This is a genomic window from Streptomyces sp. NPDC001904, from assembly GCF_040297005.1.
Lineage (GTDB): Bacteria > Actinomycetota > Actinomycetes > Streptomycetales > Streptomycetaceae > Streptomyces.
Window position 1 is genome coordinate 340,588 of the sequence record NZ_JBEOYI010000004.1, and the last position, 55,624, is coordinate 396,211.

Here is a 55,624-nt window from a genome sequence, read left to right on the forward strand (position 1 = left end):
CTTCGAGAACGGCCAGCACCACACCGCCCGCCGCGACGGTCACCGACCCCCACCGGGTCCGCTCCGCCAGCGACATGAACCCCGCCGCCGGGACGCACGCGAACGCCCCGATCAGATAGGCGACGAAGATCGTCGTGCCCTGGTCCGGCTTCTCGCCGCGCGCCAGCTGCACGATCCCCACCACCAGCTGCACCAGCGCCAGCACCGACACCACGGCCATGCCGATGAAGTGCCAGTCCTTGGTCGGCTGGTCGCGAGAGGCGGCGAAGCCGCACCAGGCCGCGAGCGCGAGCGCGGCGAGACCCGTCACCAGGGTCAGGGCATCAAGCATGGCCGAGAGCCTATTACGGCCGAAATGACCCGCCGCCCGCACCCCCGGCGCACCGCCCGTACGCTCGACGTATGAAGATCACCGCGGACGCTCTCCTCTTCGACAACGACGGAACCCTCGTCTCCTCGCTGGAGTCCGTGTACCGCTGCTGGACCCGCTGGGCGCAGGAGTACGGGATCACCGCCGAGGACTTCGCGGCCATCGAGCTGCACGGCCGTCCCGCCGTCGAGATCGTCGCCGACCTGCTGCCCGCCGAGCGGGTCGCCGAGGCCGTCGCCCGGATCGAGGAGCTGGAGGTCGAGGACGTGCCGAACGGCGGCACGCACCTGCTGCCCGGCGTCCGGGAACTCCTCGACGCGCTGCCCGAGGGGCGCTGGGCCGTCGTCACCTCCGCCACCCGCCGGCTCGCCGCGGCCCGGCTCGCGGCCGTCGGGATCACCCCGCCGCTGCTCGTCGCCGCCGACGACATCACGCGCGGCAAGCCCGACCCGCAGCCGTTCCTGCTCGCCGCCGGGAAGCTGGGCGCGGACCCGGCGCGCTGCGTCGTCTTCGAGGACGCCCCGGCCGGGCTCGCCGCGGGCCGCGCCGGCGGGATGCGGACCGTGGCCTTGACCACAACGCACGCGGCCGCCGACCTCAGCGCGGACGTCGTGGTGAAGGACCTGTCGGCCGTGTCAGCACTGGCCACGGAGGCGGGCGTGGAGGTCGTCGCCGGGCCCTGAGCGACCCCGGACCGCCATCCACGCGTGTCCGCTATTCGGACAGTGCGGGCGGGATGCGCCCTCACGTCTGCTTTACTTGCCCGCATGACCACGACGAGCAGCCGCACCCTTGCGACCGAGGCGACCATGACGCCCGGTGCTCGTTGTATGTGTCGAATGTGCGCCTTCTGAGGGCCCCCACCGCCTGATCTCGCGCCCCGAAGCGAGACCCGCGCGCCCTGTTCCGTAGGGAGTGACTCCGCAGGGAGAAACAGTTCGCCTACGTGACCGGGCCTGCCCCGCGCACAGCTTCTCCGTACGGAACCCACCGCCGGCCCCGTGCCGGCGCGAGAACCTGTCGCGCGCCCGGAAAATCCCCACGTTCCGAATGAATGCCCCGTGCCCGGCGCCACCCGTGCCGCGCACTCGACAGTGACGGACATCCACGTGATCACCACCCAGGGCCTCACCAAGGTCTACCGCTCGCGCGGCCGAGAGGTCACCGCCCTCGACGGCGTCGATCTGCACGTGCGCGAAGGCGAGGTGTACGGCGTCATCGGCCAGTCCGGCGCCGGCAAGTCCTCGCTGATCCGCTGCGTGAACCTCCTGGAGCGCCCCACCACCGGCACCGTGACGGTGGCGGGCCAGGACCTCACCGCCCTCGCCGGGCGCGGCCCGCGCGCCGGCAAGGAACTGCGCGAGGCGCGCAGCCGCATCGGCATGGTCTTCCAGCACTTCAACCTGCTGTCCTCGCGCACCGTCCAGGACAACATCGAGCTGCCCCTCGAAATCCTCGGCAAGTCCGGGAAGGAACGTTCCTCCAAGGCGCTGGAGCTGCTCGACCTGGTCGGCCTCGCCGACAAGGCGAAGTCCTACCCGGCGCAGCTCTCCGGCGGCCAGAAGCAGCGCGTCGGCATCGCCCGCGCGCTGGCCGGCGACCCGAAGGTGCTGCTCTCCGACGAGGCCACCAGCGCCCTCGACCCGGAGACCACCCGCTCGATCCTCCAGCTCCTGCGCGACCTCAACCGCCAGCTCGGCCTGACCGTCCTGCTCATCACGCACGAGATGGACGTCGTCAAGACCGTCTGCGACTCCGCCGCCCTCATGGAGCACGGCAAGATCGTCGAGTCCGGCACCGTCAGCGAGCTCCTCGCGACCCCGGGCTCCGAACTCGCCGCCGCGCTCTTCCCGGTCGGCGGCGACGCGTCCGGCGCCGACCGCACCGTCATCGACGTCACCTTCCACGGGGAGTCGACGACCCAGCCGGTCATCTCGCAGCTCTCGCGCACGTACAACATCGACATCTCGATCCTGGGCGCCGCGATGGACACCGTCGCCGGCAAGCAGGTCGGCCGCATGCGCATCGAGCTGCCCGGCCGCTACGAGGACAACGTCGTACCCGTCGGCTTCCTGCGCGAGCAGGGCCTCCAGGCCGAGATCGTCGACAACGCGGCGCGCGACGACGCCGCGTCCGCACTGCTGAAGGAAGGTGTGTCCAAGTGACCTGGTCGGAGATGCAGCCGCTGCTGTCCCAGGCATGTTGGGACACCCTCTACATGGTCGGCTGGTCCGCGCTGATCGCCGTCGTCGTCGGTCTGCCGCTGGGCATTCTGCTCGTCCTCACCGACCGCGGAGGGCTGCTGCAGAACGCCTTCGCGAACAAGGTCATCGGGCAGATCGTGAACATCGTCCGCTCGATGCCCTTCCTGATCCTGATGGTCGCCCTGATGGGCTTCACCCGCTGGATCGTCGGCACCACCATCGGCCGCGAGGCCGCCATCGTGCCGCTCGCCATCGGTGCCATCCCGTTCTTCGCGCGGCTCGTCGAGACGTCCGTACGGGAAGTCGACGGCGGGCTGGTCGAGGCCGTGCAGTCGATGGGCGGCAACACCTGGACCGTCGTGCGCAGGGTCCTCGTCCCCGAGTCGCTGCCGTCACTGATCTCGGCGACCACGACCACGATCGTCGCCATCATCGGCTACTCCGCGATGGCCGGCACGGTCGGCGCGGGCGGTCTCGGCGACCTCGCCATCCGCTACGGCTACCAGCGCTTCGAGACGACCCTGATGTGGATCATCGTGGCCGTCCTCGCCGTCGTCATCGCCATCATCCAGTTCGCCGGTGACAGCGCGGCCCGCGCCCTGCACCGCCGTGCGGGCAAGGGCGGCGAACCGTTCCGCTTCCGCCTGCTCGGCGGCTTCCTGCCCGCGGGGCCGGTCGGCGCCGAGGCCACCCCGGCCAAGACCCGCTGACTCGCTTCCCCCAGACTCCCCGCCTCACCCGGCGGGTTGCACCACCATGGAGAAAGGCACTTTTCGTGCGTAACACCACCAAGATCACCGCAGCTGTCCTCGCCACCGGCGCCCTCACCCTGGGCCTGACCGCCTGCGGCTCCGACAAGGGCGACACGAAGGCCAAGGCGTCCGACCCGCTGGTCGTCGCCGCGACTCCCGTCCCGCACGCCGAGGTTCTCAACTACATCAAGAAGAACCTGGCGAAGAAGGCCGGCCTCAACCTCGAGGTCAAGGAGTTCACGGACTACGTCCAGCCGAACAACGCCACCGAGGACGGCTCGGTCGACGCCAACTACTTCCAGACCGTGCCGTACCTCGAGGACTTCAACAAGAAGAACGGCACGCACCTGAAGTCGGTCGCCACCGTCCACCTGGAGCCGCTCGGCCTCTACTCCAAGAAGGCCACCAAGGTCGACGACATCAAGAAGGGCGGCACCATCGCCGTCCCGAACGACGCCGACAACGAGAGCCGCGCCCTGCGCTTCCTCGCCGCCAACGGGGTCATCACCCTCAAGAGCGGCTCCGAGGCCACGGCCACCCCGCAGGACATCGCGAAGAACCCGAAGGACCTGACGTTCAAGGAGGTCGAGGCGGCGCAGACCCCGCGCTCCCTCCAGGACGTCGACGCCGCGGTGATCAACGGCAACTACGCCATCGGTGCCGACCTCAACCCGGCCAAGGACGCCCTCGTCCTGGAGTCGGCGAAGAACAACAAGTACAACAACGTCCTCGCGGTCAAGGAGGGCAACGAGAACGACCCGCGCGTCAAGAAGCTCGCCAAGCTCCTGACCTCGCCCGAGGTGAAGAAGTTCATCGAGGACAAGTACAAGGGTTCGGTGCTCCCCTCCTTCTGAGTCCTGCGAGCTCTCGGATCCCTCTGATGCGTGCACACACGATTCCCGCCGCCGTGATCGCCGGGGCACTCGCCCTCGGCGTCACGGCCTGCGGAAACGGCAAGGACGGTGGCGACGCGAACGGCCCGCTGGTCGTCGGGGCCACCCCGACCCCGGCCGGCGAGGTCCTCGCGTACGTCAAGAAGCACCTGGCGAAGAAGGCCGGACTCGACCTGGAGATCAAGGAGTTCACGGACTACGTCCTGCCGGACACCGCCCTCCAGGACGGCACCCTCGACGCCAACCTCTACCAGCACAAGCCCTACTTGGAGGACTTCAACAAGTCCAAGGGCACCACCCTGAGCGCGGTCACCGACGTGTACCTGCCGCCCATGGGCGTCTACTCCAAGAAGGTCGACGACGTCACGAAGCTCGCCGAGGGCGCGACCGTGGCACTGCCGAACGACACCACCAACGAAGGCAGGGCGCTCGAACTCCTCGCCTCCGAGGGGGTGATCGAGCTCAAGAAGGGCGCGGGCGCGAACGCGGGTCCCCAGGACGTCGCGAAGAACCCGAAGGGCCTGATCTTCAAGGAGCTCGAACCGGCCCAGCTGCCGCGCTCGTTGAGCGACGTCGACGCGGCCGTCGTCAACAACAACTACGCGCTCGACGCGGACCTGAGCCCCCGGAAGGACGCCATCCTCCTGGAATCGGTGAAGGACAACCCGTACAACAACGTCCTCGCCGTCAAGAAGGGCCACGAGGACGACCCGCGCGTCAAGAAGCTCGCCGAGCTGCTCACGTCCCCCGAGGTGAAGAAGTTCATCGAGGACACGTACCAGGGCTCGGTCCTTCCGACCTGAGACGATGCGCGGGCCGTACGGCCCGCAGGCACACCCTCCATGGGGGCCGTTCCCGGCAACAGGGGCGGCCCCCATGTGCAGTTACGTGCCTGCATGCTGCATGCTGGGCACTTCACCCCGGCCGACACGAGGGACGACAGGCGGCCACGAAGGTTACGGAGCGGCGCATGACGAACACCTTCCCCGAGATCTCCATCAGCACGGAGCGCTTGGTGCTGCGTCCGCTCGACGAGGACGACGTCCCCGCCCTGGCCGAGATGATGAACGACGAACTGGTCGCCGCCTGGACGTCGGTCCCGCAGCCGTTCACCGAGGACGGCGCGCGGAGCTGGGTCAAGGAGTACGCCCCGCGCGAGCGCACGGCCGGCACCGGACTCGACCTGGCCGTCACGGAGTTCCTGACCCAGCGCCTGGTCGGCATCATCCAGCTCACCAAGACCAACTGGCACGTCCGCGCCACCGAGCTGTCGTACATCGTCGCCCCCTGGGCCCGCGGCGAGGGCTACGCCTCCGAGGCGGCGCTCGCCACCGCCCAGTGGCTCTTCCGCGACCAGGGCATCGAGCGCATCGAACTGCGCACCGCCGCCGACAACACCGCCTCCCAGCAGGTCGCCCAGAAGATCGGTTGCATCAGCGAGGGCGTACTGCGGGGCGCCTGCATAGCGCGTACCCGGACCGAGGACGGCACCTGGGCCGACGTCCGTACCGACTTCATCGTGTGGAGCCTGCTCCCCGAGGACATCGAGGGCGTCACCGAGCAGCTCGCCGAGGCCGGCGGTTTCACCGCGTTCTCCGACTGGAACTGACGCGGCCGGGAAGCGGTCCGGAGAAGAGAGGACCCCGACGGCGAGCGCCCCGGTCCGGAACCCGACCAGGGGCAATGGCCGGACCCAGCAGGTACGCTCACGGTGCCCCGCCCGGCCCTGCCCATCGGCGGCCCCCTCTCGCGTACGCATCCGCACCCTTCCTGGAGACTGACAACGATGGCCGACCGGGTCACGGTGATCGGCTGGGACGGCTCGCCCCTCACCGAGGCAGCCCGTTCCGCACTCGACGCGGCCACCCTCGTGGCCGGCGCCGCGCACCACCTGGCGCTGCCCGAAGTGCCCGGGCGCGCCGAGCGCATCCGCCTCGGCAGCGTCTCCCTCGCCGCCCGCCGGATCACCGGGCACCGCGGCACCGCCGTCGTCATCGCCGACGGCGACCCCGGCTTCTTCGGCGTCGTGCGCACCCTGCGCGCCCCCGAGTACGGCCTGGAGGTCGAGGTCGTCCCCGCCGTCTCCTCCGTCGCCCAGGCCTTCGCCCGGGCCGGGATGCCCTGGGACGACGCCCAGGTGGTCGTCGCCCACCGCCGCACCCTGCGCCGCGCGGTGAACGTGTGCCGGGCCCACACCAAGGTGGCGGTCCTCACCTCGCCCGGCGCCGGACCCGCCGAGCTCGGCCTGCTCCTCGACGGCGTCCACCGCACCTTCGTCATCTGCGAGGAACTGGGCACCGACCGCGAACAGGTCACCGTCGTCACCTCGGACAAGGCCGCCGACCACACCTGGCGCGACCCCAACGTGGTCATCGTCGTCGGCGGCACGGTCACCGCCGCGGCCCCGGAGAACGGCGGCTGGCTCGCCGGCGGCGAGCCGCGGGAGGCGGCCGCCGCACCGCGCGGCTGGGCGCTGCCCGCCGCCGAGTACGCGGGCCCCTTCGGCGAGGGCGAGACCGAACTGCTGCGCGCGGCCCAACTCGCCCGGCTCGGACCGAGGACCGGCGACCTGGTGTGGGACATCGGCTGCGGCAGCGGCGCGTTCACCGCGGAGGCCGCCCGGTTCGGCGCCGCCGTCATCGCCGTGGACCGCGACGCGGACGCCTGCGGCCGCACCCTGTCGGCCGTCCGCGGCTTCGGCGTCCAGGCACAGATCGTGCGCGGCACCGCGCCGCACGTCCTGGAGGACCTGCCCGAGCCCGACGTCGTCCGGGTCGGCGGCGGGGGAGCGGCGGTCGTCTCCGCGGTCGCCGACCGCCGCCCCGCGCGGATCGTCGCGCACGCGGCGACACGCGACGAGGCCGAACTCATCGGCAGGGACCTGACGGAGCACGGTTACGACGTCGAGTGCGCCCTTCTGCAATCCGTCGAACTGGACACACGCGCCTGGACCGAGAAGGAGCGGACTGTGGGATTCCTCCTGTCCGGACGCCTGCCGGACCGCCACCCGTGACCCTGACGGCCGAGGACGCGCTGTAGGCTGGCCGATCGTTGTACCGCACCGCTGCGTCCGACAATTCGTCGGCCAATGTCCGGAAAACGCGCCAGCTTTGGGGTGTGCTGTGGTACGGCGCCGACCGGAGGACGCGCAACGTGGCGCAGTCCACAGAAGGCCATGGGTGATCTACGTTCCGTGGCCGCGGTCCGACCGGGACAATGCCTGTTGTCCGGGACGGTTCGTGCCGCGCGGCGCGCACGCTCGTTCACCATGACGGGCGGTCGACGCACCGCTCCGGTCAAGGGGGTTGCTCACCGGGCCACGGGTCCGGGGCGGCCGGCAAGTTCTCATCGATGGGCGAGGGGTAGGCATGACCGACACCGGTCAGGTTCCGGGCGAGGGGCTGCCGGAGAACGCAGGCGCGGTGGAGCAGCCGGGCGTTCCCGCCCCGGGTGCATACACCTACCTCGATCCCGCCGAAGCCACCGCCGAGGACGACGAACTCCTCCTGATGCCGGGCTCCCAGGGCGCCTGGGGCCAGCCGCACGGCGCCCCGGTCCCGGCCCCCGCGCCGCAGCAGGGCTACGAGGGCTACGCCCCGGCGCCCGCCGCCCCGCAGGCGCACGAGCCGGGCCCGCACGAGATGGCCGGCCGCGACAGCGGACACCACGACATGGGCGGCATGCACCTGCAGAACCAGCCGGCCGCCGCCGGCGCCGTGAACCAGGGCCCCGCCCGCCGCCCGCTGCACATGGGCCCGCCCATGCCCGAGACCGGCGGCACCGTGCGCTCGCTCGCCGACCGCGGCCCCGCGCAGCAGACCCCGGCCAACCCGATGCCCGTACGGCAGGCGGGCCCGCCCACCACGGGCCCCGAGTACCTCGACATCCCGCCGCAGGGCGCGGCCCCGTGGGAGCCCGCGGAGGCGCAGACGCCGTCGCAGCCGGAGTTCGAAATGCCGCAGATCCCCGCAGAAACGGTCGTTCCGGAGGGGTACGCCCTCCCGCAGGATCCGGCCGCGGCGGCCCGGTTCGCACCGGTCGCCGAGCCCGCCCCGGTCGGTGCCTACGCCGGTCAGGCGGAGCAGCCCGGCCACTCCGACCCGTACGGCGTGCCGCAGGAGTCCGGGCAGCAGCCGCTCGGCCAGTTCGTGCCCGTCGAGGGCTCCGTGCCCACGACGCCGCACCTGGCCCCGACGCCTCCGCACGCCATGACGGTCCCGCCGATGCCGGAGCCCGCCGTGGAGCAGGCGCCCGAGCCGGTCGCCGTGCAGCCCGAGCAGCTCGCCCAGCCCGAGCCGGCCGCCCCGGCCGAGCAGATTCCGCAGCCCGCCGAGCCGGTGGCGCAGGCGGAGCCGGTCGCCGAGCAGCCGCAGCCGTCCGCTCCCGAGCCCGTGGCCCCGGTGGAGCCCGCGCCCGAGCCGCAGCCCGAGGCGCCGATCGCACTGGGCCCCGTGCACGCCGAGCCGCTCCAGCAGCCCGAGGCGGAGGAGCAGGCGCCCACCGAGGTGCCGGTCGCCCCGCAGGCCGCCGAGGAGCAGCCCGAGCAGCCCGAGCCCGTCGAGTACCCCGAGCAGATCGAGATCGCGGCCTCGGTGCCCGCCCCGCGCGACGGCGGCCCCGCCGCGGCCCCGGCGCCCGAGCAGGCCCCGGCGCCCGAGCCGGTCATGGCGCAGGAGCCCGTCGCCGACGAGGAGCCGGAGCTGATCGAGGTCGCCCCGGAGCCCGCCCAGGACCTTCAGCCACTCCAGGAGGCCCAGCCCCTCCAGGAAGCACAGCCCCTCCAGGACGTTGAGCCCGTCCAGGAGGCGCAGCCCGAGGCCGAGCCCCTGCCCGAGGCGGGGGAGCCGGAGCAGTTCGGCCCCGCGGCCCCCGGCTACGACGACGCCGAGCGCGAGGCCGTCCTGCGCGTGATGCGCGAGCGCCGCGACATCCGCAACGGCTTCCGCGGCGACCCCATCCCGCACGAGGTGCTGCTCCGCGTCCTGGAGGCGGCCCACACGGCGCCGTCCGTCGGCCACTCCCAGCCCTGGGACTTCGTCGTCATCCGCTCCGCCGAGACCCGGCGCACGATGCACGAACTGGCCATGCGGCAGAAGGACGCGTACGCGAAGTCCCTGCCCAAGGGCCGCGCGAAGCAGTTCAAGGAACTGAAGATCGAGGCCATCCTCGACACCCCGGTGAACATCGTCGTCACCGCCGACCCGACCCGCGGCGGCCGCCACACCCTCGGCCGGCACACCCAGCCGCAGATGGCGCCGTACTCCTCCGCGCTCGCGGTCGAGAACCTGTGGCTCGCCGCCCGCGCCGAGGGCCTGGGCGTCGGCTGGGTCTCGTTCTTCGACGAGCGCGAGATGGTCCGCACGCTCGGCCTGCCCGACCACCTCGAAGTCGTCGCCTACCTCTGCGTCGGCTACGTCGACGAGTTCCCGGAGGAGCCCGAGCTGATGCAGGCGGGCTGGTCCAAGCGCCGCCCGCTGTCCTGGGTCGTCCACGAGGAGACGTACGGGCGTCGCGCCCTGCCCGGCGAGGACCCGCACGACCTGCTCGCCGAGACCGTCTCCAACATCCGCCCGCTGGACGCCAAGGCGCTCGGCGAGGCCTGGGAGCGGCAGAAGCGCATGACGAAGCCCGCCGGGGCGCTCGGCATGCTGGAGATCATCTCCGCGCAGCTGTCCGGCCTGTCCCGGATGTGCCCGCCCCCGGTGCCGGAGCCCGCGGCCGTCGCGATCTTCGCGGGCGACCACGGCGTGCACGCCCAGGGCGTCACCCCGTGGCCGCAGGAGGTCACCGGCCAGATGGTCGCCAACTTCCTGGGAGGCGGCGCGGTCTGCAACGCGTTCGCGAACCAGGTGGGCGCCGAGGTCTGCGTCATCGACGTCGGCGTCGCCAGCGAACTCCCGGCCACGCCCGGCCTGTTGCCCCGCAAGGTGCGGGCCGGCACCGCCGACATGACGACCGGCCCGGCCCTGACCCGCGAAGAGGTCAAGGCGGCCATCGAGGTCGGCATCGAGACCGCCCGCGACCTGGTGGCGGCGGGCAACAAGGCGCTGCTCACCGGCGAGATGGGCATCGCGAACACGACGGCGTCGGCCGCGCTGATCTCGGTCTACACCGAGGTCGACCCGGCCGAGGTCACCGGCCGCGGCACCGGCATCAACGACGAGACGCACGCCCGCAAGATCGAGGTCGTGCGCCGCGCCCTCGACGTGCACCGGCCCGACCCGGCGGACCCGATCGGCGTCCTCGCGGCGGTCGGCGGTCTGGAGCACGCGGCCCTGGTCGGCCTGCTCCTCGGCGGTGCCTCGCTGCGTACGCCGGTCATCCTCGACGGCGTCAGCGCCGGTGCGGCCGCCCTGGTCGCCCGCGCCATCGCCCCCGAGGTGCTCGCCGCCTGCATCGCGGGCCACCGCAGCGCCGAGCCCGGCCACGTCGCGGCCCTGAACAAGCTGGGCCTGCGCCCCCTGGTCGACCTCGACCTCCGCCTCGGCGAGGGCACCGGCGCCCTCCTGGCGCTGCCGATCGTGCAGAGCGCGGCCCGCGCGATGCACGAGGTGGCGACCTTCGACTCGGCGGGCGTCACCGAGAAGTAACCCGGCGCCACAGGAACGCCTGTCCATCCCTCTGGGGCTGTGGGCAGGCGTTCCGCCTGGGGCCCCCTCCCACGCCCTCAGGGCAGTGGGGGACGGAACGGGTGGGCACAGCGCTGCGGCCCCGGTGACTGCCCCAGCGGCCCCGACATAAGCTGGCCCCATCAGAACCTGCACGTCACAGGGCTCCAAAGTCGCAGCCCACCGAGCCCGCCGCCAGGAGCCGCACGACATGTCGACCCCTCAGCACCCCGCATACCCGGTCGGCCTCCGCCTGACCGACCGCAGGACGATCGTCATCGGCGGCGGCCAGGTGGCCCAGCGCAGGCTTCCCGCGCTCATAGCGGCGGGCGCGGACATCACCCTCATCTCCCCGTCCGCCACCCCCTCCGTGGAGGCCATGGCGGACGCGGGCGAGATCACCTGGACCCGCCGCCGCTACGAGGAGGGCGACCTCGACGGCGCCTGGTACGTCCTCGTGGCCACGGCCGACCGCACCGCGAACGACCTGGCCTCCGCCGAGGCGGAGCGCAACCGCACCTGGTGCGTCCGCTCCGACGACGCCGAGGCCGCGACGGCCTGGACCCCGGCCACCGGACGCACCGAGGGCGTCACCGTCGCGGTGCTGTCCGCCGAGGCCGCCGACCGCGACCCGCGCCGCACGGCGGCGATACGCGACGCGCTGGTGGAGGCCCTGCGCGACGGCACGGTCACCGCGGAGCGCACCCGCACCCCGGGCGTCGCCCTGGTCGGCGGCGGCCCCGGCGACCCCGACCTGATCACGGTCCGCGGCCGCAGGCTCCTCGCGGAGGCCGACGTCGTCATCGCCGACCGGCTCGGCCCGCGCGACCTGCTCGACGAACTTCCGCCGCACGTCGAGGTGATCGACGCGGCGAAGATCCCGTACGGCCGTCAGATGGTCCAGGAGGCCATCAACCAGGCCCTCATCGATCACGCCAAGCAGGGCAAGGCCGTCGTCCGCCTCAAGGGCGGCGACCCGTACGTCTTCGGCCGCGGCATGGAGGAGGCCCAGGCGCTCGCCGCCGAGGGCATCCCGGTCACCGTCGTCCCCGGCATCTCCAGCTCGATCTCGGTGCCCGGCGCGGCCGGCATCCCGGTCACCCACCGCGGTGTCGCCCACGAGTTCACCGTGGTCAGCGGTCACGTGGCGCCCGACGACGAGCGCTCCCTCGTCGACTGGTCGGCGATGGCCCGGCTGACCGGCACCCTGGTGATCCTCATGGGCGTCGACAAGATCGGGAAGATAGCCGAGGCCCTGATCGCGCACGGAAAGCCGGCCGACACCCCCGTCGCCCTCGTCCAGGAGGGCACGACCTCCGCCCAGCGCCGCGTCGACGCGACCCTCGCCACGGTCGGCGAGAAGGCCGTCGCGGAAGGCGTGAAGCCCCCGGCGGTCATCGTCGTCGGCGCGGTGGTCCACGAGAACCCCACGCGTAACCAGCGGTAACAAGAGCAGTACTCAACCGTTGGCACCACAACCAGAACAAGGCAGTATCGATCCGTGGCTGAACCCAAAGGTCTCATCACCATCGAGGACCCCGACGACCCGCGCCTGCGCGACTACACGGGCCTGACCGACGTGGAACTGCGCCGCAAGCGCGAACCGGCCGAGGGCCTGTTCATCGCCGAGGGCGAGAAGGTCATCCGCAGGGCCAAGCTCGCCGGCTACGAGATGCGCTCCATGCTGCTCTCCGCCAAGTGGGTCGACGTCATGCGCGACGTCATCGACGAGGTCCCGGCCCCGGTCTACGCGGTCGCCCCCGACCTGGCCGAACAGGTCACCGGCTACCACGTGCACCGCGGCGCCCTCGCCTCCATGCAGCGCAAGCCGCTGCCCACCGCCGAGGACCTGCTCACCACCGCGCGCCGCGTCGTGATCATGGAGTCGGTGAACGACCACACCAACATCGGCGCCATCTTCCGCTCGGCGGCGGCGCTCGGCATGGACGCGGTCCTGCTCTCCCCGGACTGCGCGGACCCGCTCTACCGCCGCTCGGTGAAGGTCTCCATGGGCGCGGTCTTCTCGGTGCCGTACGCGCGCCTGGAGACCTGGCCGAAGTCGCTGATGTCGGTCCGCGAGGCAGGCTTCAGCCTGCTGGCGCTCACCCCGGCCGAGCGGGCGAAGTCCCTGGACGAGGTGGCCCCGCACCGGATGGACCGGGTGGCCCTGATGCTCGGCGCCGAGGGCGACGGCCTGACGACCAAGGCCCTGATGGCCGCCGACGAATGGGTCCGCATCCCGATGGCCCACGGCGTCGACTCGCTGAACGTCGGAGCGGCGGCCGCGGTCGCGTTCTACGCGGTGGCGACCGGCCGCCCCGAACTCTGATCCGAGCGCTCAGCCCTCGCCGTCGGCGGCGGGCGGCGTCTGCGGCTGTGTCGCACTCGTGTGCGACACACCCAGGTCGCCCAGCCCGCGCGACGGCCCCTGGCAGCCCTGCATGGCCGCGATGGCCAGCGCCACCAGGAGCGTCACGACCACGAACACGAAGAGCCGCTGGCCCAGCAGCCGCGGATTCGCGGGCCGCAGCCGCTTGCCCGTCCCCGTCCCGTTCGTCCGCGGCGCCGGACGTCCCGCGCCACTGCGCGGCGCGGGCCTGCTGCCCGACCGCGAGGTGCTGCTGCGGGAGCCGCCGCCGGTCCGCCCGTTGCTGGGCCGGGACGCGCCCGTGCCCGGCGGGGTGCGCCGCTGGGTGCGCTGCTGCTCGTGCTGCTCGTGCGGGTCGTGCCGTTCGGTGGGGTGGGCGAGCCGCCCGGTCGGCCGGTCCTGCTCCGCGATCCGCTGCGCCGGCGGCCGCGACTCACCGAGCCCCTGGGCCTCGCGGGCCGCGATCTCCTTGAGCCGCAGCGACAGTTGCAGCGTGCTCGGCCGCTCCTCGGGATCCTTCGCCAGGCATGCCCGCAGCAGCGGCGCCAGCGCGTCCGGCACCCCGTGCAGCTGCGCCTCCTCGTGCACCACGCGGTAGAGCATGACCTCGGAACTGCCGTGCCCGAAGGGCGAGTCGCCCATCGCCGAGTACGCCAGCGTCGCCCCGAGGGCGAACACGTCGGTGGCCGGGGTGACGGCGGCCCCGCGCACCTGCTCGGGTGCCAGGAAGCCGGGGGAGCCGACCGCGGTCCCCACGTGCGTCAGGGTCGAGGCGCCGGTCGCCCAGGCGATGCCGAAGTCGATGATCCGCGGCCCCTTCGGGGACAGCAGGATGTTGGACGGCTTGAGGTCCCGGTGCACGACGCCCGCCTCGTGCACGGCGACGAGCCCCTCCGACAGCGCGGCGCCCACGGCGGCGACGTCGGCCGCGGCCAACGGGCCCTCCTCCGCCACCTTGTCGTGCAGCGAGGGACCGGGCACGTACTGCGTGGCGAACCACGGACGGTCGGCCTCCAGGTCGGCGGCCACCAGGCGCGCCGTGCACCCGCCCCGGATCCTCCGTGCGGCGGACACCTCGCGCGCGAACCGCGACCGGAACTCCTGATCCTCCGCCAGATCCGGCCTGATCACCTTGAGCGCGACCCGCTGGCCCCGGCGGTCGGAACCGAGATAGACCACGCCCATCCCACCGGCCCCGAGCCGTCTGTGAAGCCTGAACGAGCCGACGACGCGCGGGTCCTCGCGCCTCAGGCGCATCATCGCCATGTCCATCCCCGCTGCTGCCCGGTCCGTCTGACGAGCCACAGCTTACGTTTCCGCGCCCGGCTGCGCGCAGAGGCCGCGCCCTCACGGCAGATTCGATTGTCAGTGCCGGGTGGGAGACTTGAAAAGTCGTCAGGGAGCGCGGGAGCAGGGCGTATCCATACTGCCCGAAATCCCAACCACCCGCCGCAGAAGGGGGATTGGGCCCATGAAGGGTGATCGCGTCGAGATAGTCGTGGACGCCGGGGACACGACACGCACGTACGAGGTGGTGGCCAGCCGTGCCGGTCGGAGAGTGGAGACGGCGGTGCGCAGGGGAGTCGTGGAAGTGAGCGAAGTCACCCGGTCCGGTTCCGTGGTGCGCACCGCGCGCTTCATGGCGACCCGGGTGCTGGCCCTGGTGGAGCAGCCGGTGCCGCGCGAGGAGGCGGCCGAGCGGGAGGCACGGACCGGGCGTTCCCTGGGGGAAGACCCCGAGATCGCGTAGCTCCGCGCGCCGCCGTCTCCACCCAGGGGAGTACACGAGCCGGAAGCGGTCATCCTCCGGGAGGCCCGGCAATCGGTACGAGGGCATGACGACCGGGATGCGCGGCGCCCGTAGATTTGAGGTCAAGCGGCGGGTCCAGCACTCGTCCCCCGAGGTCAGGTGCCCGCCGCTGCCAACCACACAGAACAACTGAATGTCGACCGGGAAGGGAGAGGACCATGGCGGACACGGCATCGCGGACGACTGCGTTCCGCACGCGGATCGGCCGGGCCGGCCTGTTCGGCCTGTTCGGTGGGCCCGCCACCGGCCGGCGCCACCCACTGGTGGCCACGGCCATGGTCCTTCCCCTCGCTGCCCTGCTCGTCGTCGTCTTCGGCGGCTGGGACGCGATGGTCACACAAGCGTCGTCCGTGGGCGTGATGCTGGGGCGCTGAGCGGCGCCTCCAGACCCGGAAGAGCGGTCCGGGCGGGGACATCCGGCCATGAAACCCCGTGGGGACGGGGGTGCGGCGGACGGCACAAATACTGCGCGCAGCTGGGGAGCTGCGCGCAGTATTGCTTTTCCGGGCCGCTTCCCCGGTTTTCCGGATCCCTCTGCCCAGGCGCACGCGCAGCGGCCGGGAGCCATAGGCTCGGCGCGACCACGCACCACACCCGGGGGACCCGTGACCACCTCCACACCCATCCTTCCCGAGCTGCGCGCCCGGGCCCGGACGGCTGCCCACCCCGCCGGCATCGCGTGCGTCTGCGGCGCGAGCACGCTCGCGGACCGCCCCGACGGCGCCGTCGTCCGGCACGGCGACACCGTCGCGAAGGCCCACGGGCCCGGCACCGACCCCGTCGGCCTCGAACGCCGGCTCGCAGTCGCCGCGCACCCCGCCCTGACCGGCGTACTCCTGCCGCCGCTGCGTCCCACCGCGTCGTCCCTGCACGACCGCATGGTCACCTACTGGCCGTACGGCACCCCGGTCGACCCGGACCACCCCGAGCGAGCGCCGTGGGAGGCCGCGGGCGCCCTCCTGGCCCGCCTCCACAGCGTTCCGCCGCACCGGCTGCCGCCCGGCCTGCCCGCGATGCGCGGCCCGCGCAAGGCGGCCGCCGCGCTGGCCCGCCTGCGGTCCGCGGCCCCCGACCACCCGGCCGCGCCGCCGATCCTCGCCGCGTGGCGCACCCTGCCGCCCTGGGCCCGCGGCGAGGCTCCGTACGACCATGCCCGCGCGCTCTGCCACGGCGACCTCCACCTCGGCCAGCTGGTCCGCCACCCGACGGACCCCGCGTCCTGGCTCCTCATCGACATCGACGACCTCGGACTCGGCGACCCCGCGTGGGACTTGGCCCGCCCGGCGGCCTGGTTCGCCTGCGGCCTGCTGCCCGCCGGGGACTGGACGCGCTTCCTGTCCGCCTACCAACGCGCGGGCGGCGCGAAGGAACTGAGCCTCGACGACCCCTGGCCCGCCCTGGACGTGCCGGCCCGCGCGCTCACCGTGCAGACCGCGGCACTCGCCGTGGCGAAGGCCACCGGAGCGGGACGTGTGCTCGACGAGGTGGAGGAGGCTGTCGTCGACGCCTGTGTCCGCATGGCATCCGTGCCGACCCAGTTGGGGACCGATCCGGCCAAGTAGGGTGCGGGGGACGGAAGCCGGGAAGTGTTCCGGCGAAGCAGCACCGACCGGCGAGGAGTTGAGCCGACCATGCAGTGTCCCAAGTGCCACGCACCGATGCACACCTACAACCGCAATGGCGTCCAGATCGAGCAGTGCAGCGGTTGCCGCGGGATATTCCTGGACTACGGCGAGCTGGAGTCGCTGACCCGCCTTGAGTCCCAGTGGCAGCAGCAGGCCCCACCGGCCCCGCCCGCCCCACAGGCCTATCCCGCCGCCCCGGCCCCCGCCTGGGGCGCTCCGCACCACGGCCACCACGGGCACCACGGCCACCACCAGCGGGGCTTCGGCCGGATGCTCTTCTCCTCCTGAGCCCTCCCCGTCCCTGACACACGAAGAAGCCCCCGGCCGTGAGGACCGGGGGCTTCTTGCTGGTGCGCGATACTGGGATTGAACCAGTGACCTCTTCCGTGTCAGGGAAGCGCTCTCCCGCTGAGCTAATCGCGCGGGAACGGGCCAGACTCTATCAGGCTCCGCGAGGGGTACTGCCAGGTACTGCGTGGTGATGCGTGCGCGATACTGGGATTGAACCAGTGACCTCTTCCGTGTCAGGGAAGCGCTCTCCCGCTGAGCTAATCGCGCGGGACGGATCGGATACGGACCGGAGTCCGAAGATCCAGTGCGCGATACTGGGATTGAACCAGTGACCTCTTCCGTGTCAGGGAAGCGCTCTCCCGCTGAGCTAATCGCGCATGGAGGTGGAGACGGGATTTGAACCCGTGTAGACGGCTTTGCAGGCCGTTGCCTCGCCTCTCGGCCACTCCACCAGGAGCGTAGGGGTTCGGGAAGATCCCCCACATCCTGAGCGAACGACCGGGTTCGAACCGGCGACCTCAACCTTGGCAAGGTTGCGCTCTACCAACTGAGCTACGTTCGCGTGTCTTTCCGTTTCGCTTCCGCGTCCCGGCGACGTGTTGAACTCTAGCGGATTCCCGGGGGAGGTCCAAAACGCGTTTGCGCAGCGTGCTGCGGTGCGACCCCGAGGTGATCACCGGTATGACCAGCGGACCGATCACCGGACCGACGACCGGACCTCCACCCCAGGTCACCGCCCGGTCACCCGCCATAGACTCGAAACCGTGCACGGTTCCTCCTCTCTGTCTCCTCTCGCCCGCTTCGGCGAACTCGTCGCGACCGGCCTCCTGGACGTCACCGACGACCCCGCGGCCCTGGACTCGGCGGGTTTCTGGGCGGTCTCCGCGGATTTCGAGGGGCGGCTGGTCTGCGCCCGCTTCGGCGAGGTGCGCAGGGAACCGGTGCCGGCCCCCCGGCCGGGCGCTTGGCGCGGGCCCGCCGCGACGGACTGGGTGTCGTCCCTCGACCACGCCGCGTACACGGAGGGGGTGCGCCGTATACGGGCCCACATCGCGACCGGCGAGGTGTACCAGGCGAATCTCTGCCGGGTGCTGTCCGCGCCGGTGGCGCCGGACGCCGACGTCGACGCCCTCACCGCTCTCCTCGCGCGCGGGAACCCTGCGCCCTACGCGGGCACGATCCGGCTCCCCGGCCACGGGGTGGAGATCGCGACCGCCTCGCCCGAGCTGTTCCTGCGCCGCCGGGGCCCGGTGGTGGAGTCCGGCCCCATCAAGGGCACCGGCCGCACCGAGGCCGACCTCCTGGAGAAGGACTACGCCGAGAACGTGATGATCGTGGACCTGGTCCGCAACGACCTGGGCATCGTCTGCGCCACCGGCACGGTCTCCGTGCCGGACCTGTGCGCGGTCGAGAAGCACCCGGGCCTCGTCCACCTCGTCTCCACGGTCCGCGGCGAGCTGCGCGAGGACGCGGGCTGGCCCGAACTGCTCGCGGGCACCTTCCCGCCCGGCTCCGTCACCGGCGCCCCCAAGTCCAGCGCGCTGCGGATCATCGACGCGCTGGAGACGGCGCCGCGCGGCCCGTACTGCGGCGGGATCGGCTGGGTCGACGCGGACCGGGGGACCGGGGAACTGGCCGTCGGGATCCGTACGTTCTGGATCGACCGCGCCGCGGGCGCGCTGCGCTTCGGCACCGGCGCCGGCATCACCTGGGGCTCCGACCCCGAGGGGGAGTGGCGGGAGACCGAGCTGAAGGCTGCAAGGCTGCTCGCGGTAGCGTCGGGAACGTACGCCGACGCCTAGAGCGTGCCGCACGACGAGAGGCAAGAACCCCGTGAAGATCTGGCTCGACGGCCGTCTGCAGGACACCGAGGAGGCGCGTGTCTCCGTCTTCGACCACGGCCTCACCGTGGGCGACGGCATCTTCGAGACGGTGAAGTCGGTCGACGGTACGCCGTTCGCGCTCACCCGCCACCTCGACCGGCTCACCCGCTCCGCGCGCGGCCTCGGTCTGCCCGAGCCGGACCTCGACGAGGTGCGCCGGGCCTGCGACGCGGTGCTCGCGGCCAACCCCCTGCCGCTGGGCCGGCTGCGGATCACGTACACCGGCGGCCTCTCGCCGCTCGGCTCGGACCGCGGGGAGGCGGGCACGACGCTCGTCGTCGCGGTCGGCGAGACCGTGCGGCGTCCCGACACCACGGCCGTGATCACCGTGCCGTGGACCAGGAACGAGCGGGGCGCCCTCGCGGGCCTGAAGACCACCTCGTACGCGGAGAACGTCGTCGCGCTCGCCCGCGCCCGTGAACTCGGCGCGTCCGAGGCGCTGTTCGCGAACACCGTGGGGCAGCTGTGCGAGGGCACGGGGTCCAATGTGTTCGTCGTCCTCGACGGCGAGATCCACACCCCGCCGGTCGCCTCCGGCTGCCTCGCGGGCATCACGCGCGCGCTCGCCGTCGAGTGGACGGGTGCCCGGGAGACCGAGCTGCCGCTGTCGGTGCTCAGCGAGGCCGACGAGGTGTTCCTGACCTCGACCCTGCGCGACATCCAGGCCGTGCACCGGATCGACGACCGGCAGCTGCCGGACGCGCCGGGCCCGGTCACCGCCAAGGCGATGCGGGTGTGGGACGAGCGGGCCGCGGACCGCGTCGATCCGTGACCGTCCGGTGAAAACCGCTGTCGCCCGTCGGCGCGGATGGGTACAACACCCGTGATGACCACGACCCTGCGGCCGACCGAGCCGCTTCAGCGCACCGCCGAGGGGAATCGTTCACGCCGCTTCGCGGTGTGCGTGAACAGCCGGCCCGTGGGCACCCTCCACCTCGCCACGCACCCCGGCTTCGGCCCCTCCGTCGCCCAGATCCTCGATCTGCGCATCGATGAACCGGACCGGGGGCGCGGCCGTGGCACCGTCGCCGCGCTGGCGGCCGAGGAAGTGGCCCGCGGCTGGAACTGCCGCCGCCTGGAGGCCGCCGTCCCCGCGGACCAGTCCGCCCTGCTGCGGCTGGCCGGGGCGCTCGGCTACGTGGAGCGCAACCGGAACATGGCCAAGCCCCTGCCGCGGCAGCCCCCCGCCCTCCCGCCCGGCAGCGTGGGGCGCCGGATGACGGAGGCCGAGTACGGGCCGTGGCTGACCAGGGAGAAGGCGCGCTACGAGCGCACCGTCGTCGAGCGCGGCGCCACGGAGAGCGAGGCCAGGGAGAAGTCCGAGCGCGACCACGCGGCGCTGCTCCCCGACGGCATCGGCACCCCGGACGTCCTGATCAGCGTGCTGGAGCACGACGGCGAGACGGTCGGCACGCTGTGGGTGGCCCAGCGCCCCGACGGCGCCTACATCTACGACATCGAGGTGGCCGCCGACCACCGGGGCCGCGGCCACGGCCGGGCCCTGATGCTGTACGCCGAGACCGACGCGATCGCGGCGGGCGCCACCCGGATCGGCCTCAACGTCTTCGCGGACAACATCCCGGCACTGCGGCTCTACGAGTCGCTCGGCTACGCGCCGACCCGCCACCACCTCTACAAGCAGCTGCTCTGACCTACGCCCCGAGCAGCCCGTCCACGATCGCCTCGATCTGCGCCCGCAGCCCCGCCTGGTTCTTGCTGCCGTCCAGCATCCTGCCGTCGATCTCGTACGTCGGAGTGCCCTTCACGCCGATGACCTTGCCCTCGGCCTGGTCGGCGTCGACGATCAGGATGTGCCGGCCGTCGATCAGCGCGGTGTCGAACTCCTCGGCGTCGAGCCCGAGTTCGCCCGCGATCTCGACGAGGAACGGCTCGCCCTTAGCGGCGAACTCCTCGACCCGGCCGAGCACGGCCTCCACGTAGGGCCACCCCTTGCCCTGCACGAACGCCTCCTCGGCGGCCTGCGCTCCGGCGAAGGAGTACGGGTGCTTGTCGAGCGGGAAGTGCCGCAGACGGATCTCGATGCGGTCGCCGTAGCGTTCCCGCAGGGCGCGTACGTCGTCCAGGGCCGTGCGGCAGTCCGGGCACTGGAGCTCGCACCACACGTCGAGGACGGGGGCCGGGTTCGGGGCGTTCATGCGCCCAGTCTTCCAGGCCCGGCGGCTTCGGGCCCACTCGGACCTGCGGAGGAGACGGGACCCGGAGATCTCCCTGAGGTCCGTCCCGGCCGTGGCCCCGGGCCCCCGGGTCGGTGCAGGATGGAAGGGGCGAACCGCCCCGATGCCGACCGATGGCCCGAACCCAGGAGGACCGGATGATTGCCGAGACCGTCTGCTCCGCCGTGGCCGTGGCGGGCCTGGGCATCGCCGCCGTCACCGCGTACCGCAAGCGCTTCCTCGCGGCCGCCCGGCTGGCCGCCTACTCCCTCGTCCCGCTGGGGCTGGTGATGACCGGCGCCGTGCAGTGGGTGGTGGACACGGCGTTCAGCCCGACCGCGTGGGCGGGCTTCGCCGTGCTCGGCGCGGCCTGGCTGCTGTTCATGGTGACCCGCGCCGTCGAGCGCCGCTCCGGCGGCACCCGCAAGGAGCGCAGGGCGGCGGCCCGGGCGGAGCGGCGCGAGGCGGTGGCTCCGGACGCGTCGGCCCCCTCGCTCGGCCCGGCCACCCGCTCCGCCCCCGTCGCGCAGCCGAAGCCGAAGGGGCAGTCCGGCGCCGGCGACGACTTCAGCGACATCGAGGCGATCCTGAAGAAGCACGGCATCTGAGCGCCGTGCGCGGAAGCCGCCGGTCCGCCTGAACGCACGTGCGAGAGGCCTTCCGGATTCGTTCAGCTGATCGTGTGTGTGGTCACAAGATCCGGCGAACTGCCCGCGATATCGCGGATGTTGACCCCCCGGCGTCGCCCGCTTGGGTCATCATCACGACGAGATGCTGGACACACCGCAGCTGGACGAACAGCTGAACGCAGAGAAGGGTCGGGAGGCCCCGCCACCCGTCCCCGTGACCCCCGACCCCGACACACGGCGCGGCTGCCTCTTCGCGCTCTCGCAGCCACCACTGATGATCTTCCTCTCGGTGATCGGCTGCCTGCTCCTGCTGGCCGCGCTGCACGACCTGCTGCTGCTGTGAGCCGCGGCGTGCCGGGGCTCAGCCCGCGGCCTCCTTGCGGCGCGCCCGGTACGCGGCCACGTGCAGCCGGTTCCCGCAGGTGCGGCTGTCGCAGTAGCGGCGCGAGCGGTTGCGGGAGAGGTCGACGAACGCGTGCCGGCAGTCCGGCGCGTCACAGCGCCGCAACCGCTCCTGTTCCCCGGCGACCACGAAGAAAGCCAGAGCCATGCCGCAGTCGGCCGCCAGGTGGTCCGCGACGGACGCACCGGGCGCGAAGTAGTGCACGTGCCAGTCGTAGCCGTCGTGGTCGGTCAGCCGTGGAGTGGTGCCGGCGGCGGCGATCAGGTCGTTGATCAGCTCCGCGGCCGCGCGCGGGTCGGGCGCGGCGAAGACTCCGGCGAACCGGTCACGCACCGCGCGCACCGCGACGAGGTCACGCTCCGCGACCGTGCCCACGTCGCTGATCTCGTTCTTCCGGACGAAAACCTCGAGCGCGGGGACATCGGTGAGACGGTCGGCCGTGCCGGCGGCGTCGTCCGGTGCGGTGTTCACCAGATCCACCACGGTGTCGAGGGCACACCGGGTGTCGTGGGTGATCAGCACGATTCGCTCCCTGGCCTGGGGGGTCGGGCCTGCGCCCGCCGATGCTGGCCGAGCCTAGCGCCTGTCCCTGTCGTGGGGGCCGGGAGCGCACCCGGGCCGCCGCCGTGGAAGCTCCCACGGCGGCGGCCCGGCTGTCTGCCCTATGCGGTTGTCCTGCTGTGCTTGAACCCGTGCCGTCTCCCCGAGTGGACGGCACGGGGCGCTCTCGCACTGCCTGACGCCGGCTGGCTACCGGCGCGGGGCCCGTCTTCGCGACTAGCTCTCCGCGAGGATGTGCGACAGCTCCTGGTCGAGATCGAAGTGGCGATGCTCCGTGCCGGGTGGCACGGCGGCGTCCGTCCGCTTCAGGAAGGACTCGAGGGCCCGCGCCGGGGCTTCGAGCAGGGCCTCACCCTCGGGAGAGCTCAGGGCGATGCAGACAACGCCCTGACCGTGGCTCCGGGACGGCCAGACTCGGACGTCTCCGGTGCCGGTCGGCCGGTGAAGGCCTTCGGCGAGGAGATCGCGGGCGAAAACCCACTCGACCGTCTCCTCGGCTCCGGTGTGGAAGGTGGCGTGCACGGCATACGGATCGGCCGTGTCATACCGCAGTCCTGCGGGTACAGGCAGTGAGGACTCGCTCGACACAACGAGGCGCAGGTGCAGCTCGCAGCTGACCGTGGTGTTCATAAGCGCCAGGGCCTTTCGCTCAGTGTGCGCTCGGGGATTCGCACGTCGGCGAAATCGACATGCCACCTACGGTGCCGTTGTAAACCCCTCTGAGGGTTTTGAACGTCTTTAGGTAGCTCGTACGGCGGAGTCTTTCTTGTAGGGGAACGGCCATTCCAGTGACGCGAATCAATCCGGTAGGTTTGGCTGTATGAATACGGGGAGTGACGAAGCGAGCGGTCGAGCCGCCGCCACCGACGAGACCGGATCCGAGCCGGAAGCGAGGCCGCTCGGCTCGCGGGCGCCCGAGTTCGTCCAGGCACGCCGGGCGCTGCACCTGAGCTGGCAGGTCGGCGTCTTCGTGGTGGGGCTCGCGGTCGTCGTCGCGGGCATCATCATGCTGCCGCTGCCGGGACCCGGCTGGCTGGTGATCTTCGGGGGCATGGCGATCTGGGCGACCGAGTTCGTCTGGGCGCAGCTGGTGCTGCGCTGGACGAAGCGCAAGGTCACCGAGGCCACGCAGAAGGCGCTCGATCCGAAGGTGCGCCGGCGGAACATCATCCTGACCACCGTCGGCCTGGTGATCATCGCCGTGCTGGTGGGGATCTACGTGTGGAAGTTCGGCCTGGAGATGCCGTGGAACATCAAGCAGTGACCCGCCGCCGACCGGAGTGGCGCGGGGTGGTCTTGGGCCCCCCTGACATGGGGTAATGTTCTTCCTGCGCCCGGGCGATTAGCTCAGTGGGAGAGCGCTTCGTTCACACCGAAGAGGTCACTGGTTCGAACCCAGTATCGCCCACCCGGAACCGAGGGCCCCGGAGACATCAGTCTCCGGGGCCCTCGGCGTTTCCGTGTGCGCCGCCTGCCGCGGAGGCGGTGACGGCGGCTCGGGTGATGGACCGGTGGGACTTCCGGAATTCACCGATTACAAGCCTTTCTGGGAGAAGTTCCATCACGCGGACCTCCGGTGGTAATCCGCCCGGCGTATTCCGGAATTCGGTCGCGCTCCTCCGCACGTACGACAAGCGCGGTGTGCCGATGGACCTCAAGTCCCGCGCGAGGCCGGGTGTCTGACCCTGAAAAACTTCCGGAAAGGCTTGCTGACGGCCGGTCAGGTGGGCGGTGGGCCGGCTCCGTACGGTGGGCCGTGTTCTCGGACGACGCCGTCGTGGACCGGACGCAGAGGCCGTTCGGGCCGGACGCCGGAGACCGGATCGGCGATCCGGACCACGTCCTCTACGCCCTGGTCGCCCTGGCGGCCCTGGCCATCTGGCAGTTCGGTGCCCCCGTGGCCATCTTTTCGTCTCCGGCACGCGGTGCGGGACAGAATGTCCTGATCCCGGCAGACTCGACTCATGGACTGGAACCGTTACCGCTTCCGCAGTGTCTGGCTCCTCCCCGCGCCGCCGGACGCCGTGTTCGCGGTCCTGGAGAAGGCGGGCGACTATCCGGCGTGGTGGCCGCAGGTGCGGTCGGTGACGCCACTGGACGACACCGGCGGCGTCGCCGTCTTCCGGTCCTTTCTGCCGTACGAGCTGACGGTCGTGGCCCACGAGCGGCGCCGCGACCCGGCCGGCGGGGTCCTGGAGATCGCGATGAGCGGGGACCTCGACGGGTGGGCGCGATGGACGCTGCGGGCCCGCCCCTTCGGCGGCACACGGGCCGTCTACGAGCAGGAGGTGGAGGTGCGCAGACCTCTGATGCGGCGCTTCGCCGTGCCGGGAAGACCCGTCTTCCTCGCCAATCACGCGTGGATGATGCGCGGCGGCCGACGCGGCCTGACCGCCCTCCTGCGACCGGTTTGAACACAGGGCGCCACGACCTGTATTGTTCAACCCGTTCCCGGGCGATTAGCTCAGTGGGAGAGCGCTTCGTTCACACCGAAGAGGTCACTGGTTCGAACCCAGTATCGCCCACCCGGAGAATGACCGGTCCGCCGATTCGGCGGGCCGGTTTTTTGCTGTCCGCGGGCATGGCTGTGCCACGGTTCCGCCCGACGGGGACGAGGGAGGATCAGGCCGCGGCCGGCAGTTCCGGGCGCAGCGGCCACGCGGGGTCCACCGTCTCGGGAGTGCCCGAGCGGGCGAACCAGGCCTGGAGGCCGCGTGCCTGGGCCGCGTGCCAGACCGCCTGGAGGGTGTGGAGTTCGGCGGGGGAGAGACGTTCGAGACGGGTCGCGAACCGACGGCCCACCGCACGGACCACATCGAGCGCCGCCTGGGCGTCGGCCGCCGCGTCGTGCGCATCCGCCAGCTCGACCTCGTAGTGCGCGCACAGATCCGTCAGCGTGCGGCGGCCCTTGCGGTACCGGTCCAGGTGCTTGTCCAGGACCCGCGGATCCAGCACGCAGAGCGGCCGGTTCTCCAGGTACTGGACCAGGGACGACGCGCGATGGCGCTTCAACTCCCGGTCCAGCAGGGTCAGGTCGAAGGGGGCGTTCATCACCACCAGCGGGCGTCCGGCCGCCGCCTGCTCGGCGAGGGCCCGGCCCATCTCCTCCATCACGGGCGCCGGCCAGCGGCCGTTGCGCTGCAGATGACCGTCCGTCAGGCCGTGTATCTCCGTCGCGCCGGGCGGCACCGGCACCCCCGGATTGACCAGCCACCGGGACACCCGCGGACGTGCGCCCGCGACGTCCTGCACCACGAGCGCCGCCGACACGATGCGGTCGCTCTCCACGTCCACACCCGTGGTCTCCGTGTCGAAGGCCGCCAGGGGGCCTTCGTACCAGCACGTCATGTGCCATCAACTCCTTCTTCACATACGGCAGATGACGTCATGTCGACGTATGGTCCCCTGCCCGTTCCGGTGATACCCGGGCCGTTTGCGTCGTACGCCGAGCGGTGACAACACAGATACGAGTCATGGCAGTTCAGCGGGGTGCCATTGACTCGGGTTTGATCAAATTCTTGATCTCAGCGGGGATTCACCGTTCCGAAAGGCCAGTTGAACCATGGCGCTCGCGCAGCCCGAACAGGGCGGGCTGCTGCCCGAGCGGTTCGCACCGTCGCGCGGCACACTCGCCACCACCGCCTGCATGGAGACCCTCCAGGTGGGCTATCTGCACGCCGTGGCCGCGGCCGCCGGGTGCTCGCTCTCGCAGCCCTTTCCCGACAACGGCATCGACTGGCACGTCAGCCACAGCGCCCCCGGGCACACGGTCGACGACGAAGTCACCATCAAAGTGCAGCTCAAAGCGACGTATCAGGTCGCGCCGAACCCACCGGGCCCGTCCTTCTCCTTCACGCTCGACAACCCCCATCTGGAGAAGCTCGCCCGGACCCCGGTCTCGGTGCACAAGATCCTCGTCGTGATGCTCGTGCCGCGCTCCCAGGACGACTGGCTGCGGGCCAGCCACGACCGGCTCGACCTGCGGCACTGCTGTTACTGGACCAACCTCGCCGGACACCCGGTCACCGGCAGGCGCAGGACCACCGTCCGTATCCCGACCGCGCGGATCTTCGACGACCGCGCACTGTGCGAGATCATGACCCGGGTCGGGACGGGCGGGCGGCCCTGACCGGGCGACATCGCCCGGCACGAAGGGAGTTCGAGATGCAGCACCGCCCGATCGGCGACCCCGTGCGCCCGTTCGGCACGGCCCGCGCCCACCCCGTGGAGCCGGCCGGGCCCGAGCCGGAGCAGGTCGACCCCGCCGTGCTCAGCGCGCTGCTCGACCGGCACGGCTGGGAACGGCGCGGTGGCGCGGCCGGGCGCTACGCCCGCTGGACACTGCCCGGCCCCGGCATCCGGACGAGCCTGCTCGTGCCCGAGAGCCGGGCCTTCCCCGACGCCGCGGAACTCCTCGGCGAGGTGCTGGTCGCCCTGGAGCGCAGCGGGACACCGGCCGCCCGCGAGGTGCTGGTCGCGCTCGCCGTGCCCAGCGACGAGATCCGCTGGTGGCGCGATGCGCCGGCCGGTCCCGCGGGCGCCTCCGCCTGGGTCGTCGAGGAGCAACTGCGCTCCGCGGCCCGGCGGATGCTGCTCGCCGGGGCGCTCGCGGCACGCGGCCGCGCCGGGTACTACGGCGCGCGGCACCGCAGGCCCGCGGCCGCGGCGCTGGAGCAGGTGCTCGTCCAGGCGGCCCCCGGCGGCCGCCGCCTCACCGCGTTCGTGCCGGTCGCCGCGGGACGCTCGCTCGCCGTCCGGCTGCACCAGGCGCTGTACGCGGTGCGCGAGGCCATCGACTACCGGAGGGCGACGGGCGGCATGGACGCCTTCGACGCCGCGGTCGAAGCCGGGGTGAGCCACGAGCTGACCGAGGCACTGGTCGCCCTGGTGCGCGGGACGGAGGGCGCCCGGGTCGGCGTCGCGTGGGCGCCGTCCGCCGGGGTGCCCGAGGAGTGCACGGACGGCGACGACCCGGTCGAGTTCTCCCCGGGCGACCTCGACGTGCTGCGGGCGGCGGGCACCCGCTATCTGCACGCCGAGCCCGCCGTCTCCGTCCGCGTCACCGGCACCGTCGTGCGCCTCGCCAGGACCGGGCCGCGCGGTGAGGGCACGGTGCGGCTGCGCGTCATCGCGGGCGCCGAGGTGCCGCACGTGCGGCTGACGCTGGACGAGGAGGCGTACCGGATAGCGGGCCACGCGCACCTGGTGGGCCTGCCGATCCGGGTGCACGGCCGCCTGGAGAGCCGCGGCGGCTTCCGCCGGCTGACCGGCGCGAGCGGCGTCGTGCCCGTCCAGGTGGACGAGGCCGAGCGGGACCGCCTGATGAAGTCGCTCCAGGAGAACCTGGACTTCTTCGAGGAGGCCTGCGCCGAGGACGGCTAGTTCCGCAGCGGCCGGTGCGCGTACACGTCCCTGAGCAGGGAGATCTCCGCGCCGTGGTGCAGCATCTCGCGGTTGATGTGCAGGACGAGGGCCGCCATCGGCTCCTGTGCGTACGGGCCCTCTTCGCCGCATGGGCGCTCGAGGGCCTCCTCGTCGAGGCCGCGCACCCCGGTCAGCCAGCGCTCGACCTCCCCGTCGAGCCGGTCGAGCGCCTCGGCGGCCGTCGCCGGGTACGCGTACGTCGCGTAGTCCGCGGGAGGGCCGCCGAAGTGCCGGGCGCTGCGCATGGCGAGGACGCCGACCAGGATGTGGTTGAGGCGCCAGGCGATCGTCGTGACGGGCGCCGGGTCCGGCGGGGGATACGCCCAGTCGATGGTGAGGCGGCCGTCGGGGCCCGGGTGCACGGTCCAGCAGTCCGGCACCGGCTGCCAGAAGTACTCGTCGTCGGTGAGGCCCGCCAGGCGCCCGCGCAGCTGGTGCCGCCAGTGCCAGTCGAGCTGGTCGGCGAGGAGCGTGTTCCAGGGGAGTGCCATGTCACTCACGCTAGGCGCGGGTCCGCCGCGATGCCCGTCGACTCCTTAACCGTTTCGCGAGCGCCCCCGGTGACTCGGTACGATCGCTTCTGCGCGCGTCACAGGTAATGGCGCGGCGTTCCATCTTCAGGTAGGAGAAGACCGGTGTCTGACGTCCGTGTGATCATCCAACGCGATTCCGAGCGGGAAGAGCGCGTGGTGACGCCGGGCACTACGGCCGCCGAGCTCTTCGCCGGCGAGCGCAGCATCGTCGCGGCCCGTGTCGGCGGCGAGCTCAAGGACCTGGCGTACGCCGTGCAGGACGGCGAGGAGGTCGAGCCCGTCGAGATCTCCTCCGAGGACGGTCTCAACATCCTGCGGCACTCCACCGCCCACGTCATGGCGCAGGCCGTCCAGGAGCTGTTCCCGGACGCCAAGCTGGGCATCGGCCCGCCCATCAAGGACGGCTTCTACTACGACTTCGACGTCAAGGAGCCGTTCACCCCCGAGGACCTCAAGCGCGTCGAGAAGAAGATGCAGGAGATCCAGAAGCGGGGGCAGAAGTTCTCCCGCCGGGTCACCACCGACGAGGACGCCCGCGTCGAGCTGGCCGACGAGCCCTACAAGCTGGAGCTCATCGGCCTGAAGGGCAACGCGGCGCAGGCCGCCGACGGCGCGGACGCCGAGGTGGGCGGCGGCGAGCTGACCATCTACGACAACCTCGACGCCAAGACCGGCGACCTGTGCTGGAAGGACCTCTGCCGCGGCCCGCACCTGCCGTCGACCCGGGTCATCCCCGCGTTCAAGCTGATGCGCTCGGCCGCCGCCTACTGGCGCGGCAGCGAGAAGAACCCGCAGCTCCAGCGCATCTACGGCACCGCGTGGCCGACCAAGGACGAGCTCAAGGGCTACCTCGACTTCCTCGCCGAGGCCGAGAAGCGCGACCACCGCAAGCTGGGCGCCGAGCTGGACCTGTTCTCCTTCCCGGAGGAGCTGGGCCCGGGCCTCGCGGTGTTCCACCCCAAGGGCGGCGTGGTCCGCAAGGTCATGGAGGACTACTCGCGGCGCCGCCACGAGGTCTCCGGCTACGAGTTCGTGAACACCCCGCACATCTCCAAGGAAGGCCTCTTCCACACCTCGGGCCACCTGCCGCACTACGCGGAGGGCATGTTCCCGGCGATCGAGTTCGACGATCAGAACTACCGCCTCAAGGCGATGAACTGCCCGATGCACAACCTGATCTTCAAGTCCCGTGGCCGTTCCTACCGTGAACTGCCGCTGCGGCTCTTCGAGTTCGGCACCGTGTACCGCTACGAGAAGTCGGGCGTCGTGCACGGCCTGACCCGCTCGCGCGGCTTCACCCAGGACGACTCGCACATCTACTGCACCAAGGAGCAGATGGGCGAGGAGCTCGACAAGCTGCTCACCTTCGTCCTCGACCTGCTGCGCGACTACGGTCTGACCGAGTTCGAGCTGGAGCTGTCCACCCGCGACGACTCCGACAAGTTCATCGGCTCGGACGAGGACTGGGCCGAGGCCACCGAGGCGCTGCGCCAGGCCGCCGAGAAGCAGAACCTGCCGCTGGTCCCGGACCCGGGCGGCGCCGCCTACTACGGCCCGAAGATCTCCGTGCAGGCCAAGGACGCCATCGGCCGGTCCTGGCAGATGTCGACCCTCCAGGTGGACTTCAACCAGCCCAAGCGGTTCGGCCTGGAGTACACCGCGGCGGACGGCTCGCGCCAGCAGCCCGTCATGCTGCACCGCGCCCTGTTCGGCTCGATCGAGCGGTTCTTCGGTGTGCTCCTGGAGCACTACGCGGGCGCGTTCCCGGCATGGCTCGCCCCGGTCCAGGCCGTCGGCATCCCGATCGGCGACGGGCACGTGGAGTACCTCAAGGAGTTCGCCGAGAAGGCCCGTGCCCAGGGTCTGCGCGTCGAGGTCGACGCGTCCTCGGACCGGATGCAGAAGAAGATCCGCAACCAGCAGAAGGCCAAGGTGCCCTTCATGGTCATCGCGGGCGACGAGGACATGAACGCCGGTTCGGTGTCCTTCCGCTACCGCGACGGCTCGCAGGAGAACGGCATCCCGGTCGACGAGGCCATCGCGAAGATCGTGAAGGTCGTCGAGGAGCGGGCGCAGGTCTGACGCTCAGTCGTCGCCGTCGGAGGCCCCCGGGGAGTTCCCCGGGGGCCTCTCGACCTCCCGCGCGAAGACCTGGAGCAGCCACGACGAGAACGTGCCGGTGACCGCGCCCAGCAGCGCGAGGCCACAGGCCATCACGCCCACCGCGACGAGCCGGCCGAGCGGGGTCACCGGCGCCAGGTCGCCGTAGCCCACGGTCGACAGCGTCGTGCAGGTGAACCACACCGCGTCCCCGTAGGTGACGATGTCCGCGCCCGGGGCGGCGTGCTCCTGCTGGTACAGGGCGAGCGAACCCGCGAAGCCGAGCAGGGTCACCGAGACACCGGCGTACGTGATCACCCGCGCGTGCAGCGCGAGCCGCGGCCCGTCGTGGTGGGCCTGCACCGTCTCGTAGGCCTGCACGATCCGCACCGGCCGCAGCAGCGGCAGCACCAGCACCACCGTGTCCAGCCAGTGCGTGCGCACGAAGCGCGGCCAGCGCTGCCCGCTGAGCCGCCTGCGCACCCAGTAGTCCAGGGCGAAGACGGCCCAGGACGCGAAGGTCACCGCCAGACACAGGTCGCGCACGGCGCCCGGCAGGCCGTGGCCCAGGACCCGGACCGCGTAACTGGCGAGGTACAGCAGGGAGGCCACGGCGAGCACGGCGCCGTTGTACCGCTCCCAGCGGGCGAGAGGGCTGTCCGTCATCCGCACAGCATCGCGCGCGCCCACCCCGTGTCCCACCCGGCGACACGCTGTCCCGAGGTCACGCCATATGCTGCACTTCATGACGAGTGAGCCGGAGCAGCAGATCGGTCCAGTGGGTGAACCGGACGGATTCGGGCGTCTGTGGACCCCGCACCGCATCGCCTACATCCAGGGCGAGGGCAAACCGACGGGCCCCGGAGCCGACGACGGCTGTCCCTTCTGCGCCGCTCCCGGCAAGACGGACGAGGACGCGCTGATCGTGGCGCGCGGCGAGCACGTCTTCGCGATCCTCAACCTGTACCCGTACAACGGCGGGCACATGATGGTGCTGCCCTACCGGCACGTCGCCGACTACACCGACCTCGACGACGCCGAGACCGCCGAGCTGGCCGTCTTCACCAAGCACGCGATGACCGCGCTGCGGTCCGCCTCCGGGGCGCACGGCTTCAACATCGGCATGAACCAGGGCGCGGTCGCGGGCGCCGGCATCGCCGCGCACCTGCACCAGCACGTCGTCCCGCGCTGGGGCGGCGACACGAACTTCATGCCGGTCGTCGGCCACACCAAGGTGCTGCCGCAGATGCTGGCCGACACCCGGACCGCGCTCGCGAAGGCGTGGCCGGGCGCCTGATCCGGTACCTGTCGACGGGCGGATCCGGGGTGCCCCGGGCCCGCCCGTTCTCCTGTCCTACGCGATCCAGTGCGGCCGGAGCGCCGGAGCGGCCGGGCCCGGCTCGTCGGCCAGCGCGCGGGCCAGTCGCTGCACCGCCTCGACGAGGGTGTCCGGCGGCAGGGTGAACGGGATGCGCAGCCGGTTCTCGAACAGGCCCGGATCCGTACCGAAGTAGCCGCCCCCCTCGATCCGCACCCCGTGCGCGAGCGCCCGCTCGGCCAGGGCGGAGGAGACGGGCGCGCCCAGGTCGACCCAGAGGGAGAGACCGCCGGGCGGGGTGTGCCACGACCACGGGGGTGTGTGCCGGCGCAGCGCCCCGGTGAGCGCGGCGCGCCTCTCGCGCAGGCGGTCGAGGTGGCCGGGCAACAGGTCGTCCGTCCTGGTCAGCAGGGCGAGCGCCAGCAGCTGGTCCACCACGGAGCCGCCCATGTCGGTCGCCACCCGCTGCGCGGCCAGCTCCGTCACCAGGCGCGCGGGGGCGCGCAGCCAGCCGATGCGCAGGCCCGCCCAGTGCGTCTTGCTGAGGGACCCGGTCGTGATGACCTTGCCCGCCGCCTCGGCCGTGCCGTGCGCCGCGAACGGCGGCGGAGCCGGTGCGTCGAGGGCCAGCTCCGCCAGGGTCTCGTCGACGATCAGCCAGGTCCCGGAGCGATGCGCGGCCGACAGCACCCGGGCCCGCTCGGCGGGCGGCATCAGCCGGCCCGTGGGGTTGTGGAAGTCCGGGATCAGATAGCCGAGCTGCGGCACGGAGCGGCGCAGCGTCGACTCGACGATCTCGACGTCCCAGCCGCCGCTCTCGTCGGGGGCGCCGTCCGTCACGGGGACCGACACCGTGCGCAGCCCGCGGCGGCGCAGCGCCTCCAGGGCGTTCGGGTAGGACGGGTTCTCGACCATGACCCGGTCCCCGGGCCCGGCCAGCAGGGCCAGGACGAGGGAGAGACCGTGCTGGGCACCCGAGGTGACCAGGATCTGCTCGGGGGTCGTGGCCAGACCGCGCGCCGTGAACCGGTCGGCGATCACCTCTCTCAACTCCGGCAGCCCGTACGGGTGGTAGCCCAGGGTGCCCGCGTGCCCGGCCGCCTGCGGGGCGATCTCGGCGAGGGTGTCGGCGAGGATCTGCCCGGGCAGCGCGGCGGCGGCCCTGGCCAGGTCGATCGCGGTGTCCTCGGGGCGCAGCAGCCTGCTGACGCCCTTCGCGGCGTGGCCCGCGGGCAGCGCGGTCCAGGTGCCCGAGCCCTGCCGGCTGTGCGCGTAGCCGCTCTCGCGCAGCAGGTCGTACAGGGCCGTGACCGTGGTCCGGCTGGTGCCGAGCGCGGCCGCCAGCTCCCGCTCGGCGGGCAGCCGCACATGCAGCGCCAGCCGCCCGTCGAGGATCAACTCGCCGATGGCGTGCGCGAGATGACGGTACGCGGGCCGGGACCGCGCGGGGTCGGGCAGCAGCGCGGCGAGCTTGCGCGCGCCGACGGTCCGGGGCGTCCGGGCGCCGGAACCCGCGGCCTCGGCGTACCCGGAGGCGTGTTCGGAAGCACGCCCGGAAGCGTGTTCGGCGGAGGGAACCACACCATTCTCCTGTGATTGGCCCTGCATATCGGGCCAATCAATCTACAGAGTGACGTCATTGGCCCTGAAGCCGCCCTTCCGCGGCGCACGCCCCGTCACCGGAGTCCTGATGTCCCTGTCCTACGTACCGCTGCGCGAACGGCCCGCCCGCCGGCTGCCGCAGCTCGTCGCCGGCCTGTTCCTGTACGGGTTCAGCGTCGCGCTCATGATCCGCTCGGGCCTGGGCCTCGCCCCGTGGAGCGTCCTCAACGAAGGGCTCGCCCGCCATCTGCCGCTCAGCTTCGGCACGCTCACCAACCTGATCGGCGTGGCCGTCCTGCTGCTGTGGATCCCGCTGCGCCAGCGGCCCACCCTGGGCACCTTCGCGAACATCCTCACCGTGGGCTGGTCCTGCGACCTGGGCCTGTGGCTGCTGCCCTCCGGCCTCGCCCTCCCGGCCCGCGTCGTACTGCTCGCGGCCGGGATCCTGCTGAACGGGCTCTCCATCGCCGTCTACGTCGGCGCCCGCTGCGGGCCGGGCCCCCGCGACGGCCTGATGACCGGCCTCACCGCCGCGACGGGCGGCAGCGTGCGCACCGTCCGCACCGCCATCGAGGCGGTGGTCCTCGCCGCCGGCTGGCTGCTCGGCGGGGGAGTGGGCATCGGCACGGTGCTGTACGCGGTGTCGGTGGGGCCGGTGGCGCAGTACTGGATGCCCCGGTTCACGTACCGCGACCGGCGCGACCGGGAGCCCGGCCGCGCCGCCGCCCCTACGCGTCGTACACGTCGGCCTTGCGCGGAGACGGGTCCTGGACCTGGCCGCTGAGGAAGCCGGAGCGGGTGCCGAACTTCTCGGTGTCCACCCCGTGTTCCTCCAGGACCCGCAGGGCCGCGGAGTGGACCACCCGCAGCACCGGGGTCGCGGTGCGCAGCGCGTCGTCCGCCATGAAGCGGTGCCGCCAGGGCTGGTCGGCCCAGGCGTGCCGCAGCCCGAACGGCTCGGGCAGCACCAGCGTGCCCCCCAGGAAGTCCAGGAGCGGCGGATACCAGGAGAAGGGGGCGCGGACGGCGATCCGGACGGCGTCGTCGGCCTCGATCAGCGGGAGCGACTTGTCCGTGGTCTCCCAGAACCGCACCGACTTGGCGACCGTCTTCGTCTTCCCCTCGGGCTTCGACGTGAACAGGGAGTGCACCGGGCCCAGCGCGTGGCCGGTCACCTCGATGCGCAGCGTCTCGTGCAGCACCGTCACCGTGATCAGCATCGTGATCACCAGCTGGCCGTCCCAGAGCGTGAACTGGACGCCCAGGTAGTGCCGGTCGCCGCTGCCGAACTGCTGCTCGTTGCAGATCCGCTGTATCTCGTGCTGCTTGATCTGGAACGCGTCGACGTCCTCGCCCGTGGGGCGGGCCACCGCCTTCGCGTTCTCCCCGATCGGGGTGACGATCCAGTGCTTTATCGACGGGGTCGGGAAGCCGCCCGTGTGCAGCGGACCCCGCTCGAGCAGCCGCAGCTGGTCGTGGATCACGCGGATGACGTCCCAGCTGCGGAACGGGTGGATCTCCTTGCCGGGCTCGCGCGAGACCAGATCCTCGGCGAGCTGCCAGCTGCCCCAGCGGGTGCCCATGCCCAGGATGCCCTTGGGGCCGGCGTAGAAGACCGAGTTCGACTGCTGCTCGGCGGTCAGCTTGGCCAGGCTCTGGCGCAGCTGCTCGGCCGCGGTCTCGCCGGGGCTGCCGGGCACCGCCTCCGGGATCTTCGCGCCGATGCCGCCGCCGGAGAGCAGCGCGTCCCACCGCTCGCGCAGGTCCTGCGCCGTCCGCTCGCAGACCCGCCGTGCCCAGAACGCCCCGATGACGGGGGCCACGAAGCACGCCCGCAGGTACCAGGCCCAGAAACCGCCGAACGGCAGCTTGATCAGCAGGATCACGATGCCCACGCCGACGATGGCCATGATCGTCGTGGCGATCGCCGCCCGGCCGTGCGCCGCGCGCTCGTGCTTCTTCGCCTCGCGAAGCCCGGCTGCCCCCTTGCCCGCGGCCTCCGCGACCTCCTTCTCCGCCAGCGCCACCCGCGCGTTGTTCCGCTGGCGGATCTGGAACGCGACCAGCCACAGCAGGAAACCCGGCAGGAACAGGAAGCCGAAGACCAGGGTGATGATCGTGAGCAGCCGGTCGCGCTGGCGCCGGATGTTGTTCGCCGCGAGACAGTGCTCGACGACGACCTGGGGCTCCGTGCCGAAGGACTGGATGAGGGGCTTGCGGCCGCCGCCCAGCATCCGCAGCTGCACCGCGCGCGAGAACGCCTCGCCGAGATTGGGCGCGAAGAGCGACGATCTGCCGCTCTTCATCTCGGACTTGTGCCAGTCGTTGTTCGCCTCCTCGATCTTGACCGCGGGGTCGTCCCGGTACGCCGCCGAGGCGATGGCGAACGTCGCCGCGGTCTGTCCCGCGGAACCCTGCAGCGGGACCTGGGCCCCGGGCCTGAAATCGAATGCGTCGTCCGCCACTGCCGCCCCCATCGCCGCATGTCGTCGCTGCTGCGGCTCTTCCCGACTTCCCTGCCCCGCACACCTGTTGATCGGTTCATCGGCTTGATGATGTTGATCGCCGACCAGCGTAACGGCCCCCGCCGACATCCGTCCCGTCAAGCGGGACGGATGTGGTCACGGGGGCCGCCCGTCCTTCGTCTAGGGAGCCTCCCCGGCCTGTTCGCGGATCCGGTCGCCGAGCTGCGGAGGCATCGGCTCGTGCCGTGCGTACCGGCGGCTGAAACGCGCCGTGCCGTGCGACAGGGAACGCAGGTCGACGGCGTACCGGCCGATCTCGATCTCCGGCACCTCGGCCCGTACGAGGGTGCGGCCGCCCGGGGCCTGTTCGGTGCCGACGACGCGGCCGCGCCGCCCGGACAGATCGCTCATCACGGCGCCCACGTAGTCGTCGCCGACCAGGACCTGGACCTCGGCCACCGGCTCCAGGAGGTGGATCCGGGTGCCGGCGGCCGCCTCCCGCAGCGCGAGCGCGCCGGCCGTCTGGAACGCCGCGTCGGACGAGTCCACCGAGTGCGCCTTGCCGTCGAGCAGCGTCACGCGCACGTCGATCAGCGGGTACCCGGCGGCGACCCCCCGCGTGGCCTGCGCCCGCACGCCCTTCTCCACCGACGGGATGAACTGCCGCGGCACGGCCCCGCCGACGACCCTGTCCACGAACTGGATGCCCGAACCGCCGGGCAGCGGTTCCACCTCGATCGCGCAGATCGCGTACTGCCCGTGCCCGCCGGACTGCTTCACATGACGGCCGCGCCCCGCCGACCTGCCCGCGAACGTCTCGCGCAGGGAGACCTTGTGCGCGACGACGTCGACCTGGACGCCGTACCGGCTGCGCAGCCGCTCCAGGGCTACGTCCGCGTGCGCCTCGCCCAGACACCACAGCACCACCTGATGGGTGTCCTGGTTCTGTTCGAGCCGCATCGTCGGATCCTCCGCGACCAGCCGCGAAAGTCCCTGCGACAGCTTGTCCTCGTCGGCCTTGCTGTGCGCCTGGATCGCCAGCGGCAGCAGCGGGTCCGGCATGTCCCACGGGGCCATCAGCAGCGGGTCGTCCTTCGCCGAGAGCGTGTCGCCGGTCTCCGCCCGGTTCAGCTTCGCCACACAGGCGAGATCGCCGGCGATGCAGTGCGTCAGGGAGCGCTGCTGCTTGCCGAACGGCGCCGACAGGGCACCGATCCGCTCGTCCACCTCGTGAAGGGTGCGATCCTCGTGACCGCGGTCGGCGAGTCCGTGCCCCGACACGTGCACCGTCTCGTCCGGACGCAGGGTGCCGGAGAAGACCCGTACGAGAGAGACCCGGCCGACATAGGGGTCGGACGCGGTCTTCACGACCTCCGCCACCAGCGGGCCGTCCGGATCGCAGGACGTGATCGCGCGGGGCGCCCCGCCCGGCGTCGCCACGGCCGGTGCCGCGCGCTCCAGCGGACTCGGGAAGCCACCGGTGATCAGCTCCAGGAGCTCGACCGTCCCGATGCCCTGCCGTCCGCCCTCGGCGGCCGGGGCCGCGGCGAGGACCGGGTGGAAGACACCGCGCGCAACGGCCCGCTCCAGGTCCTCGACGAGCGTCTTGACGTCGACGTCCTCGCCGCTCAGATAGCGGTCCATCAGGGACTCGTCCTCGCTCTCCGCGATGATCCCCTCGATGAGCCGGTTGCGGGCCTCCTCGATCCGCGGCAGCTGCCCGTCGTCGGGCTCGGACTCCTTGCGTTCGCCCGACGCGTAGTCGTACAGCCGCTGGGAGAGCAGCCCGGTCAGACCCGTGACGGACGCGTGCCCGTCCGCTCCCTGTGCGCCGTGCAGCGGCAGGTACAGCGGCAGCACGGCGTCGGGGTCGTCGCCGCCGAAGGACTCGGCGCAGGCACGGGTCACGTCCTCGAAGTCGGCCCGCGCCGCCTCCAGGTGGGTGACCACGATGGCCCGCGGCATGTCGACCGCCGCGCACTCGTCCCACACCATCCGGGTGGCCCCGGCCATGGTCTCGGGCCCGTCCGCCGCCGAGACGACGAAAAGGGCCGCGTCCGCTGCGCGCAGACCGGCCCTCAGCTCCCCGACGAAATCCGCGTAGCCGGGGGTGTCCAGCAGATTGATCTTGAAGCCGCCCCACTCCACCGGGACCAGGGAGAGCTGGACCGACCGCTGCTGGCGGTGCTCGATCTCGTCGTAGTCCGACACGCACGTGCCGTCCTCGACGCGGCCCGCCCGGTTCACCGCCCCGGCGGTCAGCGCGAGCGCCTCCACCAGCGTCGTCTTGCCCGATCCGCTGTGGCCGACCAGCACCACATTCCGTACGGACGCGGGATGGTCGGCCGTCGTCGCCCTGCCGGCGGCTCCGGGGTGTCCGTTCGCCTTGTCGCCCATGTCCTTGCCTCCCGGTTGTTTCTCACGGTGAGGTGGCCCTCGGCGGGGCCGTGGTCACGGCAGGCGGACACGCGAACCCGCGTGTTGGGAGGCGGCTTCGGCGACGCCCGCGGTGCCTTCGAGCTTTCCACTCCGGTCACGGTGCGTCCATACGTCGTACGAGATCGCACGCGCGCGTGGTGGCCCGGCGGCCGTATCCGGGCGCGCGTGGCTACGATGGGCCAGCCGGTGGCCAGAGGGGCCGCACGGCACCGACCCTCGGGAAGGCCATGCTGAACAAGTACGCGCGTGCATTCTTCACGCGTGTCCTCACACCGTTCGCCGCGTTTCTGATCCGTCGCGGGGTGAGCCCCGACACGGTCACACTCCTCGGCACGGCCGGAGTGATGGCGGGAGCGCTGGTCTTCTTCCCGCGCGGGGAATTCTTCTGGGGCACGATCGTCATCACGCTGTTCGTCTTCTCGGACCTCGTGGACGGCAACATGGCGCGCCAGCTCGGCCGCTCCAGCCGCTGGGGCGCCTTCCTCGACTCCACGCTCGACCGCGTCGCCGACAGCGCCATCTTCGGCGGTCTCGCGCTCTGGTACGCGGGCAGTGGTGACGACAACACGCTGTGCGCGGTGTCCATCTTCTGCCTCGCCAGCGGCCAGGTCGTCTCGTACACCAAGGCACGTGGAGAATCGATCGGCCTGCCGGTCGCCGTGAACGGTCTGGTCGAGCGCGCCGAGCGGCTCGTCATCACCCTCGTGGCCGCGGGCTTCGCGGGTCTGCACAAGTTCGGCGTGCCCGGCATTCAGTACCTGCTGCCCGTCGCGCTGTGGATCGTCGCCGCCGGCAGCCTCGTCACGCTGATCCAGCGCGTGGTGACGGTGCGCCGGGAGTCCGCCGAGGCCGAGGCGGCCGCGTCGGCCCAGGAGGAGACCGCCTCGTGAGCGGCGCGCAGGAACGGATCACCGACGGGCTGTACGGGCTCGGCTGGGCCGGGGTCAAGAAGCTGCCCGAGCCGGTCGCCACCCGCCTGGGCCGGACCATCGCGGACGCCGTCTGGAAGAAGCGCGGCAAGGGCGTCCTCCGCCTGGAGGCGAACCTCGCGCGCGTGGTGCCCGACGCGACCCCCGAGCACCTGGCGCGGCTGTCCAGGGCGGGCATGCGGTCGTACCTGCGCTACTGGATGGAGTCCTTCCGGCTCCCCACCTGGAGCAAGGACCGCATCCGGAACGGCTTCATGCCCCAGGACGTGCACCACCTCGTCGACGGTCTCGCCGCCGGCAAGGGCGTCGTCCTCGCCCTGCCCCACATGGGCAACTACGACCTCGCGGGTGCCTGGGTCACCACCAAGCTGGAGACCCCCTTCACGACGGTCGCCGAGCGGCTCAAGCCGGAGACCCTCTACGACCGGTTCGTCGCCTACCGCGAGGGCCTCGGCATGGAGGTGCTGCCGCACACCGGCGGCGCCGCCTTCGGCACGCTGGCACGCCGGCTGCGGGCGGGCGGCCTCGTCTGTCTGGTCGCCGACCGCGACCTGTCCTCGTCGGGCGTCGAGGTGAAGTTCTTCGGCGAGCCGACCCGGATGCCGGCCGGACCTGCCATGCTCGCCCAGCAGACCGGCGCGCTGCTGCTGCCGGTCACGCTCTGGTACGACGACTCGGCCGTCATGCGCGGCCGCGTCCACCCGCCCGTCGACGTACCGGAGACAGGTACCCGCGCCGAGAAGACGTCTGTCATGACACAGGCGCTGGCCGATGCCTTCGCCACGGGGATCGCCGACCACCCGGAGGACTGGCACATGCTGCAGCGCTTGTGGCTCGCGGACCTCGAGAACTTCGAGGAGCGGCCCGCGTGAGGATCGGAATCGTCTGCCCGTACTCCTGGGACGTGCCCGGCGGCGTCCAGTTCCACATCCGCGATCTGGCGGAGCACCTCATCGCCCTGGGACACGAGGTCTCCGTCCTCGCCCCGGCGGACGACGAGACCCCCCTGCCGCCGTACGTCGTCTCGGCCGGCCGCGCCGTGCCCGTCCCGTACAACGGCTCGGTGGCCCGCCTCAACTTCGGCTTCCTGAGCGCCGCGCGGGTCCGTCGCTGGCTGCACGACGGCACCTTCGACGTGATCCACATCCACGAGCCGGCGTCGCCGTCGCTGGGCCTGCTCACCTGCTGGGCGGCGCAGGGCCCGATCGTCGCCACCTTCCACACGTCCAATCCCCGCTCGCGCGCCATGATCGCGGCGTACCCGATCCTGCAGCCCGCGCTGGAGAAGATCAGCGCGCGCATCGCCGTGAGCGAGTACGCCCGCCGCACCCTCGTCGAACACCTCGGCGGCGACGCGGTCGTCATCCCCAACGGCGTCGACGTCGACTTCTTCGCGCGGGCCGAGCCCAAGCCCGAGTGGCAGTCGGGATGGGCGGGCGGCCCGGCCGGGAGCGGCGACGGAGACCGGGAGGGCGACACCCTCGGCTTCATCGGGCGGATCGACGAGCCCCGCAAGGGCCTGCCCGTCCTCATGAAGGCGCTGCCGAAGATCCTCGCCGAACGCCCGCGGACGCGGCTGCTGGTCGCGGGCCGCGGCGACGAGGAGGAGGCCGTCGCGTCGCTCCCCGCGGAGATGCGCGAGCGGGTCGAGTTCCTCGGCATGGTCAGCGACGAGGACAAGGCGCGGCTGCTCGCCAGCGTCGACGTGTACGTCGCCCCGAACACCGGCGGCGAGTCCTTCGGCATCATCCTGGTCGAGGCGATGTCGGCGGGCGCCCCCGTGCTCGCCTCCGACCTGGACGCCTTCGTCCAGGTCCTCGACCAGGGCGCGGCCGGCGAACTCTTCGCCAACGAGGACGCCGACGCGCTGGCCGAGGCGGCCGTCAAGCTCCTCGGCAACCCCACCCGCCGCGCCGAGCTCCGCGAACGCGGCAGCAAGCACGTACGCCGCTTCGACTGGTCGACGGTCGGCGCCGACATCCTCTCCGTGTACGAGACGGTGACGCAGGGCGCGGCGGCGGTCGCGGAGGACGAGCGGCTCGGGCGCTTCAGGTCGCGGTTCGGGCTGGCCCGGGACTGACTCCCGGCCCGCCCGCGCGGTGACGGCCCGCACCGACGGTAGCCTTGCCGCCCGTGACCGCCACCCTGATCTGGATCGCCGCAGCCCTCTTCGCGATCGGGCTCTATCTGAGCTGGACCGCGGGCCGCCTGGACCGCCTGCACGCCCGCATCGACGCGGCCCGCGCCGCTCTCGACGCCCAACTCCTGCGCCGCGCCTCCGTCGCCCAGGAACTGGCCACGTCCGGCGTGCTCGACCCGGCCGCCTCGATCGTCCTGTACGAGGCGGCGCACGCGGCCCGGCAGGCCGAGGAGGAGCAGCGCGAGGTGGCCGAGAGCGAGCTGAGCCAGGCGCTCAGGGCCGTGTTCAGCGAGCCCGACCAGGTCGAGGCGGTGCGCGAGGCGCCCGGCGGCGAGGAGGCCGCGGAGGAGCTGGCCCAGGCCGTGCGCCGGGTTCCCATGGCCCGCCGCTTCCACAACGACGCCGTCCGCGCGGCCCGTGCCCTGCGCCGCCACCGCAAGGTCCGCTGGTTCCGGCTCGCGGGCCACGCGCCGTTCCCGATGGCGTTCGAGATGGACGACGAGCCGCCGGTCGCGCTCGCCGACCGCGCCACCGCCTGATCGGCAGGCCGCCCGGCCGGCCTGCCGATCCCAGGCGGAAGGAGCCACCGGCTTCTCATTGGCCCTTGTAGTGGCCTGGTCCGCAGGGGTTTCCTCGGTGCAGCAACAAGCCCTCTTCACAGAGTTCACCGAGTGAGGTCACCCGTGTCCGTCAGCACCCAGTCCCACGAGTCCAACGCCACCGGCACCGCCCGCGTCAAGCGCGGCATGGCCGAACAGCTCAAGGGCGGCGTGATCATGGACGTCGTCACCCCCGAGCAGGCGAAGATCGCCGAGGACGCGGGCGCCGTCGCCGTCATGGCCCTGGAGCGGGTCCCGGCCGACATCCGCAAGGACGGCGGCGTCGCCCGGATGTCCGACCCGGACATGATCGAGGGCATCATCGAGGCCGTCTCGATCCCGGTCATGGCCAAGTCCCGCATCGGCCACTTCGTCGAGGCCCAGGTCCTGCAGTCGCTCGGCGTCGACTACATCGACGAGTCCGAGGTCCTCACCCCGGCCGACGAGGTCAACCACAGCGACAAGTTCGCCTTCACGACCCCGTTCGTCTGCGGCGCCACCAACCTGGGCGAGGCCCTGCGCCGCATCGCCGAGGGCGCGGCCATGATCCGCTCAAAGGGCGAGGCCGGCACCGGCAACGTCGTCGAGGCCGTCCGCCACCTGCGCCAGATCAAGAACGAGATCGCCCGGCTGCGCGGCTTCGACAACAACGAGCTGTACGCCGCCGCCAAGGACCTGCGCGCCCCCTACGAGCTGGTCAAGGAGGTCGCCGAGCTGGGCAAGCTGCCGGTGGTCCTCTTCTCCGCGGGTGGCGTCGCCACCCCGGCCGACGCCGCGCTCATGCGCCAGCTCGGCGCCGAGGGCGTCTTCGTCGGCTCCGGCATCTTCAAGTCGGGCGACCCGGCCAAGCGCGCCGCCGCCATCGTGAAGGCCACCACCTTCTTCGACGACCCGAAGATCGTCGCGGACGCCTCCCGCAACCTCGGCGAGGCCATGGTCGGCATCAACTGCGACACCCTCCCCGAGGCCGAGCGCTACGCGAACCGGGGCTGGTGATGACCGACATCCCCGTCATCGGCGTCCTCGCGCTCCAGGGCGACGTACGGGAACACCTCATCGCCCTGGCCACGGCCGACGCCGTGGCCAGGGAGGTGCGGCGCCCCGAGGAGCTCGCCGCGGTCGACGGCCTGGTGATCCCCGGCGGCGAGTCCACCACCATCTCCAAGCTGGCCCACCTCTTCGGCCTGATGGAGCCCTTGCGCGCGCGGGTCCGCGCGGGGATGCCCGTCTACGGCACCTGCGCGGGCCTGATCATGCTCGCCGACAAGATCCTCGACCCGCGCTCGGGCCAGGAGACCATCGGCGGCATCGACATGATCGTGCGCCGCAACGCCTTCGGACGGCAGAACGAGTCCTTCGAGGCGGCGGTCGACGTCCGCGGTGTCGACGGCGACCCCGTGGAGGGCGTCTTCATCCGCGCCCCGTGGGTCGAGTCCGTGGGCGCGGCGGTCGAGGTGCTCGCCGAGCACGACGGCCACATCGTCGCCGTGCGCCAGGGCAACGCCCTCGCGACGTCGTTCCACCCGGAGCTGACGGGCGACCACCGGCTCCACGGCCTGTTCGTGGACATGGTCCGTGAGAACGACACGGCGGGATCCTTGTAGGATCTGCGGGGTCCCCCCGCGCTGCTGCCCGGGGAGTTCGTTCATGAGGTTGGTTACGCGAAGGAGACAGGCAGATGTCCGGCCACTCTAAATGGGCTACGACGAAGCACAAGAAGGCCGTGATCGACGCCAAGCGCGGCAAGCTCTTCGCGAAGCTGATCAAGAACATCGAAGTCGCGGCGCGCATGGGCGGCACGGACATCGAGGGCAACCCGACGCTGTACGACGCCATCCAGAAGGCGAAGAAGCAGTCGGTCCCGAACAAGAACATCGACTCCGCGGTCAAGCGCGGCGGCGGCCTCGAGGCCGGCGGCGCCGACTACGAGACGATCATGTACGAGGGCTACGGTCCGAACGGTGTCGCGGTGCTCATCGAGTGCCTCACCGACAACCGCAACCGCGCCGCCTCCGACGTGCGCGTCGCCATGACCCGCAACGGCGGCAACATGGCCGACCCGGGCTCCGTGTCGTACCTGTTCAACCGCAAGGGCGTCGTGGTCGTCCCCAAGGGCGAGCTCAGCGAGGACGACGTCCTGGGCGCCGTGCTCGACGCGGGTGCCGAAGAGGTCAACGACCTGGGCGAGTCCTTCGAGGTGCTGTCCGAGGCCACCGACCTGGTCGCGGTCCGCACCGCGCTGGTCGACGCCGGCATCGACTACGACTCGGCCGACGCCAACTTCGTCCCGACCATGCAGGTCGAGCTCGACGAGGACGGCGCGCGCAAGATCTTCAAGCTGATCGACGCGCTGGAGGACAGCGACGACGTCCAGAACGTCTTCGCCAACTTCGACGTCTCCGACGAGGTCATGGAGAAGGTCGACGCCTGACGCGACATCAGCGGCGGGCCGACGGGACACACCCCGTCGGCCCGCCGCTTTGTCGGTGGCACCCGATAGCCTGCGGGAACAGGCGATCGAAGTGGGGGCAAGGCGTGCGCGTACTGGGCGTGGACCCGGGACTGACCCGGTGCGGTGTCGGCGTGGTCGAAGGGGTCGCGGGCCGGCCCCTGACCATGCGCGGCGTCGGCGTGGTGCGCACCCCGCCGGACGCCGATCTGGGCCACCGCCTCGTCGGCATCGAGCAGGGCATCGAGCAGTGGCTCGACGAGCACGAGCCCGAAGTCCTCGCCGTGGAGCGGGTGTTCAGCCAGCACAACGTCAGCACGGTGATGGGCACCGCCCAGGCCAGCGCCGTCGCCATGCTGTGCGCCGCGCGCCGCGGCATCCCGGTCGCCCTGCACACGCCCAGCGAGGTCAAGGCCGCCGTCACCGGCAGCGGCCGCGCCGACAAGGCACAGGTGGGCGCCATGGTGACCCGGCTGCTCCGGCTCGACGCGCCGCCCAAGCCGGCCGACGCCGCCGACGCCCTGGCCCTCGCCATCTGCCACATCTGGCGCGCCCCCGCGCAGAACCGACTGCAGCAAGCCGTAGCGCTGCACGCATCGAAAGGCCGTACCGCATGATCGCCTTCGTCAGCGGCCCCGTCGCCGCACTCGCCCCCGACGCCGCGGTCGTGGAGGTCGGAGGCATCGGCATGGCCCTCCAGTGCACGCCGAACACGCTGTCGACGCTCCGGGTCGGCCAGCAGACCAAGCTCGCCACCTCCCTCGTCGTGCGCGAGGACTCGCTGACCCTGTACGGCTTCGCGGACGACGACGAGAAGCAGACCTTCGAACTGCTCCAGACCGCGAGCGGCGTCGGCCCGCGCCTGGCCCAGGCCATGCTCGCCGTGCACAGCCCCGACGCCCTGCGCCGCGCCGTCTCCACCGGCGACGAGAAGGCCCTCACCGCCGTCCCCGGCATCGGCAAGAAGGGCGCCCAGAAGCTCCTCCTGGAGTACAAGGACCGCCTCGGCGAGCCGCTCGGCACCGGCGGCCCGGCGATCGGCACCGCCGTGACCAGCGGCTGGCGCGACCAGCTGCACGCCGCCCTGATCGGCCTCGGCTACGCCACCCGCGAGGCCGACGAGGCCGTCGCCGCCGTCACCCCGCAGGCCGAGGCCGCCGAGGGCACCCCGCAGGTCGGCCAGCTCCTGAAGGCGGCCCTCCAGACGCTCAACCGCACCCGCTAGCCGACGACCACGCCCTCCTGATCACCCCTGATCCCGCAGCTCACGTAACGCGAGGCACACCACATGAACTGGGACGAGACGACCGACGAAGCCGCCCCGGAGGCTGCAGACCGGCTCGTCGGTGCGTCCGCCGACGGTGAGGACCAGGCCGTCGAGGCGGCCCTGCGCCCCAAGGACCTGGACGAGTTCATCGGCCAGGAGAAGGTCAGGGAGCAGCTCGACCTGGTGCTGCGGGCCGCCCGCGCGCGCGGCGCCACCGCCGACCACGTCCTGCTCTCCGGCGCCCCCGGCCTCGGCAAGACCACCCTCTCCATGATCATCGCGGCGGAGATGGCCGCCCCGATCCGGATCACCTCGGGCCCCGCCATCCAGCACGCCGGTGACCTGGCCGCGATCCTCTCCTCCCTCCAGGAGGGCGAGGTCCTCTTCCTCGACGAGATCCACCGGATGTCCCGGCCCGCCGAGGAGATGCTCTACATGGCGATGGAGGACTTCCGCGTCGACGTCATCGTCGGCAAGGGCCCCGGCGCCACCGCCATCCCCCTCGAGCTGCCCCCGTTCACGCTGGTCGGCGCCACCACGCGCGCGGGTCTGCTGCCCCCGCCGCTGCGCGACCGCTTCGGCTTCACCGCGCACATGGAGTTCTACGAGCCGGCCGAGCTGGAGCGGGTGATCCACCGCTCCTCCGGCCTCCTCGACGTGGAGATCGACCCGGCGGGAGCGGCCGAGATCGCCGGGCGCTCCCGCGGCACCCCGCGCATCGCCAACCGCCTGCTGCGCCGCGTCCGGGACTACGCCCAGGTCAAGGCCGACGGCCACATCACCCGGGACATCGCCGCCGCCGCCCTCGGGGTCTACGAGGTGGACGGCCGCGGCCTCGACCGGCTCGACCGCGCGGTCCTGGAGGCCCTGATCAAGCTGTTCGGCGGCGGACCCGTGGGCCTGTCGACCCTCGCGGTGGCGGTGGGGGAGGAGCGGGAGACCGTGGAGGAGGTCGCGGAGCCCTTCCTCGTCCGGGAGGGCCTGCTCGCGCGCACTCCGCGCGGCCGGGTCGCCACTCCCGCGGCCTGGGCCCACCTCGGACTCACGGCCCCCCAGGGGAAACCCGGTGCAAGCGGACAAGCGGACCTGTTCGGGGCGTGACGACGCGCGTCATCGCCGGGACTGGAACCCCGGTGCCACGCTGAGCGTTGTTCCCAGATGGCGGACTCGCTTAGACTCCGCCGACGTCGTCCTTGTGATTCTGGGACGACGGCCGACACCACACCCCCGACAAGGCCGCGAATTCAATGCGGTCGTATGAAGGAAGTCCCACCCGTGAGTCTCGTGACCCTCCTCCCGTTCATCGTGCTCATCGGGGCCATGTTCCTGATGACCCGGTCTGCCAAGAAGAAGCAGCAGCAGGCCGCGAGTATGCGCAATGAAATGCAGCCCGGTTCCGGCGTCCGCACGATCGGTGGCATGTACGCCACGGTCAAGGAGGTCAACGAGGACACGGTCCTCCTGGACGCCGGCCCCGGCGTCCACCTCATGTTCGCGAAGAACGCGATCGGCGCTGTGCTCTCCGACGACGAGTACAACCGCATCGTCCACGGCCCCGAGGCCGCCGACGACGAGCTGACCGATGACGCCGTCGTGCCGGACGACGCGTCGTCCCTCACCGAGACCGACGAGACCGCCGCCGACTCGCGCATCGACCTCGGCAAGAAGGACGAGGCGGACACGGCCGACGAGACCGCCGAGGCCCCCAAGGCCGAGGCGGCTCCCGAGGCCGCTGCCGACGCGAAGAAGACCGACGGCGAGTCCGACGCGAAGTAGCCACGATCGGAATCGGGGGGACGTACCGCTTGCGTCCCCCGTGGTTCCGGTTCGTGCGTGACGCGCGCGGATTCTCGACCATTTCATGGCCGTCCGGGCACGCATCCCCGATGCCGGACGGATGGAGAGGGAGTACGAGAAGGTGGCCACACCTAAAAAGAGCCGAGGGGCAGGTGCCGGGAGCAAGCCGGGCCGTGCTCTGAGCCTGATCGTGATCGTCATGGTCGCGCTCGTCGGCGGGATGTTCATCTCCGGCACGTTCACCCCCCGCCTCGGCATCGACCTCGCGGGCGGCACCAGCATCACCCTGCAGGCCAAGACCGAGCCGGGCCAGTCCAAGAGCGCCATCAACAAGACCAACATGGACACGGCGGCGGACATCATCAACCGCCGTGTCAACGGCATGGGTGTCTCCGAGGCCGAGGTCCAGACGCAGGGCGCCGACAACATCATCGTCAACATCCCCCGGGGTACGAACGAGAAGCAGGCGCGCGAGCAGGTCGGCACGACCGCTCAGCTCTACTTCCGCCCGGTCCTGACGATGGCCGCCGGCTCCCCGACGGCGGACTCCTCCGCGAGCCCGTCCCCGAGCGCCTCCTCCAGCGGCAAGCCCACGGACAAGGCCAGTGCGGGCTCCGGCGAGAAGGCGACCGGCTCGTCGGCCTCCGCGACGCCGTCCGCCACGGCCACCTCGCAGGGCCGCGCCGTCACCGACGCCCTCAAGGCCGACGCGACGCCCAGCTCCTCCGCGAGCGGCGACGCCAAGGCCTCCGCCTCGCCGTCGGCCAGCGCCTCCGCCGACCCGGCCACGGCCGCGCTGCAGAAGAAGTTCACCGAGCTGGACTGCACCGACTCGGCGGCCCGGACGAAGGTCAACGAGGGCGCCAAGCCGACCGACACCATCGCCGCCTGCGGCAAGGACTCGTCGGGCCAGTGGGCGAAGTACATCCTCGGCCCGTCCGAGGTGAACGGCAAGGACGTCAAGAAGTCCCAGGCCGCGATCAACCAGCAGAGCGGCCAGTGGGTCGTCAACATGGAGTTCACGGGCTCCGGGTCGAAGAAGTTCGCGGCGACGACGGGCAAGCTGAAGGACCAGCAGCAGCCGATGAACCAGTTCGCCATCGTCCTCGACGGTGACGTGGTCTCGGCGCCCAGCGTCAGCTCCGTGCTGAGCCAGAACGCCGAGATCTCCGGCAGCTTCAACCAGCAGTCCGCCCAGGACCTGGCCAACGTGCTGTCCTACGGCGCCCTGCCGCTCACCTTCCACGAGCAGAGCGTCACCTCGGTGACCGCCGCCCTCGGTGGCGAGCAGCTGCACGCCGGTCTCATCGCGGGCGCGATCGGCCTCCTTCTGGTCGTCATCTACCTGGTGGTCTACTACCGGGGCCTGTCGCTCGTCGCCCTGGCCTCGCTGCTGGTCTCCGGCATCCTCACCTACACGCTCATGACGCTCCTCGGCCCGGCCATCGGCTTCGCGCTGAACCTGCCCGCGGTGTGTGGTGCGATCGTGGCCATCGGTATCACCGCGGACTCGTTCATCGTGTTCTTCGAACGGATCCGGGACGAGATCAGGGAGGGCCGGTCCGTGCGGCCCGCCGTCGAGCGCGCCTGGCCGCGCGCCCGGCGCACCATCCTGGTCTCCGACTTCGTGTCGTTCCTCGCGGCCGCGGTGCTCTACATCGTGACCGTCGGCAAGGTGCAGGGCTTCGCGTTCACGCTCGGCCTGACCACCCTGCTCGACGTCGTCGTGGTCTTCCTCTTCACGAAGCCGCTGATGACGATTCTGGCCCGCGGGAAGTTCTTCACCGGCCACAAGTGGTCCGGCCTCGACCCCAAGCGCCTCGGGGTCCAGCCGCCGCTGCGCCGCACCCGTCGTTCCGCCGGTCCCGTCGACCCGAAGGAGGCGTGAGATGTCGAAGCTCGGCAATCTCGGCGCCAGGCTGTATCGCGGTGAGGTCGGCTACGACTTCATCGGCAAGCGCAAGATCTGGTACGGCGTCTCGATCCTGATCACCATCACGGCCATCCTCGGCCTGACGGTGCGCGGGCTCAACATGGGCATCGAGTTCGAGGGCGGCGCCGTCTTCACGACGCCCAAGACCTCCGTCTCCGCCGCGCAGGCGGAGAAGGACGCGGAGGCGGCCGCCGGCGGTCACGACGCGGTCGTGCAGAAGCTGGGCACCGGCGGTCTGCGCATCCAGATCGCGGGCATCGACACCGACAAGTCGGACCAGATCAAGGAGGAGCTGTCCAAGGACCTGGGCATCTCCTCCGACAAGATCAACGCCGACCTGGTGGGCCCCAGCTGGGGTGAGACGATCGCCAACAAGGCCTGGCAGGGCCTGGCCATCTTCATGGTCCTCGTCGTGATCTATCTGGCGATCGCCTTCGAATGGCGAATGGCCATCGCGGCCCTCGTCGCCCTGATCCACGACATCACCATCACCGTCGGGATCTACGCCCTGGTGGGCTTCGAGGTCACGCCGGGCACGGTGATCGGTCTGCTCACGATCCTCGGTTACTCGCTCTACGACACGGTCGTCGTCTTCGACTCCCTCAAGGAGCAGACGAAGGGCATCGAGAAGCAGACCCGCTGGACCTACAGCGACATCGCGAACCGCTCGATCAACTCCACCCTGGTCCGCTCGATCAACACCACGGTCGTGGCGCTCCTGCCGGTGGCGGGCCTGCTGTTCATCGGCGGCGGCTTCCTCGGCGCCGGCATGCTGAACGACATCTCGCTGTCGCTCTTCGTCGGTCTCGCCGCCGGTGCGTACTCGTCGATCTTCATCGCCACTCCGCTGGTCGCCGACCTCAAGGAGCGCGACCCGAAGATGAAGGCCCTCAAGAAGCGGGTGCTCGCCAAGCGGGCCGCCGCCGCGGCCAAGGCGGAGGCGGAGCCGGCCGGCTCCGTCCTCGGCCCCCAGGCCGACGGCCCGCAGGCACAGGACGAGCCGGAGGACATCGCCCCCGCCGGAGCGGGTCCGCGCAACCAGCCGGCCCGCAACCGCGGCCGCGGCCGCCCCTCGGGCAAGCGCCGCTGACCCCCCGGTCACGTACGCGCACGGGCGCCAGGAGCTGCGACGCTCCTGGCGCCCGTTCCTTTTCGGACAGGCACGACTGCTAGGGTTGACGACCGCGCGGACCTGCCGAAACGGGTGCGCGTCCAACTCCATCACCGACTCGCTGAGGTGCAGACATGACCGACATCAAGGAGCTGCTCCTCAGCCGCATCCGTGATGTGCAGGACTACCCGGAGCCCGGCGTCCTCTTCAAGGACATCACCCCGCTCCTCGCGGACCCGTCGGCGTTCACGGCCCTCACCGACGCGCTCGCCGAGCTCTGCGTCCGGCACGGCGCCACCAAGGTCGTCGGCCTGGAGGCGCGCGGCTTCATCCTCGGCGCCCCGGTCGCCATCCGGGCCGGTCTCGGCTTCATCCCCGTACGCAAGGCGGGCAAGCTGCCCGGAGCGACCCTCGCGCAGTCCTACGCGCTGGAGTACGGGACCGCCGAGATCGAGGTGCACGCCGAGGACCTCAGCGCCGACGACCGGGTCATGGTCATCGACGACGTGCTCGCCACCGGCGGCACCGCCGAGGCCGCCCTGCACCTCATCCGCAGGGCGGGCGCCGAGGTCGCGGGCGTCGCGGTCCTCATGGAGCTGGGCTTCCTGCCCGGCCGCGCGCGTCTGGAGCCCGCTCTCCAGGGCGCCCCGCTCGACGCCCTGCTGGTGGTCTGAGACCCCGGCTCACAGCCCTCAGGGCGGGCCCGGAGGAATCCGGCGCCCGCCTCTGTTGTTTCTCCAGTACAAGGCCGTACCACCGGCCGAATACGTTCGGTGGGCGCCGGATCGATACCATGGGCTCTCCGGGACCTGAACGGGGGACCCGTCGCGCACGAGGAGCGCCGTTGCCAGACGAGGCCAAGCCACTCACCGCCGCCACCGACCAGCAGGCTGCCCAGGGCGCGGCTGAATCCGGCACGTCCGCGAACGGCGCCCCGTCGGCACATGGCGCGAAGCCCACTCCGCCGCCCGGCACCAAGGCGGCCGAGTCGCCACGCCCCAAGCCCGCGGCCGAGCCGTCGCGCGCCACACCGGCGCCCGTCATCCGCGCCGCCGCGAACCAGCCGGCCGCCCGCTCCGGCTCCTCCAACCGCGTCCGGGCCCGCCTGGCCCGTCTCGGCGTGCAGCGCTCGAACCCGTACAACCCCGTCCTGGAGCCGCTGCTGCGGATCGTGCGCGGCAACGACTCCAAGATCGAGACGTCGACGCTGCGCCAGATCGAGCGTGCCTACCAGGTCGCCGAGCGCTGGCACCGCGGCCAGAAGCGCAAGAGCGGCGACCCGTACATCACGCACCCGCTCGCCGTGACGACGATCCTCGCCGAGCTGGGCATGGACCCGGCGACGCTGATGGCCGGACTGCTGCACGACACCGTCGAGGACACCGAGTACGGCCTGGACACCCTCAAGCGGGACTTCGGCGACCAGGTCGCCCTGCTCGTCGACGGCGTGACCAAGCTGGACAAGGTCAAGTTCGGCGAGGCCGCGCAGGCCGAGACGGTCCGCAAGATGGTCGTGGCGATGGCGAAGGACCCGCGGGTCCTCGTGATCAAGCTCGCCGACCGCCTGCACAACATGCGCACCATGCGGTACCTCAAGCGCGAGAAGCAGGAGAAAAAGGCGCGCGAGACCCTGGAGATCTACGCGCCGCTCGCCCACCGCCTGGGCATGAACACCATCAAGTGGGAGCTGGAGGACCTCGCCTTCGCGATCCTCTACCCCAAGATGTACGACGAGATCGTGCGGCTCGTGGCCGAGCGCGCCCCCAAGCGCGACGAGTACCTGGCCATAGTGACCGACGAGGTGCAGTCCGACCTGCGTGCGGCCCGCATCAAGGCGACCGTCACCGGCCGCCCGAAGCACTACTACAGCGTCTACCAGAAGATGATCGTCCGCGGCCGTGACTTCGCGGAGATCTACGACCTGGTGGGCATCCGCGTCCTCGTCGACACGGTCCGCGACTGCTACGCGGCACTGGGCACCGTCCACGCCCGCTGGAACCCGGTTCCGGGGCGGTTCAAGGACTACATCGCGATGCCCAAGTTCAACATGTACCAGTCGCTGCACACCACGGTGATCGGCCCGAACGGCAAGCCCGTCGAGCTCCAGATCCGTACGTTCGACATGCACCGCCGCGCCGAGTACGGCATCGCCGCGCACTGGAAGTACAAGCAGGAGGCCGTCGCCGGTGCCTCCAAGGTGCGCTCGGACGCGCCCAAGTCGACCGGCAAGGACGACCACCTCAACGACATGGCGTGGCTGCGCCAGCTGCTCGACTGGCAGAAGGAGACCGAGGACCCGGGCGAGTTCCTGGAGTCCCTGCGCTTCGACCTGTCGCGCAACGAGGTCTTCGTCTTCACGCCGAAGGGCGACGTCATAGCGCTGCCGGCCGGGGCCACCCCGGTGGACTTCGCGTACGCGGTCCACACGGAGGTCGGCCACCGGACCATAGGAGCACGCGTCAACGGACGCCTCGTGCCCCTCGAATCCACGCTGGACAACGGCGACCTGGTGGAGGTCTTCACCTCCAAGGCCTCCGGCGCCGGTCCTTCGCGCGACTGGCTCGGCTTCGTCAAGTCGCCGCGGGCCCGCAACAAGATCCGCGGCTGGTTCTCCAAGGAGCGCCGCGACGAGGCCATCGAGCAGGGCAAGGACGCCATCGCGCGGGCCATGCGCAAGCAGAACCTGCCGATCCAGCGGATCCTGACCGGCGACTCGCTCGTCACGCTCGCGCACGAGATGCGCTACCCGGACATCTCGTCGCTCTACGCGGCCATCGGCGAGGGGCACGTCACGGCGCAGTCCGTCGTGCAGAAGCTCGTCCAGGCGCTCGGCGGCGAGGAGGCCGCCAACGAGGACATCGCCGAGAGCGCCCCGCCCTCGCGCGGCCGCTCCAAGCGCCGGTCCAACGCCGATCCGGGCGTGGTGGTCAAGGGCGTCGACGACGTCTGGGTCAAGCTGGCCCGCTGCTGCACGCCCGTGCCCGGCGACCCGATCATCGGCTTCGTGACCCGCGGCAGCGGCGTCTCCGTCCACCGCAGCGACTGCGTGAACGTGGACTCGCTGTCCCGTGAGCCCGAGCGCATCCTCGAGGTCGAGTGGGCGCCGACCCAGTCCTCGGTCTTCCTGGTCGCCATCCAGGTCGAGGCGCTCGACCGCTCCCGGCTGCTGTCCGACGTGACCCGGGTCCTCTCGGACCAGCACGTGAACATCCTGTCCGCGGCGGTGCAGACCTCCCGCGACCGGGTGGCCACGTCGCGCTTCACGTTCGAGATGGGCGACCCGAAGCACCTGGGGCATGTGCTCAAGGCGGTACGGGGCGTGGAGGGCGTCTACGACGTCTACCGGGTGACCTCGGCGAGGCGCCCGTAACGCGTCATCGCCGGTGACGAGAAGCGCCCCGTCAGGGGCGCGGGGAACTGCGCGACCAGCCCCCACGGCGGTGGAGCACGAGAAACGGCCCCGGGATCAACCCGGGGCCGCTTCACCACCTGCTGTCAGCGGAGCGTCAGCCGCCGAACTCCTCGAGCCCCTTGAGCGCCGAGTCCAGCAGCGCCTGACGACCGTCGAGCTCCTTCTGGAGCTTGTCGGCCTTGGCGTTGTTGCCCTGGGTGCGGGCCTGCTCGATCTGGCCCCGGAGCTTGTCGACGGCGGCCTGGAGCTGCCCCGTCAGACCCGCGGCACGCGCCCGCGCCTCGGGGTTCGTGCGCCGCCACTCGGCCTCCTCCGACTCCTGGAGGGCACGCTCCACGGCGTGCATCCGGCCCTCGACCTTCGGCCGGGCGTCGCGCGGAACGTGGCCGATGGCCTCCCAGCGCTCATTGATCGAGCGGAACGCGGCACGGGCCGCCTTCAGGTCCTCGATCGGGAGCAGCTTCTCGGCCTCGGCGGCCAGCTCCTCCTTGAGCTTGAGGTTCTCGCCCTGCTCGGCGTCACGCTCGGCGAAGACCGAGCTGCGGGCCGCGAAGAACACGTCCTGGGCGCCGCGGAAGCGGTTCCACAGATCGTCCTCGTGCTCGCGCTGCGCCCGCCCCGCGGCCTTCCAGTCCGTCATCAGCTCGCGGTACCGGGCCGCGGTCGCGCCCCAGTCCTGCGAGTTCGACAGCGCCTCCGCCTCGGCGACCAGCTTCTCCTTCGCCTTGCGGGCCTCCTCGCGCTGCGCGTCCAGCGAAGCGAAGTGGGCCTTGCGGCGCTTGGAGAATGCCGAGCGGGCGTGCGAGAAGCGGTGCCACAGCTCGTCGTCCGATTTGCGATCGAGACGCGGCAGACCCTTCCAGGTGTCCACCAGCGCGCGCAGCCGCTCACCGGCCGCCCGCCACTGCTCGGACTGGGCCAGCTCCTCCGCCTCGACGACCAGCGCCTCCTTGGCGTGCCGCGCCTCGTCGGACTGCTTGGCCTTCTGCGCCTTGCGCTCCTCGCGGCGCGAGTCCACGGACTCGACCAGCTTGTCGAGCCGCTTGCCGAGCGAGTCCAGGTCGCCGATCGCGTGCGCGTCGGTGACCTGGTCCCGCAGGTGCTCGATCGCCGTCATGGCGTCCTTGGCGGACAGGTCCGTCGTCTGCACCCGGCGCTCGAGGAGCCCGATCTCGACGACCAGACCGTCGTACTTGCGCTTGAAGTAGGCAAGGGCCTCGTCGGGAGAGCCGGCCTGCCAGGAACCGACCTCACGCTCAGTGCCGTCGGCCGAACGCACGTACACGGTCCCCGTCTCGTCGACGCGGCCCCACGGGTCGCTGCTCACAGCGCCTCCTCCACATGATGCCTGCGGGGGGCTCTGAGCCCCCGGGCATCGTCCACAGTTTCGTCACGGCCAACATAGGCGACCGGCGGGGATGCTGTCCGCATCCCGCGCGACCGAAATTTGGCAGCCGACAGGTCAGCCCTTCTCGACTGTCACAGTCGTGACCTTGACGGTCTTCTTCGGTGCACCATCGGTCTCGCTCTGTCCG

Annotated in this window: 54 protein-coding genes and 7 tRNA genes (2 of these 61 running past the window's edge); 43 read left to right on the forward strand and 18 right to left on the reverse strand. The window is 71.6% G+C overall.

The genetic code is table 11. The annotated features are described in order from the left end of the window. Positions 1-331: the 5' portion of a hypothetical protein gene (locus tag ABT127_RS08645; protein WP_111665730.1), read on the reverse strand. Its footprint begins 29 nt before the window's first position; 331 of the gene's 360 nt are visible here — the first part of the coding sequence; its start codon is at positions 329-331; the stop codon falls past the left edge of the window. A gap of 71 nt (positions 332-402) precedes the next feature. Here ABT127_RS08645 and ABT127_RS08650 point away from each other — a divergent pair, with 71 nt between their 5' ends. The 10 genes from ABT127_RS08650 (at position 403) to ABT127_RS08695 (ending at position 13,156) form a co-directional block, all read left to right on the forward strand. Beyond that, positions 403-1,053, forward strand: coding sequence for an HAD-IA family hydrolase (locus tag ABT127_RS08650; protein WP_351446006.1), 651 nt, complete (start codon positions 403-405; stop codon positions 1,051-1,053). Between the two features lie 426 nt (positions 1,054-1,479). Further along, entirely contained in the window at positions 1,480-2,535 is a 1,056-nt protein-coding gene (locus ABT127_RS08655) for a methionine ABC transporter ATP-binding protein (RefSeq protein WP_351446244.1), read from the forward strand. Next, positions 2,532-3,284, forward strand: coding sequence for a methionine ABC transporter permease (locus tag ABT127_RS08660; protein ID WP_351446008.1), 753 nt, complete (start codon positions 2,532-2,534; stop codon positions 3,282-3,284). The genes ABT127_RS08655 and ABT127_RS08660 overlap by 4 nt, the downstream gene beginning before the upstream one ends. 65 nt (positions 3,285-3,349) lie before the next feature. Then, entirely contained in the window at positions 3,350-4,180 is an 831-nt protein-coding gene (locus tag ABT127_RS08665; RefSeq protein ID WP_351446009.1) for a MetQ/NlpA family ABC transporter substrate-binding protein, read from the forward strand. A gap of 26 nt (positions 4,181-4,206) precedes the next feature. Next, a complete protein-coding gene (locus tag ABT127_RS08670; RefSeq protein ID WP_351446010.1) occupies positions 4,207-5,022 on the forward strand; it encodes a MetQ/NlpA family ABC transporter substrate-binding protein in 816 nt (271 codons plus the stop codon). Positions 5,023-5,189: 167 nt separating this feature from the next. After that, a complete protein-coding gene (locus tag ABT127_RS08675; protein WP_351446011.1) occupies positions 5,190-5,828 on the forward strand; it encodes a GNAT family N-acetyltransferase in 639 nt (212 codons plus the stop codon). 177 nt (positions 5,829-6,005) lie between these two features. Further along, positions 6,006-7,232: a precorrin-6y C5,15-methyltransferase (decarboxylating) subunit CbiE gene (gene cbiE / locus ABT127_RS08680; protein ID WP_351446013.1), complete on the forward strand. Its 1,227-nt coding sequence runs from the start codon at positions 6,006-6,008 to the stop codon at positions 7,230-7,232. Positions 7,233-7,587: 355 nt separating this feature from the next. Continuing rightward, positions 7,588-10,809: a nicotinate-nucleotide--dimethylbenzimidazole phosphoribosyltransferase gene (gene cobT / locus ABT127_RS08685; protein ID WP_351446015.1), complete on the forward strand. Its 3,222-nt coding sequence runs from the start codon at positions 7,588-7,590 to the stop codon at positions 10,807-10,809. A 229-nt stretch (positions 10,810-11,038) separates the two neighbouring features. Beyond that, entirely contained in the window at positions 11,039-12,274 is a 1,236-nt protein-coding gene (gene cobA / locus ABT127_RS08690) for a uroporphyrinogen-III C-methyltransferase (RefSeq protein WP_351446017.1), read from the forward strand. Positions 12,275-12,328: 54 nt separating this feature from the next. Next, entirely contained in the window at positions 12,329-13,156 is an 828-nt protein-coding gene (locus ABT127_RS08695) for a TrmH family RNA methyltransferase (protein WP_351446019.1), read from the forward strand. A 9-nt stretch (positions 13,157-13,165) separates the two neighbouring features. Here ABT127_RS08695 and ABT127_RS08700 read toward each other — a convergent pair whose 3' ends face one another. Continuing rightward, on the reverse strand, positions 13,166-14,467 hold the full coding sequence (locus ABT127_RS08700) for a serine/threonine-protein kinase (protein ID WP_351446246.1): 1,302 nt from the start codon (positions 14,465-14,467) through the stop codon (positions 13,166-13,168). Positions 14,468-14,666: 199 nt separating this feature from the next. Here ABT127_RS08700 and ABT127_RS08705 point away from each other — a divergent pair, with 199 nt between their 5' ends. The 4 genes from ABT127_RS08705 to ABT127_RS08720 all read left to right on the forward strand — a co-directional run bounded on the left by ABT127_RS08705 (position 14,667) and on the right by ABT127_RS08720 (position 16,918). Then, positions 14,667-14,945 carry a DUF8836 family protein gene (locus tag ABT127_RS08705; RefSeq protein WP_351446021.1) on the forward strand — a complete coding sequence of 93 codons (279 nt, stop codon included), beginning with the start codon at positions 14,667-14,669 and terminating at the stop codon, positions 14,943-14,945. A 218-nt stretch (positions 14,946-15,163) separates the two neighbouring features. After that, entirely contained in the window at positions 15,164-15,379 is a 216-nt protein-coding gene (locus tag ABT127_RS08710; RefSeq protein WP_351446023.1) for a hypothetical protein, read from the forward strand. A 231-nt stretch (positions 15,380-15,610) separates the two neighbouring features. Beyond that, positions 15,611-16,567, forward strand: a complete 957-nt coding sequence (locus ABT127_RS08715; protein WP_351446025.1) for a phosphotransferase family protein — start codon at positions 15,611-15,613, stop codon at positions 16,565-16,567. 69 nt (positions 16,568-16,636) lie between these two features. Then, a complete protein-coding gene (locus ABT127_RS08720) occupies positions 16,637-16,918 on the forward strand; it encodes a TFIIB-type zinc ribbon-containing protein (RefSeq protein ID WP_351446027.1) in 282 nt (93 codons plus the stop codon). A 60-nt stretch (positions 16,919-16,978) separates the two neighbouring features. Here ABT127_RS08720 and ABT127_RS08725 read toward each other — a convergent pair. The 5 genes from ABT127_RS08725 to ABT127_RS08745 form a co-directional block, all read right to left on the reverse strand. Beyond that, positions 16,979-17,053, reverse strand: a tRNA-Val gene (locus ABT127_RS08725). Between the two features lie 63 nt (positions 17,054-17,116). Next, positions 17,117-17,188, reverse strand: a tRNA-Val gene (locus ABT127_RS08730). 38 nt (positions 17,189-17,226) lie between these two features. Then, positions 17,227-17,298: transfer RNA gene (locus tag ABT127_RS08735), tRNA-Val, on the reverse strand. A gap of 1 nt (position 17,299) precedes the next feature. Next, positions 17,300-17,373 (reverse strand) — tRNA-Cys (locus ABT127_RS08740). A 37-nt stretch (positions 17,374-17,410) separates the two neighbouring features. Further along, a tRNA-Gly gene (locus ABT127_RS08745) sits at positions 17,411-17,483 on the reverse strand. Between the two features lie 202 nt (positions 17,484-17,685). Here ABT127_RS08745 and ABT127_RS08750 point away from each other — a divergent pair. The 3 genes from ABT127_RS08750 to ABT127_RS08760 are packed head-to-tail and all read left to right on the forward strand — an operon-like array spanning position 17,686 to position 20,455. Next, positions 17,686-18,723, forward strand: a complete 1,038-nt coding sequence (locus ABT127_RS08750; protein WP_351446028.1) for a chorismate-binding protein — start codon at positions 17,686-17,688, stop codon at positions 18,721-18,723. Between the two features lie 31 nt (positions 18,724-18,754). Beyond that, complete coding sequence (locus ABT127_RS08755; RefSeq protein WP_351446030.1) at positions 18,755-19,576, forward strand: aminotransferase class IV; 822 nt, start codon at positions 18,755-18,757, stop codon at positions 19,574-19,576. Between the two features lie 54 nt (positions 19,577-19,630). Then, positions 19,631-20,455 (forward strand): GNAT family N-acetyltransferase, encoded by an 825-nt coding sequence (locus tag ABT127_RS08760; RefSeq protein WP_351446032.1) that lies wholly within the window; start codon positions 19,631-19,633, stop codon positions 20,453-20,455. 1 nt (position 20,456) lies between these two features. On the opposite strand, the gene ABT127_RS08765 is transcribed toward ABT127_RS08760, so the two are convergent. Beyond that, on the reverse strand, positions 20,457-20,960 hold the full coding sequence (locus ABT127_RS08765) for a DsbA family protein (RefSeq protein WP_351446034.1): 504 nt from the start codon (positions 20,958-20,960) through the stop codon (positions 20,457-20,459). A gap of 176 nt (positions 20,961-21,136) precedes the next feature. Here ABT127_RS08765 and ABT127_RS08770 point away from each other — a divergent pair, with 176 nt between their 5' ends. Both ABT127_RS08770 and ABT127_RS08775 read left to right on the forward strand, forming a co-directional pair. Next, positions 21,137-21,586 (forward strand): hypothetical protein, encoded by a 450-nt coding sequence (locus tag ABT127_RS08770; protein WP_351446036.1) that lies wholly within the window; start codon positions 21,137-21,139, stop codon positions 21,584-21,586. Positions 21,587-21,749: 163 nt separating this feature from the next. Then, the gene (locus ABT127_RS08775; RefSeq protein ID WP_351446038.1) at positions 21,750-21,950 is read left to right on the forward strand and encodes a hypothetical protein; all 201 of its coding nucleotides are present in this window, start codon (positions 21,750-21,752) and stop codon (positions 21,948-21,950) included. Positions 21,951-21,968: 18 nt separating this feature from the next. Here the strand turns inward: ABT127_RS08775 and ABT127_RS08780 are convergent, their stop codons facing one another. Together ABT127_RS08780 and ABT127_RS08785 are read right to left on the reverse strand one after the other, a co-directional pair. Continuing rightward, positions 21,969-22,532: a CGNR zinc finger domain-containing protein gene (locus tag ABT127_RS08780; RefSeq protein ID WP_351446040.1), complete on the reverse strand. Its 564-nt coding sequence runs from the start codon at positions 22,530-22,532 to the stop codon at positions 21,969-21,971. A gap of 255 nt (positions 22,533-22,787) precedes the next feature. Continuing rightward, positions 22,788-23,201 (reverse strand): SsgA family sporulation/cell division regulator, encoded by a 414-nt coding sequence (locus ABT127_RS08785; RefSeq protein ID WP_004002642.1) that lies wholly within the window; start codon positions 23,199-23,201, stop codon positions 22,788-22,790. A gap of 190 nt (positions 23,202-23,391) precedes the next feature. Here ABT127_RS08785 and ABT127_RS08790 point away from each other — a divergent pair, with 190 nt between their 5' ends. The 4 genes from ABT127_RS08790 to ABT127_RS08805 all read left to right on the forward strand — a co-directional run bounded on the left by ABT127_RS08790 (position 23,392) and on the right by ABT127_RS08805 (position 25,096). Next, positions 23,392-23,835: a TIGR02611 family protein gene (locus ABT127_RS08790; protein WP_351446042.1), complete on the forward strand. Its 444-nt coding sequence runs from the start codon at positions 23,392-23,394 to the stop codon at positions 23,833-23,835. 72 nt (positions 23,836-23,907) lie between these two features. After that, positions 23,908-23,979: transfer RNA gene (locus ABT127_RS08795), tRNA-Val, on the forward strand. Positions 23,980-24,535: 556 nt separating this feature from the next. Then, positions 24,536-24,985 (forward strand): SRPBCC family protein, encoded by a 450-nt coding sequence (locus ABT127_RS08800; protein WP_351446044.1) that lies wholly within the window; start codon positions 24,536-24,538, stop codon positions 24,983-24,985. Positions 24,986-25,024: 39 nt separating this feature from the next. Continuing rightward, positions 25,025-25,096, forward strand: a tRNA-Val gene (locus tag ABT127_RS08805). Between the two features lie 97 nt (positions 25,097-25,193). Here the strand turns inward: ABT127_RS08805 and ABT127_RS08810 are convergent. Continuing rightward, positions 25,194-25,919 carry a 3'-5' exonuclease gene (locus ABT127_RS08810; RefSeq protein WP_351446046.1) on the reverse strand — a complete coding sequence of 242 codons (726 nt, stop codon included), beginning with the start codon at positions 25,917-25,919 and terminating at the stop codon, positions 25,194-25,196. A gap of 214 nt (positions 25,920-26,133) precedes the next feature. Here ABT127_RS08810 and ABT127_RS08815 point away from each other — a divergent pair, with 214 nt between their 5' ends. After that, positions 26,134-26,700, forward strand: a complete 567-nt coding sequence (locus tag ABT127_RS08815; RefSeq protein ID WP_111665701.1) for a DUF4365 domain-containing protein — start codon at positions 26,134-26,136, stop codon at positions 26,698-26,700. Positions 26,701-26,735: 35 nt separating this feature from the next. Then, positions 26,736-27,953 (forward strand): hypothetical protein, encoded by a 1,218-nt coding sequence (locus ABT127_RS08820; protein WP_351446048.1) that lies wholly within the window; start codon positions 26,736-26,738, stop codon positions 27,951-27,953. On the opposite strand, the gene ABT127_RS08825 is transcribed toward ABT127_RS08820, so the two are convergent. Continuing rightward, positions 27,950-28,486: a DinB family protein gene (locus ABT127_RS08825; RefSeq protein WP_351446050.1), complete on the reverse strand. Its 537-nt coding sequence runs from the start codon at positions 28,484-28,486 to the stop codon at positions 27,950-27,952. The two genes, ABT127_RS08820 and ABT127_RS08825, sit on opposite strands and share 4 nt — an antisense overlap. A gap of 144 nt (positions 28,487-28,630) precedes the next feature. On the opposite strand from ABT127_RS08825, the gene thrS reads away from it, so the two are divergent. Then, positions 28,631-30,610, forward strand: coding sequence for a threonine--tRNA ligase (gene thrS / locus ABT127_RS08830; protein WP_351446052.1), 1,980 nt, complete (start codon positions 28,631-28,633; stop codon positions 30,608-30,610). A 3-nt stretch (positions 30,611-30,613) separates the two neighbouring features. On the opposite strand, the gene ABT127_RS08835 is transcribed toward thrS, so the two are convergent. Beyond that, positions 30,614-31,294 (reverse strand): potassium channel family protein, encoded by a 681-nt coding sequence (locus ABT127_RS08835; RefSeq protein WP_351446054.1) that lies wholly within the window; start codon positions 31,292-31,294, stop codon positions 30,614-30,616. Between the two features lie 67 nt (positions 31,295-31,361). Here ABT127_RS08835 and ABT127_RS08840 point away from each other — a divergent pair, with 67 nt between their 5' ends. After that, positions 31,362-31,925 (forward strand): HIT family protein, encoded by a 564-nt coding sequence (locus tag ABT127_RS08840; RefSeq protein ID WP_351446056.1) that lies wholly within the window; start codon positions 31,362-31,364, stop codon positions 31,923-31,925. Between the two features lie 57 nt (positions 31,926-31,982). Here the strand turns inward: ABT127_RS08840 and yczR are convergent, their stop codons facing one another. Beyond that, positions 31,983-33,527 (reverse strand): MocR-like transcription factor YczR, encoded by a 1,545-nt coding sequence (gene yczR / locus ABT127_RS08845; protein WP_351446058.1) that lies wholly within the window; start codon positions 33,525-33,527, stop codon positions 31,983-31,985. Positions 33,528-33,636: 109 nt separating this feature from the next. Between yczR and yczE the strand changes: the two genes are divergently transcribed. Continuing rightward, the gene (gene yczE / locus ABT127_RS08850) at positions 33,637-34,332 is read left to right on the forward strand and encodes a membrane protein YczE (protein ID WP_502971668.1); all 696 of its coding nucleotides are present in this window, start codon (positions 33,637-33,639) and stop codon (positions 34,330-34,332) included. Here the strand turns inward: yczE and ABT127_RS08855 are convergent. Together ABT127_RS08855 and ABT127_RS08860 are read right to left on the reverse strand one after the other, a co-directional pair. Beyond that, a complete protein-coding gene (locus ABT127_RS08855) occupies positions 34,277-36,013 on the reverse strand; it encodes an AbeC-like domain-containing protein (protein WP_502971660.1) in 1,737 nt (578 codons plus the stop codon). The two genes, yczE and ABT127_RS08855, sit on opposite strands and share 56 nt — an antisense overlap. A gap of 180 nt (positions 36,014-36,193) precedes the next feature. Then, a complete protein-coding gene (locus ABT127_RS08860; protein ID WP_351446063.1) occupies positions 36,194-38,410 on the reverse strand; it encodes an elongation factor G-like protein EF-G2 in 2,217 nt (738 codons plus the stop codon). A gap of 269 nt (positions 38,411-38,679) precedes the next feature. Here ABT127_RS08860 and pgsA point away from each other — a divergent pair, with 269 nt between their 5' ends. From pgsA to ABT127_RS08935, 15 genes are all read left to right on the forward strand, one after another. Then, positions 38,680-39,342 (forward strand): phosphatidylinositol phosphate synthase, encoded by a 663-nt coding sequence (pgsA, locus tag ABT127_RS08865; protein WP_351446065.1) that lies wholly within the window; start codon positions 38,680-38,682, stop codon positions 39,340-39,342. Continuing rightward, positions 39,339-40,253, forward strand: a complete 915-nt coding sequence (locus tag ABT127_RS08870) for a phosphatidylinositol mannoside acyltransferase (protein WP_351446067.1) — start codon at positions 39,339-39,341, stop codon at positions 40,251-40,253. The genes pgsA and ABT127_RS08870 overlap by 4 nt, the downstream gene beginning before the upstream one ends. Then, the gene (locus ABT127_RS08875; RefSeq protein ID WP_351446069.1) at positions 40,250-41,461 is read left to right on the forward strand and encodes a glycosyltransferase family 4 protein; all 1,212 of its coding nucleotides are present in this window, start codon (positions 40,250-40,252) and stop codon (positions 41,459-41,461) included. The genes ABT127_RS08870 and ABT127_RS08875 overlap by 4 nt, the downstream gene beginning before the upstream one ends. Before the next feature lie 53 nt (positions 41,462-41,514). Further along, positions 41,515-42,060, forward strand: a complete 546-nt coding sequence (locus ABT127_RS08880; protein ID WP_351446071.1) for a LemA family protein — start codon at positions 41,515-41,517, stop codon at positions 42,058-42,060. A gap of 144 nt (positions 42,061-42,204) precedes the next feature. Next, positions 42,205-43,116: a pyridoxal 5'-phosphate synthase lyase subunit PdxS gene (gene pdxS / locus ABT127_RS08885; RefSeq protein ID WP_111665687.1), complete on the forward strand. Its 912-nt coding sequence runs from the start codon at positions 42,205-42,207 to the stop codon at positions 43,114-43,116. Then, positions 43,116-43,724 carry a pyridoxal 5'-phosphate synthase glutaminase subunit PdxT gene (gene pdxT, locus ABT127_RS08890; protein WP_351446074.1) on the forward strand — a complete coding sequence of 203 codons (609 nt, stop codon included), beginning with the start codon at positions 43,116-43,118 and terminating at the stop codon, positions 43,722-43,724. Before pdxS ends, pdxT begins: the two co-directional genes overlap by 1 nt. A 74-nt stretch (positions 43,725-43,798) precedes the next feature. Further along, positions 43,799-44,551 (forward strand): YebC/PmpR family DNA-binding transcriptional regulator, encoded by a 753-nt coding sequence (locus ABT127_RS08895; RefSeq protein WP_351446076.1) that lies wholly within the window; start codon positions 43,799-43,801, stop codon positions 44,549-44,551. Positions 44,552-44,655: 104 nt separating this feature from the next. After that, positions 44,656-45,186 carry a crossover junction endodeoxyribonuclease RuvC gene (ruvC, locus tag ABT127_RS08900; protein WP_351446078.1) on the forward strand — a complete coding sequence of 177 codons (531 nt, stop codon included), beginning with the start codon at positions 44,656-44,658 and terminating at the stop codon, positions 45,184-45,186. Further along, complete coding sequence (gene ruvA / locus ABT127_RS08905) at positions 45,183-45,794, forward strand: Holliday junction branch migration protein RuvA (protein ID WP_351446080.1); 612 nt, start codon at positions 45,183-45,185, stop codon at positions 45,792-45,794. Before ruvC ends, ruvA begins: the two co-directional genes overlap by 4 nt. 63 nt (positions 45,795-45,857) lie before the next feature. Next, complete coding sequence (ruvB, locus tag ABT127_RS08910) at positions 45,858-46,937, forward strand: Holliday junction branch migration DNA helicase RuvB (RefSeq protein WP_351446082.1); 1,080 nt, start codon at positions 45,858-45,860, stop codon at positions 46,935-46,937. Between the two features lie 174 nt (positions 46,938-47,111). Beyond that, the gene (yajC, locus tag ABT127_RS08915; protein WP_351446084.1) at positions 47,112-47,612 is read left to right on the forward strand and encodes a preprotein translocase subunit YajC; all 501 of its coding nucleotides are present in this window, start codon (positions 47,112-47,114) and stop codon (positions 47,610-47,612) included. A gap of 142 nt (positions 47,613-47,754) precedes the next feature. Beyond that, the gene (secD, locus tag ABT127_RS08920) at positions 47,755-49,521 is read left to right on the forward strand and encodes a protein translocase subunit SecD (protein ID WP_351446248.1); all 1,767 of its coding nucleotides are present in this window, start codon (positions 47,755-47,757) and stop codon (positions 49,519-49,521) included. A 1-nt stretch (position 49,522) separates the two neighbouring features. Beyond that, on the forward strand, positions 49,523-50,656 hold the full coding sequence (gene secF / locus ABT127_RS08925) for a protein translocase subunit SecF (protein ID WP_351446086.1): 1,134 nt from the start codon (positions 49,523-49,525) through the stop codon (positions 50,654-50,656). Positions 50,657-50,811: 155 nt separating this feature from the next. Further along, entirely contained in the window at positions 50,812-51,351 is a 540-nt protein-coding gene (locus ABT127_RS08930) for an adenine phosphoribosyltransferase (RefSeq protein WP_351446087.1), read from the forward strand. Between the two features lie 170 nt (positions 51,352-51,521). Further along, positions 51,522-54,047, forward strand: coding sequence for a RelA/SpoT family protein (locus ABT127_RS08935; RefSeq protein WP_351446089.1), 2,526 nt, complete (start codon positions 51,522-51,524; stop codon positions 54,045-54,047). A 136-nt stretch (positions 54,048-54,183) separates the two neighbouring features. Here ABT127_RS08935 and ABT127_RS08940 read toward each other — a convergent pair whose 3' ends face one another. Beyond that, the gene (locus ABT127_RS08940; protein WP_351446091.1) at positions 54,184-55,416 is read right to left on the reverse strand and encodes a DUF349 domain-containing protein; all 1,233 of its coding nucleotides are present in this window, start codon (positions 55,414-55,416) and stop codon (positions 54,184-54,186) included. Between the two features lie 135 nt (positions 55,417-55,551). Beyond that, positions 55,552-55,624, reverse strand: the final stretch of a protein-coding gene (locus tag ABT127_RS08945; protein ID WP_351446093.1) for a peptidylprolyl isomerase. It continues 719 nt past the right edge of the window; 73 of the gene's 792 nt are visible here — the last part of the coding sequence; its start codon lies off the right edge, out of view — the gene reads right to left on this strand; it ends in the stop codon at positions 55,552-55,554.

What these genes read in the sequence shown, in the direction of transcription:
- ABT127_RS08840 (WP_351446056.1), top strand. Translation starts at nt 31,362, where the DNA reads ATGCTGCACTTCATGACGAGTGAGCCGGAGCAGCAGATCGGTCCAGTG.
- cobT (WP_351446015.1), top strand. Translation starts at nt 7,588, where the DNA reads ATGACCGACACCGGTCAGGTTCCGGGCGAGGGGCTGCCGGAGAACGCA.
- yczE (WP_502971668.1), top strand. Translation starts at nt 33,637, where the DNA reads ATGTCCCTGTCCTACGTACCGCTGCGCGAACGGCCCGCCCGCCGGCTG.
- ABT127_RS08670 (WP_351446010.1), top strand. Translation starts at nt 4,207, where the DNA reads ATGCGTGCACACACGATTCCCGCCGCCGTGATCGCCGGGGCACTCGCC.
- ABT127_RS08895 (WP_351446076.1), top strand. Translation starts at nt 43,799, where the DNA reads ATGTCCGGCCACTCTAAATGGGCTACGACGAAGCACAAGAAGGCCGTG.
- pgsA (WP_351446065.1), top strand. Translation starts at nt 38,680, where the DNA reads ATGCTGAACAAGTACGCGCGTGCATTCTTCACGCGTGTCCTCACACCG.
- ABT127_RS08770 (WP_351446036.1), top strand. Translation starts at nt 21,137, where the DNA reads ATGATTGCCGAGACCGTCTGCTCCGCCGTGGCCGTGGCGGGCCTGGGC.
- ABT127_RS08775 (WP_351446038.1), top strand. Translation starts at nt 21,750, where the DNA reads ATGCTGGACACACCGCAGCTGGACGAACAGCTGAACGCAGAGAAGGGT.
- ABT127_RS08760 (WP_351446032.1), top strand. Translation starts at nt 19,631, where the DNA reads ATGACCACGACCCTGCGGCCGACCGAGCCGCTTCAGCGCACCGCCGAG.
- ABT127_RS08835 (WP_351446054.1), bottom strand. Translation starts at nt 31,294, where the DNA reads ATGACGGACAGCCCTCTCGCCCGCTGGGAGCGGTACAACGGCGCCGTG.
- cbiE (WP_351446013.1), top strand. Translation starts at nt 6,006, where the DNA reads ATGGCCGACCGGGTCACGGTGATCGGCTGGGACGGCTCGCCCCTCACC.
- ABT127_RS08650 (WP_351446006.1), top strand. Translation starts at nt 403, where the DNA reads ATGAAGATCACCGCGGACGCTCTCCTCTTCGACAACGACGGAACCCTC.
- ABT127_RS08710 (WP_351446023.1), top strand. Translation starts at nt 15,164, where the DNA reads ATGGCGGACACGGCATCGCGGACGACTGCGTTCCGCACGCGGATCGGC.
- ABT127_RS08815 (WP_111665701.1), top strand. Translation starts at nt 26,134, where the DNA reads ATGGCGCTCGCGCAGCCCGAACAGGGCGGGCTGCTGCCCGAGCGGTTC.
- ABT127_RS08790 (WP_351446042.1), top strand. Translation starts at nt 23,392, where the DNA reads ATGAATACGGGGAGTGACGAAGCGAGCGGTCGAGCCGCCGCCACCGAC.
- ABT127_RS08860 (WP_351446063.1), bottom strand. Translation starts at nt 38,410, where the DNA reads ATGGGCGACAAGGCGAACGGACACCCCGGAGCCGCCGGCAGGGCGACG.
- ruvB (WP_351446082.1), top strand. Translation starts at nt 45,858, where the DNA reads ATGAACTGGGACGAGACGACCGACGAAGCCGCCCCGGAGGCTGCAGAC.
- ABT127_RS08820 (WP_351446048.1), top strand. Translation starts at nt 26,736, where the DNA reads ATGCAGCACCGCCCGATCGGCGACCCCGTGCGCCCGTTCGGCACGGCC.
- ABT127_RS08810 (WP_351446046.1), bottom strand. Translation starts at nt 25,919, where the DNA reads ATGACGTGCTGGTACGAAGGCCCCCTGGCGGCCTTCGACACGGAGACC.
- ABT127_RS08705 (WP_351446021.1), top strand. Translation starts at nt 14,667, where the DNA reads ATGAAGGGTGATCGCGTCGAGATAGTCGTGGACGCCGGGGACACGACA.
- ABT127_RS08720 (WP_351446027.1), top strand. Translation starts at nt 16,637, where the DNA reads ATGCAGTGTCCCAAGTGCCACGCACCGATGCACACCTACAACCGCAAT.
- ABT127_RS08700 (WP_351446246.1), bottom strand. Translation starts at nt 14,467, where the DNA reads ATGGACATGGCGATGATGCGCCTGAGGCGCGAGGACCCGCGCGTCGTC.
- ABT127_RS08675 (WP_351446011.1), top strand. Translation starts at nt 5,190, where the DNA reads ATGACGAACACCTTCCCCGAGATCTCCATCAGCACGGAGCGCTTGGTG.
- ABT127_RS08785 (WP_004002642.1), bottom strand. Translation starts at nt 23,201, where the DNA reads ATGAACACCACGGTCAGCTGCGAGCTGCACCTGCGCCTCGTTGTGTCG.
- ruvA (WP_351446080.1), top strand. Translation starts at nt 45,183, where the DNA reads ATGATCGCCTTCGTCAGCGGCCCCGTCGCCGCACTCGCCCCCGACGCC.
- ABT127_RS08800 (WP_351446044.1), top strand. Translation starts at nt 24,536, where the DNA reads ATGGACTGGAACCGTTACCGCTTCCGCAGTGTCTGGCTCCTCCCCGCG.
- secF (WP_351446086.1), top strand. Translation starts at nt 49,523, where the DNA reads ATGTCGAAGCTCGGCAATCTCGGCGCCAGGCTGTATCGCGGTGAGGTC.
- ABT127_RS08765 (WP_351446034.1), bottom strand. Translation starts at nt 20,960, where the DNA reads ATGAACGCCCCGAACCCGGCCCCCGTCCTCGACGTGTGGTGCGAGCTC.
- pdxT (WP_351446074.1), top strand. Translation starts at nt 43,116, where the DNA reads ATGACCGACATCCCCGTCATCGGCGTCCTCGCGCTCCAGGGCGACGTA.
- ABT127_RS08930 (WP_351446087.1), top strand. Translation starts at nt 50,812, where the DNA reads ATGACCGACATCAAGGAGCTGCTCCTCAGCCGCATCCGTGATGTGCAG.
- cobA (WP_351446017.1), top strand. Translation starts at nt 11,039, where the DNA reads ATGTCGACCCCTCAGCACCCCGCATACCCGGTCGGCCTCCGCCTGACC.
- ABT127_RS08825 (WP_351446050.1), bottom strand. Translation starts at nt 28,486, where the DNA reads ATGGCACTCCCCTGGAACACGCTCCTCGCCGACCAGCTCGACTGGCAC.